Origin of the sequence: Psychrobacter sp. 1Y10 (genome assembly GCF_052259005.1) — a bacterium.
GTDB lineage: Bacteria > Pseudomonadota > Gammaproteobacteria > Pseudomonadales > Moraxellaceae > Psychrobacter > Psychrobacter saeujeotis.
This window is the reverse complement of the sequence record NZ_JBQQES010000010.1, coordinates 57,672-98,568: the sequence shown is the minus strand read 5'-3', so window position 1 is coordinate 98,568 and position 40,897 is coordinate 57,672. Positions and strand designations below refer to the sequence as shown.

The 40,897-nt window shown below is 42.3% G+C and carries 36 protein-coding genes and 1 pseudogene (1 of these 37 running past the window's edge); 21 read left to right on the top strand and 16 right to left on the bottom strand.

Annotation, left to right across the window (positions count from 1 at the left end; genetic code table 11):
- The first annotated feature begins 178 nt into the window (after positions 1-178).
- Together ACTXGH_RS12555 and ACTXGH_RS12550 are read left to right on the top strand one after the other, a co-directional pair.
- A complete protein-coding gene (locus tag ACTXGH_RS12555; protein ID WP_439296919.1) occupies positions 179-1,855 on the top strand; it encodes an arylsulfatase in 1,677 nt (558 codons plus the stop codon).
- Between the two features lie 173 nt (positions 1,856-2,028).
- Positions 2,029-3,333 carry an anaerobic sulfatase maturase gene (locus tag ACTXGH_RS12550; RefSeq protein WP_439296920.1) on the top strand — a complete coding sequence of 435 codons (1,305 nt, stop codon included), beginning with the start codon at positions 2,029-2,031 and terminating at the stop codon, positions 3,331-3,333.
- Positions 3,334-3,352: 19 nt separating this feature from the next.
- Here ACTXGH_RS12550 and ACTXGH_RS12545 read toward each other — a convergent pair whose 3' ends face one another.
- Complete coding sequence (locus ACTXGH_RS12545) at positions 3,353-4,204, bottom strand: IclR family transcriptional regulator (RefSeq protein ID WP_439296921.1); 852 nt, start codon at positions 4,202-4,204, stop codon at positions 3,353-3,355.
- Positions 4,205-4,549: 345 nt separating this feature from the next.
- Between ACTXGH_RS12545 and maiA the strand changes: the two genes are divergently transcribed.
- The 10 genes from maiA (at position 4,550) to ACTXGH_RS12495 (ending at position 17,347) form a co-directional block, all read left to right on the top strand.
- Positions 4,550-5,191 (top strand): maleylacetoacetate isomerase, encoded by a 642-nt coding sequence (gene maiA / locus ACTXGH_RS12540; RefSeq protein WP_439261292.1) that lies wholly within the window; start codon positions 4,550-4,552, stop codon positions 5,189-5,191.
- A gap of 402 nt (positions 5,192-5,593) precedes the next feature.
- A complete protein-coding gene (locus tag ACTXGH_RS12535) occupies positions 5,594-6,556 on the top strand; it encodes a LysR substrate-binding domain-containing protein (protein WP_439260917.1) in 963 nt (320 codons plus the stop codon).
- Between the two features lie 328 nt (positions 6,557-6,884).
- Positions 6,885-8,312 carry a 2-oxoadipate dioxygenase/decarboxylase HglS gene (gene hglS, locus ACTXGH_RS12530; RefSeq protein ID WP_439296922.1) on the top strand — a complete coding sequence of 476 codons (1,428 nt, stop codon included), beginning with the start codon at positions 6,885-6,887 and terminating at the stop codon, positions 8,310-8,312.
- Between the two features lie 192 nt (positions 8,313-8,504).
- Entirely contained in the window at positions 8,505-9,995 is a 1,491-nt protein-coding gene (gene amaB, locus ACTXGH_RS12525) for an L-piperidine-6-carboxylate dehydrogenase (RefSeq protein WP_439260915.1), read from the top strand.
- Between the two features lie 217 nt (positions 9,996-10,212).
- On the top strand, positions 10,213-11,682 hold the full coding sequence (gene nhaC, locus ACTXGH_RS12520; protein ID WP_439296923.1) for a Na+/H+ antiporter NhaC: 1,470 nt from the start codon (positions 10,213-10,215) through the stop codon (positions 11,680-11,682).
- 15 nt (positions 11,683-11,697) lie between these two features.
- Complete coding sequence (gene amaA, locus ACTXGH_RS12515) at positions 11,698-12,984, top strand: L-pipecolate oxidase (protein ID WP_439260913.1); 1,287 nt, start codon at positions 11,698-11,700, stop codon at positions 12,982-12,984.
- A 159-nt stretch (positions 12,985-13,143) separates the two neighbouring features.
- A complete protein-coding gene (locus tag ACTXGH_RS12510) occupies positions 13,144-13,995 on the top strand; it encodes an HpcH/HpaI aldolase/citrate lyase family protein (RefSeq protein WP_439296924.1) in 852 nt (283 codons plus the stop codon).
- Between the two features lie 121 nt (positions 13,996-14,116).
- Positions 14,117-15,379 carry an efflux RND transporter periplasmic adaptor subunit gene (locus tag ACTXGH_RS12505; protein WP_439296925.1) on the top strand — a complete coding sequence of 421 codons (1,263 nt, stop codon included), beginning with the start codon at positions 14,117-14,119 and terminating at the stop codon, positions 15,377-15,379.
- Entirely contained in the window at positions 15,376-16,599 is a 1,224-nt protein-coding gene (locus ACTXGH_RS12500) for an ABC transporter permease (RefSeq protein ID WP_439296926.1), read from the top strand. Before ACTXGH_RS12505 ends, ACTXGH_RS12500 begins: the two co-directional genes overlap by 4 nt.
- A 16-nt stretch (positions 16,600-16,615) precedes the next feature.
- Positions 16,616-17,347, top strand: coding sequence for an ABC transporter ATP-binding protein (locus tag ACTXGH_RS12495; protein ID WP_439296927.1), 732 nt, complete (start codon positions 16,616-16,618; stop codon positions 17,345-17,347).
- Between the two features lie 32 nt (positions 17,348-17,379).
- On the opposite strand, the gene ACTXGH_RS12490 is transcribed toward ACTXGH_RS12495, so the two are convergent.
- The 5 genes from ACTXGH_RS12490 to ACTXGH_RS12470 form a co-directional block, all read right to left on the bottom strand.
- On the bottom strand, positions 17,380-17,964 hold the full coding sequence (locus ACTXGH_RS12490) for a TetR/AcrR family transcriptional regulator (RefSeq protein WP_439296928.1): 585 nt from the start codon (positions 17,962-17,964) through the stop codon (positions 17,380-17,382).
- Between the two features lie 17 nt (positions 17,965-17,981).
- Positions 17,982-18,839 carry a glutathione-dependent disulfide-bond oxidoreductase gene (yghU, locus tag ACTXGH_RS12485; RefSeq protein ID WP_439296929.1) on the bottom strand — a complete coding sequence of 286 codons (858 nt, stop codon included), beginning with the start codon at positions 18,837-18,839 and terminating at the stop codon, positions 17,982-17,984.
- Between the two features lie 38 nt (positions 18,840-18,877).
- Positions 18,878-19,561 (bottom strand): glutathione S-transferase family protein, encoded by a 684-nt coding sequence (locus tag ACTXGH_RS12480; protein WP_439296930.1) that lies wholly within the window; start codon positions 19,559-19,561, stop codon positions 18,878-18,880.
- A 132-nt stretch (positions 19,562-19,693) separates the two neighbouring features.
- Positions 19,694-20,953 carry an MFS transporter gene (locus tag ACTXGH_RS12475; RefSeq protein ID WP_439296931.1) on the bottom strand — a complete coding sequence of 420 codons (1,260 nt, stop codon included), beginning with the start codon at positions 20,951-20,953 and terminating at the stop codon, positions 19,694-19,696.
- Between the two features lie 504 nt (positions 20,954-21,457).
- A complete protein-coding gene (locus tag ACTXGH_RS12470; RefSeq protein ID WP_439296932.1) occupies positions 21,458-22,657 on the bottom strand; it encodes a sugar transporter in 1,200 nt (399 codons plus the stop codon).
- A 501-nt stretch (positions 22,658-23,158) separates the two neighbouring features.
- Between ACTXGH_RS12470 and ACTXGH_RS12465 the strand changes: the two genes are divergently transcribed.
- Positions 23,159-23,674 carry a hypothetical protein gene (locus ACTXGH_RS12465; RefSeq protein WP_439296933.1) on the top strand — a complete coding sequence of 172 codons (516 nt, stop codon included), beginning with the start codon at positions 23,159-23,161 and terminating at the stop codon, positions 23,672-23,674.
- A 108-nt stretch (positions 23,675-23,782) separates the two neighbouring features.
- Here ACTXGH_RS12465 and ACTXGH_RS12460 read toward each other — a convergent pair whose 3' ends face one another.
- The 6 genes from ACTXGH_RS12460 to otsB form a co-directional block, all read right to left on the bottom strand.
- The gene (locus tag ACTXGH_RS12460) at positions 23,783-24,454 is read right to left on the bottom strand and encodes a glycosyltransferase family 2 protein (RefSeq protein ID WP_439296990.1); all 672 of its coding nucleotides are present in this window, start codon (positions 24,452-24,454) and stop codon (positions 23,783-23,785) included.
- 63 nt (positions 24,455-24,517) lie between these two features.
- Positions 24,518-25,309 (bottom strand): class I SAM-dependent DNA methyltransferase, encoded by a 792-nt coding sequence (locus tag ACTXGH_RS12455; protein ID WP_439296934.1) that lies wholly within the window; start codon positions 25,307-25,309, stop codon positions 24,518-24,520.
- On the bottom strand, positions 25,293-26,111 hold the full coding sequence (locus ACTXGH_RS12450) for a PIG-L deacetylase family protein (protein WP_439296935.1): 819 nt from the start codon (positions 26,109-26,111) through the stop codon (positions 25,293-25,295). Before ACTXGH_RS12450 ends, ACTXGH_RS12455 begins: the two co-directional genes overlap by 17 nt.
- Positions 26,099-27,178, bottom strand: coding sequence for an acyl-CoA dehydrogenase (locus ACTXGH_RS12445; protein ID WP_439296936.1), 1,080 nt, complete (start codon positions 27,176-27,178; stop codon positions 26,099-26,101). The genes ACTXGH_RS12450 and ACTXGH_RS12445 overlap by 13 nt, the downstream gene beginning before the upstream one ends.
- A 98-nt stretch (positions 27,179-27,276) precedes the next feature.
- Positions 27,277-28,920 (bottom strand): alpha,alpha-trehalose-phosphate synthase (UDP-forming), encoded by a 1,644-nt coding sequence (locus ACTXGH_RS12440; protein WP_439296937.1) that lies wholly within the window; start codon positions 28,918-28,920, stop codon positions 27,277-27,279.
- The gene (otsB, locus tag ACTXGH_RS12435; RefSeq protein ID WP_439296938.1) at positions 28,917-29,858 is read right to left on the bottom strand and encodes a trehalose-phosphatase; all 942 of its coding nucleotides are present in this window, start codon (positions 29,856-29,858) and stop codon (positions 28,917-28,919) included. The genes ACTXGH_RS12440 and otsB overlap by 4 nt, the downstream gene beginning before the upstream one ends.
- 312 nt (positions 29,859-30,170) lie before the next feature.
- Between otsB and ACTXGH_RS12430 the strand changes: the two genes are divergently transcribed.
- From ACTXGH_RS12430 to rluF, 3 genes are all read left to right on the top strand, one after another.
- Positions 30,171-30,815: a glutathione S-transferase gene (locus ACTXGH_RS12430; protein ID WP_439296939.1), complete on the top strand. Its 645-nt coding sequence runs from the start codon at positions 30,171-30,173 to the stop codon at positions 30,813-30,815.
- Between the two features lie 103 nt (positions 30,816-30,918).
- Positions 30,919-31,632: a DarT1-associated NADAR antitoxin family protein gene (locus tag ACTXGH_RS12425; RefSeq protein WP_439296940.1), complete on the top strand. Its 714-nt coding sequence runs from the start codon at positions 30,919-30,921 to the stop codon at positions 31,630-31,632.
- Positions 31,633-31,894: 262 nt separating this feature from the next.
- On the top strand, positions 31,895-32,887 hold the full coding sequence (gene rluF, locus ACTXGH_RS12420; RefSeq protein WP_439296941.1) for a 23S rRNA pseudouridine(2604) synthase RluF: 993 nt from the start codon (positions 31,895-31,897) through the stop codon (positions 32,885-32,887).
- A 151-nt stretch (positions 32,888-33,038) separates the two neighbouring features.
- Here rluF and ACTXGH_RS12415 read toward each other — a convergent pair whose 3' ends face one another.
- From ACTXGH_RS12415 to ACTXGH_RS12405, 3 genes are read right to left on the bottom strand one after another with little or no spacing between them, the layout of a single operon-like run.
- A complete protein-coding gene (locus ACTXGH_RS12415) occupies positions 33,039-33,566 on the bottom strand; it encodes a peroxiredoxin (RefSeq protein WP_439296942.1) in 528 nt (175 codons plus the stop codon).
- Between the two features lie 57 nt (positions 33,567-33,623).
- Positions 33,624-34,148, bottom strand: coding sequence for an IS630 family transposase (locus ACTXGH_RS12410; protein WP_439260820.1), 525 nt, complete (start codon positions 34,146-34,148; stop codon positions 33,624-33,626).
- Positions 34,117-34,473: an IS630 transposase-related protein gene (locus ACTXGH_RS12405; protein ID WP_350657583.1), complete on the bottom strand. Its 357-nt coding sequence runs from the start codon at positions 34,471-34,473 to the stop codon at positions 34,117-34,119. The genes ACTXGH_RS12410 and ACTXGH_RS12405 overlap by 32 nt, the downstream gene beginning before the upstream one ends.
- Positions 34,474-34,523: 50 nt before the next feature.
- On the opposite strand from ACTXGH_RS12405, the gene ACTXGH_RS12400 reads away from it, so the two are divergent.
- Both ACTXGH_RS12400 and ACTXGH_RS12395 read left to right on the top strand, forming a co-directional pair.
- Positions 34,524-34,832, top strand: a complete 309-nt coding sequence (locus ACTXGH_RS12400) for an AAA family ATPase (RefSeq protein ID WP_439296943.1) — start codon at positions 34,524-34,526, stop codon at positions 34,830-34,832.
- A 7-nt stretch (positions 34,833-34,839) separates the two neighbouring features.
- Positions 34,840-35,826, top strand: coding sequence for a hypothetical protein (locus ACTXGH_RS12395; RefSeq protein ID WP_439296944.1), 987 nt, complete (start codon positions 34,840-34,842; stop codon positions 35,824-35,826).
- Positions 35,827-36,039: 213 nt separating this feature from the next.
- Here ACTXGH_RS12395 and ACTXGH_RS12390 read toward each other — a convergent pair.
- Positions 36,040-37,030: pseudogene (locus ACTXGH_RS12390) on the bottom strand (IS3 family transposase); the annotation flags it as partial.
- A 247-nt stretch (positions 37,031-37,277) separates the two neighbouring features.
- Between ACTXGH_RS12390 and ACTXGH_RS12385 the strand changes: the two are divergent.
- The 3 genes from ACTXGH_RS12385 to ACTXGH_RS12375 form a co-directional block, all read left to right on the top strand.
- Positions 37,278-38,633 (top strand): aminotransferase-like domain-containing protein, encoded by a 1,356-nt coding sequence (locus ACTXGH_RS12385; protein WP_439296945.1) that lies wholly within the window; start codon positions 37,278-37,280, stop codon positions 38,631-38,633.
- A 367-nt stretch (positions 38,634-39,000) separates the two neighbouring features.
- A complete protein-coding gene (locus tag ACTXGH_RS12380; protein WP_439296946.1) occupies positions 39,001-40,290 on the top strand; it encodes a CitMHS family transporter in 1,290 nt (429 codons plus the stop codon).
- 24 nt (positions 40,291-40,314) lie between these two features.
- Positions 40,315-40,897 carry the start of an acyclic terpene utilization AtuA family protein gene (locus ACTXGH_RS12375; protein WP_439296947.1) on the top strand. The gene runs 761 nt beyond the window's last position, so only the first 583 of its 1,344 coding nucleotides appear in the window; its start codon is at positions 40,315-40,317; its stop codon lies beyond the right edge, outside the window.

Sequence of the window (40,897 nt, the reverse complement as noted above, 5' to 3'; positions counted from 1 at the left end):
GTTTATTGTCTCTGATGTCATTCGCTTGGTTATTCTGGTTGCGTTCCCAGCGATCTCTTTGGTGCTGCTTGGTTAAAAAGCAGGCTTATCAGATGAACGATTTGATAAGCCTGCGCTTATTTAAAAATGTATTAATTGACACGATGGAATGTACTTACAACTATACAAGGATATAGCAATGAACACTTTTAACAATAAGCTGGCTATAGGCTCAGGGGTGATGCTGACTGGCATGTCATTGGGACATGCAGCAACTGTTCCTACTAACGATACTGATAAGCAAAAACCACCCAATGTATTAGTCATCATGGCGGATGACTTAGGGTTTTCAGATATCTCTCCTTATGGTGGCGAAATACAAACGCCCAATCTTCAAATGCTAGCAGAGAATGGTATAAGCTTCACCGACTTTTCGGTGACGCCATATTCTGCTCCGTCTAGAGCAGCCTTTTTGACTGGTTCTGATCCGCATGAAGTCGGCTTGGGTAATTTATTTGTATTTAATACACCTGAGCAAAACAAGGACCCTGATTATGTCGGTCATCTCAATGACAAAGCTCTAACGATTGCGCAGCGCTTGAAGCAAGCAGGGTATTTTACAGTGATGTCTGGTAAATGGCATTTAGGTACCGAAGCCAAAGACGCACCTACTAACTGGGGCTTTGATAAATCTTTTGTGTATTTAAAAGGTGATGGTAATCATTATAAACGTGATAATTATCCAGACGGTCCTGATGGCGATCAGCCCTATCGTCTAAATGGCGAGCTTACTGAACTACCTGATGATTTTTACTCATCGACCTCTTATGTTAATTTTCTGATGGACTCTTTAAATACTCGTCCAGACGATAAGCCTTTCTTTGCTTATCTACAATTCACAGCCCCGCATTCTCCTTTGCAAGCGCCGCGCGAAGATATAGAAAAGTACAGTGACTATTATCTAGACGGTCCACGTGCGCTTGCCGAGCAACGCTTTAAAAATGCGAAAAAGCTAAACTTTATCCCTGAAACTGCCAAACAACCTGCGATGGTAAGTGTACCTGAATGGGATAGCTATAGTGTCGATGAGAGACAAAAAGAAATCAAGCGCATGCAAATCTATGCCGCCATGATCGATAATATGGATACTAATATTGGTAGAGTAATAGATAGCCTCAAAGCAAAGGGTGAGTTAGACAACACCTACATATTCTTCTTCTCAGACAATGGTGCTGCCGGTAAATATCGTGAGACCGCAGGACGCTGGAAAGATTGGGTCAATAATGATCATGACAACTCGCTTGAAAATATGGGTAACTTTGATAGTTATGTGTCACAAGGGTTAGGCTGGGCACAAGCGTCTAACATGCCTTTTGGTCTTTTCAAAGGCTATACCTCTGAGGGCGGCATTCGCTCGCCTTTAATAGCCAGCGGTCCTAGCATCCCTAAGTCCAAAGTATCTGGTAAATACAGTAATCTGATGGATTTAGCGCCTACTATTTTGGATATCACTGGCGTACAAAAAACGACACCTAAAGGTAAAGCGCCATTAGATGGTGAAACGTTGATACAGGAGTTGACGCAGCCCAACGTTCAATCACGAGGTCCTTATGAAGCTGAAGTGCTAGAAATGAACGGCGCTAAAACGGTGCGTTTTGGAGACTTTAAAGCACTGGCGAACACCCATAGGTTTTCAGGATTGGAGGACGGTGACATACCAACGCAGCAATGGCAGCTTTATAACCTAGCGCAGGATCCTGGCGAAACCACTAATATCGCTGACAAATACCCCAAAATACTAGACAGCATGATTGAAAGTTATAATAAATATGCTAAAGACGTCGGTGTGGTCGAAGTGTCGCCTACTCGTAGATAAGAATAGTGTATAGCACAATCACGCTGCTACGCTTATCGAGTCTTAAAATCATATCTGCCATAATACGTTATGAAATAACATGTTATGGCAGATTATGACCCGTTATGATTATAAAAATTTGCAAAAAGCATTTTTTTATAAAAAGCACCTTTGAATTTTATAGAGTCTGACTTATGAAACGTATCCCAACAGTACCTGTAAATCAAAGCAGCGCAACAAATCCAAGCATATATCCCAAGCTTAAAATATCCGACACTCAGCAAACTGCTTATCGCTTTCATACGATGCTAAAGCCTAGTGGCTCTGCGTGTAATATCAACTGTGATTATTGTTTTTATCTGCACAAACAAGACTTGCTCAATCAGTCTAAGCATCCGCGCATGCCAGACAAGACCTTAGACCAGCATATTAGACAATATATTGAAGCGCAATTTGGTGCCAAAGAAGTCGTATTTACTTGGCAAGGCGGTGAGCCGACCTTGATGGGGCTGGACTTTTTTACTAGAGTTATTGAATTGCAAAAGCAATACTGTCCTGACGATATGGTGATTCACAATGATATCCAAACCAATGGCTTACTCCTAGACGAGAAGTGGTGCGCATTTTTAGCAGCCAATAACTTTTTAGTCGGTATCTCTATTGATGGACCCAAGCATCTACATGATCGCTACCGCCGTACCAATAATGATAAACCAACTCATGATTTGGTCATGGCTGCCATCAAACGCTTAAAAGCCTATCACATTCCTTTTAATGCGCTATGCGTCGTCAATGATGCAAATGCCAAGGAGCCTTTAGCTGTTTATCGATTTTTACGTGATGAAGTTGAGCCGCGCATGATTCAGCTTTTGGCTGGGGTTGAACCGCTAGATTTTAAGCAAGTTGCGCCCTTGCATTGGCAGCCTGATTCATTAAAAAAGATAGATGAGCTACAAGATATATCTGAATCGACGGCGATGAATAAAGTAGTCACTGATTGGTCAGTCACTCCTGAAGAGTGGGGGGATTTTTTGACCATAGTTTGGCAAGAGTGGATATATTTGGATTTTGGTCGTGTCTTTGTGGATCATTTTGAAAACACCATTTCACAGATGCTTAATAAAGGCGCGCAAAAATGTACGACGGCAGCTGTCTGCGGCAAGGCATTAGCGTTGGAGCACAATGGGGATTTGTATTGCTGTGACCATTTTGTTTATCCAGAATATAAGTTAGGCAATATTCACCATACTCATCAAGGCGACTTAGCCTTTAGCAAAAAACAAACTCAGTTTGGGTATTTAAAGCAGAGCACACTACCTAATTACTGCAAGACTTGTGATTTTTTAACACTGTGCTGGGGAGATTGCCCCAAACACCGTTTTATAAAGACCCCAGATGGGGAGGTGGGTCTGAGCTATCTATGTGCGGGTTTAAAAATGTATTATGCACACGTGAGCGCAGACTTACCTTTGCTTAAAAAGAAGTTGGGCTGGCATTAGTTTATCTATTAGCAATAGCCTAACGCTTAGTAATCTGATGACGCTGAGCTATTGATAGAATTTTATCGATTACTTGTTGATCATCTAGGGGCAGTTGTTCAGGCGTGCCGATAACGGTAATGGCGTACTCTAATAGCACATCGTTAGCAGATGCGCTGCTATCGTTGACGGCTTTAGACTGCGGTCTGATGACAGGTATGCTAATAGCATTTATACCCATCAACATGACACCTGTTACGATGGCATAACCTTGCGTACGGATATCGGTTTGCAGATTAGTAAACGCTTGCCATTTAGCAGACAGTTCAGCGTTATCAGGCTTGGTAGTAGAAACGACGGCCAAGATATCAATATCTCCTTGCCACTCTGCAAGCACCAAAGGTTTGATAATAGTCTCAGGCTGATAGCTGGCAAACAGTCTACCTGTCGCAGAAGACGCCAGTGGCATACGTGAGCCTATACGAGTAATGATACTGATCGGACTGTCCGGCTCAAAAGAATGGATGACAATAGGGCCTTCACTAAACCACTTAGCGATTTGTACCCCGCAGTTAATGGTATCTTTGATTTCAGTCGCCGCATGAGTTAGGCGCTGCAAAATATTGTTTTGATCGAAGCTATTGTGTCCCAGTGCATTGACTCGGTTACCGAGCCCGTAGCGTCCATCGCTCAGCTTGCGTGCATAGTCTTTACGAATGAGACTAACCAAATAACGATGTACTTTTGCAGGGTGCATTTGCATCGCTTCAGCAATGTCTTTTAACATCATAGGTTCGTGGTAATCTATGAGTACATCTAGGACAGAGAGACCAATCTCAAGTGACTGTATGCCACCTTGGTTTTTATTTGCTGTTGTTTCTGTTGATGACATTGATGACTCAGTTAAATAAAAAAACGATTTGATAGTTATAATCAATATAGCTGCTTCATTTTAGAAAGAATACAGTATTTAGGATGAATTTTCCGAAGCATCGGTCTGCAACGGCACAGCAAGGGAGTAAAATTTATACTAGCAGGATGCTATGAAAATCGACCTTATTCTATTTCAAAATGACTATATTTTAGGTTTGACAGGTTTATTACCATGGCTAATTATATAGGTAATAATGAGCGTTTGGTATATAGAAAAACTGTCTTTAACATCTACAAATAGGCATTGATAAATAAGCGTTTATAACTCAGCACTTACAATAACATAGGCAGGAGAATAACTATGATGACACTTTATGGCTACTTTCGTAGTGGCACTTCACACCGTACACGTATCGCGTTGAACCTAAAGGGTTTAGATTACGATGCAATCTCTATTAATTTGGCAAAGGATGAGCAGTCTGAGCCAGTATTTAAAGCTATTAATCCGCAAGGCCTAGTACCAGCCTTACAGACGGACGACTTATTGCTTTATCAAAGCCCAGCTATTTTAGAGTGGTTAGAAGAGGTTTATCCGCACAATCCATTATTGCCCAAAGACGCTGCTGGCCGTATGCAAGTACGAGCGCTAAGTGCGATGATTGGCTGTGACATTCACCCGATTAATAACCGCCGTATTTTGCAATACCTACGCAATGAGTTGTCAGTTGACGAGGATGAAGTGTTGGCATGGTGTCAGCGCTGGATAGAGGAAGGCTTTGCTGCATTAGAGACGTTACTGGCAAAAGATGAGGCGCGCGGCAAATTCTGTTACGGTAACAGTCCAACGTTTGCAGATTGCTATCTAATCCCGCAAGTCTATTCAGCTCGCCGCTTTAAGGTGGATTTAACACCTTACCCAAATATCATGGCCATTGATGAGCACTGCCGTACGCTCCAAGCATTTTTTGATGCAGATCCTATGAATCAGCCTGATGCACCGCATTAAGAATAACGCTTAAATGCGTTCACCGCTGATTTAACTATTAATTATTTTATTGTCATTCATTTCATTAAGCCGATAGCTATTTTGTTATCGGCTTTTTGCTGTCGTTTTATGACTGATAGAATGTTTTTTTAAGGTAATGCTTTTGATTAGACTATCAAAGAGCGTGAATCATTAGGCTTAATATCAGTACCTACTGTCCAATCCTTCAATCCAATGTCTCAATTTGAGATATAATCTTAATACTTGAACAAGAGTTTTTATTAATAAGACGATCAGCGTCGCCACAATAATGCGCAAACCGTTTGCCAGTTTAAATAGGTTTATGCAGTTTGCATAATTAAATAAAAGCGATAGTCAATCAGCTTTTGCTGCTTTTGTATTTACATGAGATAAAAATTATAAATGATGAAAACCGAAACCAGTAAGCCCCTTGCGTTTAGAAGATATCCATCGACGACTGCGCTGCAATGTTTTGAGACGGCCGCGCGGCATCTGAGCTTTACCCATGCCGCACAAGAGATGCATATGACACAAAGCGCCATCAGTAAGCAGGTTGCGCAGTTAGAGGAGATGTTAAACATTTCACTCTTTTATCGTACGCCGCACCGGATTTCATTGACGCCAGCTGGCAAGACTTATTACCTTGAAGTGCTAGAGATTCTCAAGCATATTGAGGTGGCGACCACCAGTTTGATGTCACATAGTGATAATACAGAAGTGCTCAAAATTGTCTCACATCCCACGTTTTGTTCACGCTGGCTGATACCTGCGCTAAAAGGGTTTAGCCAAGAGCATCCGTTGATTAATATAGATATTAAAGAGCTGGCTGAACCCTTTTTTTCTGAGGATCAAAACGTCGATATTGCCTTTTTATATGGTGATGGCATTTGGGGCGGTATGGAGGCGATTAAGCTGTTTGATGAATATTGTGTGGCGGTCTGCCAACCAGAATATTTGTATGATAAAAATCAAGATAAAAAATTTTGTACGAGCAATGCAGACGATTGCACCTTGCTACAGTTGAGCTCACGTCCAAGTGCTTGGTATGAGTATTTTAAACAACAAGACATTAGTATCGATGGGACGTTTGTCGGTCCGCGTTTTGATACTTTTCACGCGTGCATTGCTGCTGCCCTGCTTGGTTATGGTATCGCACTCGTACCCCTGCGGTTGGTTGCTCCTGAGTTGCAATCAGGGGCGCTAGTGACAGCATGGAATTATGCATCAAAAGGACGGGGCTCTTACTATATAACTTATCCTTTATCTTTGGGACGTTCCCACAAGGTAAAAGTCATTTTAGAATGGATCTCAGCGTATCTTGAAACCTCTAACCAGCATGAGAATGCGATAGATTTTGTGTTTTAATCGTTGAAATGGTTTTATATTTACCCTTATCGATAAGTTTATATAGGACTTCTTCCAAAGACCCTTCTTTATTCAAAACTTGCTTTTTATCTCAAGAGCCTCCTAAAGCTTATCGCTGAACTGAAAATCAATATGTAAACATATATGTCTTAGCAAAGAGGAGTGATTTTTCTTTGCTAACTCATGTATTAAATCTAACATTCTATCGGCAATGACAAAAAGGAATGAGCGCATGACTATTATTCGTTTGCTGAGCAGGCAGGGTTTTGCTCAAATCAGTGACAAGCGTCAAATAAAATTTCTGAGATTTTAACAAGGATGTCTATCTGTGAATCATACGTTTATAAGTCGCGATGATATTCGCCACGAGTTTTCTATGGCGATGTCGACCATGTACCAAACCGAAGTCCCACTATATGGTGATTTGCTTGATTTGGTTGCTGAAGTGAATACTGAGGTGCTAAACCAAAACCCTGAGATTAAAGAGCAATTGGCGCACACCGGAGAGCTTGATAGACTCAGTATGGAGCGCCACGGTGCGATTAGATTGGGCACAGCAGACGAGCTTAGCATGATGCGTCGTCTCTTTGCTGTCATGGGTATGCACCCTGTGGGCTATTATGATTTGGCACCTGCTGGCGTGCCCGTTCATTCTACGGCTTTTCGAGCCATTGATGCGCAAGCATTAAATCAAAGCCCGTTTCGTGTATTTACCTCTTTACTGCGCCTTGACTTGATTAATGATGAAGCATTAAAACAAGACGCCATAACCGCGTTAGCCAACCGTCAAATTTTTACCGATAATGTCGTTAGCCTGATTGAGCGCTTTGAAGCGCAGAGCGGTTTGACGGCTGAGGAAGGCGAGCAATTTATAAAAGAGGCTTTAGAAACCTTTCGCTGGCATGATAAAACGCCGGTTTCAAAAGAGCTATATCAGCGCTTATTAGCGCAGCATGGCCTTATTGCCGATGTCGTCGGTTTTAAAGGCCCGCATATCAATCATTTGACTCCTAGAACGCTGGATATAGATACCGTACAGCAAGGCATGCAGGCAAAGGGCATCCCGCCAAAAGCGATTATAGAGGGGCCGCCAAAACGGGAATGTCCGATTTTATTAAGACAGACGAGCTTTAAGGCATTAGAGGAAGCTGTTCTTTTTAAAAACCCAAACGGCGAGTACGAACAGGGTCATCATACCGCACGCTTTGGTGAGATTGAGCAGCGCGGTGTGGCATTAACACCAAAGGGTAGAGCGCTATATGACGAGCTGCTTAGCCAAGCACGCAGTCAATTAGGCGCGACTCCGAACGCAGACAATGCCTCGGAGTATTATCAAATTTTAGAGAGGGCGTTCGACGCGTTCCCTGATGATTATCAAGCCATGCATAATGAGGCGCTCGCTTACTTTTATTATCAAGCAGTCGATAATGCTGCAGATGTAGACAGTGCTATGCTTCATTTAGAAACCGTTGATGCACAAACGGTCGATTCAAAACAAGTAGTAAACGCTTTGATTGAGAAAGGCACTATCCGGATTGAACCTATCGTTTACGAAGATTTTCTGCCTGTTAGTGCCGCTGGTATTTTTCAATCTAATCTTCAGCAAGGCAAGCAAAGCAACTATGATGGCAATTCAAATCAGCATGAGTTTGAGCAAGCGCTTGGCGCTAGTATCTATGATGAGCTGGCGTTATATGAAGAGATACAAGCTCAAAGCTTAAAAGACTGCATAAATGCTTTAAACAGTTTTGTATAGGAGTACGGGTGTATATAAAACAGCTATGGCCGAAGGGCTGTTATGTATAACAAATACATATAGCGGTTTTATTTATTCGCTATTCCAAAATGGAATGACTGTAAGAAATTTATTATTTTGCAAGTTATCGCGTTGCAAGGTAGCTTAAATATCTATTAAGGATATTACAAATAACTATACAAGGGATTGAGTATGATTGAGCAATACATGTCTGCCATGGGTGTCAAAGAAGAGCAATATCAACATGGCGATTTTGAAGTCAATACGCCTATAGACGGTACGGTTATTGGCAAAATAACCTTAGATAGCGTCGATGAGGTTAATAATAAAATCCAAAATGCCAAAAAAGCGTTTAAGGAGTGGCGGGTCGTTCCTGCGCCCAAGCGTGGCGAATTGATTCGTCTGCTCGGTGAAGTGCTGCGCGAGCATAAAGAAGATTTGGGCATGCTGGTGTCGTTTGAAGCTGGCAAGATCAAAGAAGAAGGCCTAGGTGAAGTACAAGAGATGATCGATATCTGCGACTTCGCTGTCGGCGTTTCACGTCAGCTCTATGGCTTGACGATTGCCTCTGAGCGTCCAGGTCACCATATGCGTGAGACGTGGCATCCGCTTGGTGTTATCGGTGTCATCTCTGCGTTTAACTTCCCTGTGGCAGTATGGTCTTGGAATACTGCGCTGGCCATCGTCTGCGGTAACCCTGTAATTTGGAAACCGTCAGAGAAGGCACCTTTGGTCGCTTTGGCCTGTCAAGCCATGTTTGAAAAAGCCTTGGCAAAGTTTGGTGAGGCACCAGAGCATCTATCTCAAGTGATATTGGGTAAGGTAGATGTTGGTAATGCTTTAGTTGAAAACAAAGACGTGGCTTTGGTGAGCGCTACTGGAAGCACGCGCATGGGTAGAGCTGTCGGGCCAAAAGTTGCCGATCGTTTCGGTAAATGTTTACTAGAGCTTGGTGGTAATAACGCTATGATCTTGGCGCCGACAGCCGACTTAGATCTTGCGCTACGGGGCATTATATTCTCAGCAGTTGGTACAGCGGGTCAGCGTTGTACCACATTACGCCGTCTCTTTGTCCATGAATCTATTAAAGACGATATTTTACCACGTGTAAAATCTGCTTATGAGACCGTCAGTATTGGTCATCCCTTAGAAGGCAATTTGGTCGGTCCACTGATTGATGAAGACAGTTTTAACAACATGCAAGCCGCGCTAGAAAAGGCTCGAGAAGCAGGCGGCACAGTCACAGGCGGTGAGCGTGTCTTAGCAGACAAATATCCTGATGCTTATTATGTCACGCCTGCCATTGTAGAGTTTGATGAGCAAAACGACGTTGCTAGAAGCGAAACCTTTGCGCCGATTTTATATGTCATGACCTATAAAGACTTTGATGATGCTATTGAGATGCAAAACGATGTTCCACAAGGGCTCTCGTCATGTATCTTTACCAATGACTTACGCGAAGCTGAAACTTTCCTCAGCGATCGTGGTAGTGATTGCGGCATCGCTAACGTCAATATCGGCACTAGTGGCGCTGAAATTGGCGGTGCGTTTGGCGGTGAAAAAGAAACAGGCGGTGGACGTGAGTCAGGCTCTGATGCATGGAAAGCTTATATGCGTCGTCAAACCAACACCATCAACTATTCGACAGAGTTACCACTTGCTCAAGGTATTAGCTTTGGTTAATACAAGTGTGTGCAGTCAGTAATTAAGGTTTCGATTTAATTTGTAGCTTCTATATAGATTGATTGAATATATATTGCTCAGCACAAAACATTACGTACAAATCGCCGGACACCAACTGCCAAGTATACTCCACGTAGGCTTGGCAGACTAAAAATAATAAGCAACTAAGGATTGGTTGCAAGACTTATTGACGACTACTAAGGAAGGTAGATCTATTATGATAGATGACAAACCGCATGACCCCGCGAACGACGGCTATGGTCCGTCTTCTAGTTTCTTGCTTGATATTGCCCCTCTAGTATTGACTGCCATGATTCTTATGGTGCAGTTTTTCGTATTTAAAGACTTTACCCCGCACATACCGCTGGCTTGCGGCATCTTGATCACTGGCTTGTTTATGAAGATGCGTGGTCGTGACTGGCAGGGTATGGAAGAGCGGTTTTTAAAGGTTATTAAGATAGGCTTACCGGCGATGATTATTCTAATGGGTGTCGGTATGCTCATTGGCTCATGGATTATTGCAGGGACCGTACCGACCATCCTTTATTACGGTTTTAGTATTTTTTCTCCTTCCTCTTTTTTATTCTCAGTTTGTATTATTTGCGCCATTATTTCTGTTGCCACAGGTACCTCGTGGGGCACAGTCGGTACAGTTGGTCTCGCGATGATGGGTATCGGTATGGGTCTTGGTATTCCAGCCCACTTTACAGGCGGCGCTATCGTCTCTGGTGCCTTTTTTGGCGACAAAATGTCACCATTGTCAGATACTACCAACCTAACTCCAGCCGCTGCAGGCGTTGAGCTTTGGGATCATATTAGAGGTATGCTGCCGACGACCGTGCCAGCGATGGTTACTGCTTTAGCGATTTATGCATGGATTGGTATGGGCTATGGTGATGACAGTATCGATTTATCTTCTATCCGAGCCTTACAAACAAGCCTAGCTGACAATTACAACTTAAGCATTATTACCTTATTGCCTGCGCTTGTAGTTGTTATCGCGGCTGTCATGAAAATGCCAGCGATACCCACTGTCTTAGGTGGCGTCGTAGTGGCATCGCTTATTGCGTTTTTTCTGCAAGGTGTTGGTGTTAGTGAGATTTTCAACGTCTTACAAAATGGCTTTGTCAGCGAAACAGGTTTTGACGTTGTTGATCAGTTGCTATCAAAGGGCGGCGTCATGTCGATGACATGGGTCATTACCTTGACCATTTTCGCCCTCGCTTTTGTTGGTTCGCTTGAGCATTACGGTACACTAAAAGCCATCATGGCAAAAATCAACCATTTCGTGAAGTCACGCTTAGGTCTGATTTTTACGACTTACGGTAGTGTCCTTAGTGTAGGGACCCTTATCGGAGACGTTTATACGACTTTGGTATTACCAGGACGTTTATTAAAAGAGAAATATAAAGAGATGGGCTATAAGCGCACAACGCTAACACGCTCTATCGAAGACAGTGGTACGCTATTGTCACCGCTTATCCCGTGGAATATGGGTGGTAGCTTTGTCGCGGCTACGCTTGGAATTGCGACATTAACCTATGCACCTTTTGCATTTGCCTGTTGGTTGTCGCCTTTATTTGGCTTGTTATGGGCGTTCCTTGATAAGTTTATACCGCGTGAAGAGCCAACCGTAGAAAAGCTCGACACTGACACTTCTTCTGCTAATTCAATTAGTGAAGTGTGATAAAGGGAGTATGAGATGTTGCAAGAGCAATGTTTATGGAACATGACTGCGCCCAATATTGACACCTACAGCCAGATGAGTAGCGATACCCAAGCGACTATCTGTATCATTGGAGGCGGTTATACAGGGTTATCGGCTGCGATTCATTTGGCCGAAAAAGGTGTTAAAGTTATTTTGCTTGAGAGCCAAACGATCGGTAGTGGCGGCTCAGGAAAAAGCGTAGGACTGGTCAATGCAGGTACTTGGGCACGTCCCGATGATTTGAACATTGCACTAGGCGAAGCGGCAGGCGAGCGTCTGACAGAAGCTCTTGGACAAGCGCCAAGCTTAGTATTTGACTTAATCAAGCGTTATGATATCGATGCGCAAGCCACGCAAGCTGGTAATATTCACATGGCACACAACGCTAAAGGTGAAATCGATGTCGATATCAGATACGAGCAGCTCAGCCGTCGCGGTGCAAATGTTGAGGTGTTAACTGGCAACAAATGTCATGAGTATTGTGGTACCAAAAGTATCAATAAAGCACTGTTAGATCACCGCGCCGGTACCATAAATCCGCTGGCCTATGTCAGAGGACTGGCAAAAGTAGCGACAGATCTTGGCGTGACTATCTACGAGCATTCAGCCGTTGAAGCATTAGAGAAAGTAGATGACCATTGGTACACAAGGACTTCTAAAGCCCGCGTAAAGTCTGAGCGCGTCATTATTGCGACGAATGCCTATACCGAAGGCGAATGGACAGAAATTACCAAGACGTTTTATCTGGTTTATTACTATCAGATTGCGTCCGAACCGCTGAGTGGAGAGGCTGCAGATCGTATTTTACCTTATAAGACAGGCGCATGGGACACGCGACTAGCGTTATCTAGCTTTCGCCGTGATGACGATGATCGCTTATTATTGGGAACGGTAGGCGGTACCCAGCTTAAACCAAAATCTTTTTACCAATCATGGGCCAACGCTGTGCAAAAAAGCTATTATCCAGATTTGCCAGCATTTAAATGGCAATATGAGTGGACGGGCAGCTTTGGCTTTACGCAAGATCATATCTTCCGAGTCATGGAGCCCGATGAAGGCTTACTGACAGCCACGGCTTATAACGGACGCGGCATTACCACAGGCACGCTAATGGGTAAGTGCTTTGCAGACTATATACTGACGGGTAATAGAGAAAGTATCCCTTTACCATTTAAGACCTTAGAAGAAGCGAAAGTCTCTTTTGGAGGAATTAAATCTGGATTTACTGAAGTAGGATTAACGCTGTATCATGCAGGGCAATGTTTAAAAATCATCAGATAAATTGATGAGCATTCTTGTAAGCTATATAAATCAGTAAAGTATTGATTAATAACCGTATTAGCATTATGGTTAAAGCCAGACAGCATTTATGTTGTCTGGCTTTTTTCTTCTATTTTCATCATTCATAAAACAGTTATATTTAAAAAAATGGACACTCACATGCAGGCACCTAGCAATAAAAATCTCACTCATATGGCTAATGTAGTGAATAATAAAACGTGGTTATTCGTCCCAGCGACTCGAATAGATAGGGTAAGCAAAGCCTTTGCTAGCGGTGCAGATGCAGTGATTGTTGATTTAGAGGATGCGGTTGCTCAAGAGGATAAGGGGCAAGCGCGCAAAGCATTGCAAGGATATTATGATAGTGCAGACGATCAACCAGTTTGGGTACGCATTAATCAAGCAGGTAGTACTGATTTTGCTGAAGATATAAAAGCATGCGAGCAGATGCCCAATCTTGCTGGCGTCATATTACCTAAAGCTGAACAGGCCACAGATATCGAATACATTCATCATTTAACCGGATTATTTGTCATTGCACTAATAGAAAATGCCATCGGTTTGCATCAAGTCGATGCTATGGCAAAAGCGACAGGACTGGTCGCATTCAGTTATGGCTTTCTAGACTTATGCAATGATCTGGGAGTCCAAGTAGGGACGCCTGCGGCAGATATCGTCGCCAATCAGATTCGCTATCAATTAATCCTTACTTCAAAAATCAATCAGCTGTCGCCGCCCATTGATACGGTGTATCCCGATTTTAATGATGCCAAAGGGTTGAGCGCGCGCGTACAGCTATGGTCACAAATGGGCATGTCCGGCATGCTCTGTATTCATCCTAAGCAAGTGGTTGTTGTGCAAAACGCGCTGCAACCAACAGATGCTGAAATTGAGTTTGCTAGGCGTGTGATAGAAGAATATGAGCGCAGTGGACAAGCTGTGTTTAAAGTAGATGGTGAAATGGTCGATGCGCCAGTGATTCAGCGCTGTGTACAGCTGTTAGCTAAGTAGGTTGAGAAGAAAATCTACGTTTTATCACACTTATTATGTACACAGTTAAATTTACAATTTTTACATATAAGCCACTTTGTCCGTCGATATACCTGCTTTTAATTTGAACTGGAGAAACCTATTGCGCGCTGTCAACTATAAGTATGTGATTGTTATCGTACTGCTGCTGCTTGCCGTTGGTTTTGTGATATTCCGTTGGTGGCGAGGGCCGTTGTTGCCTAGTTACAGCGTCTCATCCATGCCACTGGTACAGACGGTGGTAGCGACCGGACGTGTAGTAACGACGTCACGTACTCAAGTTGGCAGTGAAGTAACTGGTGTGGTACTTGAGCGCTTGGTACAAGAAGGTGACCAAGTTGCTAAAGGAGATCTATTACTGGTACTAAGTTCAGATGGCGTTGCTGCTCAAGTGCGTCAAGCTGAGGCTGAGTTGGCTGAACTTATAACTAGTACACGACCACAAGCCGTAGTGGATTTGTCCAAAGCGAAAGTTCAGCTAGCGCAAGCTCTTCGTAACGTAGCACGTCGGCGCGAGTTGGCAGCGATTTCGGCAATCTCAGATGAAGAGATGGAGCAAGCAGAGCAGATGGAAGATCAGGCTCGTAATGATCTTAAAGCAGCACGCTTGCGAGCAGAAGCATTAGCATCTGGCGGCGTTGAGGAGGTTTTACTACGTGAGCGTATCGCTGCCTTGCAAGCGCAACTTGATAAAACTGAAGTACGTAGCGAGGTATCAGGGACGGTATTGACCCGTGATGTAGAGCCTGGTGATTTGGTGCAGCCTGGTCGAACTTTATTTACCATTGCGCTCGATGGAAGTACGGAGATTGAGGTGCCACTTGATGAGCGCAACTTGTCACGGCTAGCATTGCAGCAAAGTGCGATAGGCGTCACTGATGCCTATCCAGACAAACCTTTTCCTGCTCGTATCAACTTCATTGCACCAAGCATTGACTCACAGCGCGGTACAGTCGAGGTTAGATTAAGCGTTGATCCAGTGCCTCAATTTTTGCGTCAAGACATGACGGTATCGGTAAATATCGAAACAGGTCGCCGCGAGCAGGCGCTAGTGATTCCGAATGATGCTTTAGCGAATGTTCAAGAGGATAATGCCCAAGTACTGTTATTGCATAATGGTAAAGTACAACGGCAGAAGGTAACTTTAGGCCTGCGTGGCTTGGCAATGTCCGAAGTTAACAAAGGTTTAAACGTTGGCGACCAAGTATTAGTTGATGCAACTTCATCATTAGCTGATGGCGCGCGAGTACGTACTGAAGTACAAGAAATGCCATTCTCTGAAAGTAGCAATTATTCAAATAGCAACGTTTCAACTAACGATAATAATTCAGTTACCCGTAATGAACCAGCGGTGAAATTAAATTGAAAAATTTCTTCGGGCGACTATGGATTGAAGCAACCATTGCGATGAGTTTTTTGCGCGAGGGGCGTGCGCAGTCGCTAATGATTACCGTAGGCGTAGCAGTGGGTGTGGCTGTTATCATCTTTATTACGGCTCTGGTTCAGGGGTTGCAGTCTAATCTTATCGAAAACACCCTTGGCACTCAGGCGCATATTCGTTTATTGTCACCGGATGAAGTCAATCGGGTGATTCCGCCCAAAGTCGGTACTGTACAGTTAATACAAGAAGATAAACGCCCACAGCGACTACGATCAATCAATAACTGGCAACAGGTAACGACGACTTTGGATCAGTTGCCATTGTTGACGGCAGTATCACCGACGGTATCAGGGCCAGCATTTGTCCGTCGCGGCGATGCATTAGAGTCGGTAGCACTTGTTGGTACCGACCTTGAACGTTACCAGAAGATCATTCCGCTGGAAGATTATCTCATCAGTGGCGAGCTGCGAGTAGGCGCTGATGATGTGCTGATTGGCAGCGAATTAGCAAAAAACTTAGGGGTACAAGTAGGTAGTAAGCTGCGCATAGAAACTGGGCAACAGAATAGTGCAGTAGTAAATATCGTCGGTATATTTGACTTAGGTGTACGTGAGTTAGATGCTCGCTATGTCTACTTAGATTTGAAGCAGGCACAGTCGCTACTCAGTCTCCCAGGCGGGGTCACCGTAATTGATTTAACCGTCGCAGACATCTTTGCGGCAGAAGATATCGCCGCACAGGTAGGTCGCTTGACTTCATTGCAAGCAGAGAGCTGGATTGAGACCAACTCGCAACTGATGAATGCGCTTTCCGCGCAAAGCCTATCTACCAATATGATTATTGTCTTTGTAGCTATCTCAGTGGCCTTTGGCATTGCGAGTGTGCTGTCCGTCAGCGTTGTGCAGCGCACTCGAGAGATTGGTATTTTACGTGCAACTGGCGCTACCCGTCAGCAAATCTTACGAATTTTTCTGATTCAGGGTGCAGTCTTTGGTTTACTTGGATCAATGCTAGGTAGCGTGGCCAGTTACGCTCTAGTATGGGTGTTTAATACTTTTGGACCAGGTTTATTTTATATTCCAGTGTCTGCAAATTTGATCATGCTGGCAATGCTACTAGCGACGCTCACTGGTATTCTGGCTGCCGCGATACCATCACGTCGAGCCGCTGCTCTGGATCCAGTAGTGGCTATTCGCTATGTTTAATCATGAGCCTAATACTATGTCTGACAATACATCTAATAACTTTCATAACCCTCATGAAGTCCTGCGTTTAGAGGCGTTGAAAAAATCTTATAATATTGGTCAGCCTAACGAGATTGAGGTATTGCATGGTATTGACTTGCGCATTGATAAACACGACTTTGCTGCACTGATTGGCCCCTCTGGCTCTGGGAAAAGCACGTTGCTAAACGTGCTTGGCTTGCTCGATAAGCCGACCAGTGGTGAGCTCTATCTGTTAGGTCAGGCCACTAGTAATATGGATGATGCTAGACGTACTGCCTTGCGAGGCCATAGTATTGGTTTTGTCTTTCAGTTTCATCACCTCATTCAGGCGTTTACAGCGTTAGACAATGTGTTGATGCCACTGATGCTGACTCAAGGTCGCCCAGATAAGTTGGCGATACAAAAAGCACGTGACTTGCTGACTGCAGTTGGGCTGGAGAAGTTTGCTGATACTAAGCCGAACGAGCTTTCGGGTGGTCAACAGCAGCGAGTAGCCATTGCAAGAGCGCTTATAACGGAACCTCCGCTATTATTGGCTGATGAACCAACAGGTAATCTAGATACAGTCACAGCTGCTGAGGTGTTTGAGCTGTTTCGCAAGGTCAACCGCGAACGTGATTGCGGCGTGCTTTTAGTCACGCATGATCCTCGTCTATCAGCGACTTGTGATCGCACGATCAATTTGGTAGATGGGCTGATCGAAAGTGACACGTTAAATATAAAATAAGACTGGTGCTTATCTTATTAGAAAATACCTTATTAAAGAATACCTTCGAATATACCATCAATGTACTTTTCTACCGCATCCGTATCATTACTGACTTGCGCATAAGTTCTTAAACCCATTACTTGAATTTGAAAGTAGCGGGCCAGTTCAGCTGGATCTTTATTATCGCTAATTTCACCATTATCGATGGCTTGCTGAAATGTATTAATAAAAGAGGCTTCAACACGTTCTAAAATGCTGGTTGCATGAGCAAGCAAATCTGGACTGTCGTTTTGCGTGAGCTCACCGACGGTTTTAACAACCATACACATGCCGCTGGGTGCAGTGCCTTTACTACAAACAGTGACGCTATGAATAAATCGCTTTAGGCCAGCAAGTACTGTCTTTTCTTGCGCAATACTATTGGCAAGATTGGCAGCACCTTCTCTAGCATAGCGATTTAATGCCTCTTTAAACAAATTGTCTTTATTACCAAAAGCGGCATAGATACTACCAGGGCGCATATCGACGACATCTTGCAGATTTCTCATAGAGGTGGCGTGATAGCCCTTTTCCCAATAGAGGTTTTTGGCTTTTTCGATGACGTCATCACGATTAAACTTCGCTTGTGCACTCATAATTTTCACCTTACCGCTCATTTAGGTTTTAATAGTAACACTTTATCGATATCTGTTGCATTATGACGGTTTTTTAATTGTTCCCAGACTTCACCCGATGTACGGTTAACGATACGACCACGTTGTACGGCTGGACGTGCTAATACGGCTTTTGCCCAGCGCTGTACATGGGTGTAATCATCGACTTGCAAAAAGTCCTTGGCCTCATACTGATTACCCAACACCAAATTGCCATACCAAGGCCACGTGGCAATATCAGCGATACTATACTCATTACCGGCGATAAATTCATTTTTTGCTAATTGCTTATCGAGTACATCTAACTGGCGTTTGGTTTCCATCGTAAAGCGATTGATGGCATATTCAAACTTTTCGGGCGCATAAGCATAAAAATGCCCGAAACCGCCGCCCAAGTATGGGGCAGAACCATGCAGCCAAAATAACCAGTTAAAGACTTGGGTACGTTTGCTGCCTTTTTTAGGTAGTAGTGCGTCAAACTTTTCAGCAAGATAAAGCAAAATAGAAGCCGATTCAAATACCGTTTCAGGCTCAGTGCCAGAGTAATCAACGAAAGCTGGAATTTTAGAGTTAGGATTAATATCGACAAAGCCTGATGAAAACTGATCGCCGTCACCAATATTAATCATATGAGCGTCATATTCTGCGTCTTTGCCCAGTGCTAGCAGCTCTTCTAGCATGATAGTGACTTTTTGACCGTTAGGTGTGCCCATTGAGTAGAGCTGCAAAGCATGTTCACCTACTGGTAATGCTTTTTCATGGGTAGCACCTGAAACGGGGCGATTCACACTTGCCCATTTACCGCCACTCTCTGCATCATGTGTCCAGACTTTTGGGGGTATATATTGGTTTTCCATTTTTATTCCTACTTTTATGTGTATTCTTATGTTTGGGGTTATCCGATGTTTTTCGCAAAGTTTTGTGGATAGAGGGCACGTGCAGCTACATCATCAAAGTCAGATTTGAACTGAATGTCTTTAGCAATATTGCGAGCCTTATCTACCGCAGGACGAGCGTTTATACTAGCAAACCAACGTTTAAGATTAGGGTAGTTGTCTAACCCTTCTTCGCCCAATACAAACGTTGCCTTATCGACCCAGCCCCAAGCGGAGATATCCGCAATAGAGTAGTCATCACCAACTAAATATTCACGGCCTTCCATATGCTTATCTAGCACTTCGTAATGACGCTCAGCCTCACGAAGATATCGATTGATCGCATAAGGAACTTTTTCGGGTGCTTTATGTCTAAAATGCACGGATTGACCAGAAAATGGGCCTAAGCCGGTCGCGACAAACATTAGCCATGAGAGCATTTCACCTCGATCTTCAGCCTTTCCAGCAAGCTTGCCTGTTTTTTCAGCCAAGTACATCAAAATAGCCGTCGAATCAAAGACACGGTTGCCATCATCTTCGATAGCGGGCGTTTTACCATTCGGGTTAATCGCATGGTATTCAGACGTGTGCTGTTCACCTTTCATGGTATCTATTGGCATTAATTCGTACGCTAAACCCGTCTCCATTAAATAAAGAGCCACTTTCATAGGGTTTGGGGTTTGATGAAAATAAAATTTAAGCATGTTGATATCCTTAGACGGCTCGAAAGGTTTAGGTGTTAGTCTTACAGCCACTATAAAGAAAAATGAACGACCGTTCAAGTTATTTTGAGCAATCGTTCATTTTATTGGCGCTAACTATAACAAAGCCTTTTGCTAAGCAGATTTTTGCGGACGTAACAACAAAGCAAGTCCAATCGCTATAAAGGCTGCGATGCCAGAGACCATATAACTGATGCTAAAGTCGCCAGTAAGCTCTGCAAGATAACCTGCTGCCACTGGCCCAAGCGCCTGTCCGCCCGAAAAGGCAAAAGTCAGCGCCGCCAGCGCACTTGCCGCCGCTGCAGGCCCAAAATAATCGCCAGCACAGGCCGCCATAATGACAGGAACGCTCCAAACTACTAAGCCAAACAAGATAATTGACAAGTAAAGCCCTAAAGTCCAATCAGTCAAGCCAACCAGAAGATAAGCGATGGCAAGGAAGAAAAAAGCCAGCGCGAGCCCAAGGCGTCTGCCAATATGGTCAGAAATCCAGCCAAACAACATGCCTGAAAAGACACTAAGCAGACCAATCCATGCCCAAATACCGCCTGCAGTCGCTTCACTTAGTTGATACGATCCCACCATGCTAGTGACGATAAAGGTCACGTAAACCATATAAGTAGCGCCGTAAATGGCAAAGATGATACCCAAATGTACCAGCAGCTTGATATTAGCGCGTTCTAGCTTTTTCTTATTTTTTACAGGTGAGGTGGGTACACGTCCAAAAGGATTTTGATTGACATCGTCTGGATGATTGCGAATCAAAGTGAAAGTAAGCCAAGCTACCACGATATTGATAACGGCAAAAATTAGCCAGCCCGTCTGCCAAGACAGTAGACCAGAGATAGGTAAGAGTTTTGGTACGACGAAGCCCGATAGAATAATGCCAAAGCCAGGGCCAGCCATAACGAGTCCTAAGGCGAGCCCACGATGCGAAGGAAAAAACCAATGTGACATGACGCTCATCATTGGTAAGACCACGCCGCCGCTACCAATACCAGTCAATACGTAAAGTGCGCAGAGTAGGGGAAAGCTTGTGGTAAAAGCCATACCAAGCATAGAGACTGCGATTAAGAGAAGGCTGGCAGTACCAATGATTCGAGTACCAAATCGAGGTATAATGAGCGGGCTTAAAAGAACGGCAACGAGGTATCCTATCAGGTTGGTGAATCCCAATATTCCGCTTTGAGTATAATTTAATCCCAAAGAAGACGACATCGATGGTAGCAACATACCAAATGCAAATCGCCCTAATCCAAGTCCACAGAACATCGCTATAGAGCCTGTAGCGGCTACAATCCAAGCATAATTTAACCCGCCTAGTCTGAGAGGAGGAGTGCTATGTTTATCTTGTTGAATGATGTCCTCAGGCATTGTGATTCTCCGAGTGGCCGAAGAAGGTGAATGTCACGCTCACAATACGAAGGGTAGATAGAGATAAACCGAATGACGTAGCTATTTTTCTTGAAAGATTGCCCATTTTACACTTATCCTTGTGTGTTTGATGCAGTACAAACGAGTCCGATAGCAATGAGTATAGCTTTGCCTGAACACTCGTTCAATAGAAGTTATAGAAGTTTATGTAAATTGCTAAGATATAGTGGTGGGTAGCATAAAAAAATGCCAACCCATTTAAGTGGCTGGCATGTGGCTGGTTCTTATCTGATTGCGTTAATTTTGATTATAGCCAGTTCATTATAAAAAGGTTACAGTGAGACTGGGATAAATTTTTTGCCGCATCTGTCGGCGCAGGCACAGCACGCAAGAAAAATTTGTACCAGTCTAGCGAATTTATGCAGTGTATCTCTTTTATTTAGTAACGTAACGACTATACTTGCGGTTACTTACGGTTAACAGCAGTAACGATTTGGGTGTTTGTTAGCCAAGTCTTCTACTCAATTCAGAAAAGCGCTTTATCATATAGAGCATGAGTAGCAGAGCCACACTAGCAATAGCGGCCCCAACATAGCCCACGCTTGAGAGAGATAAATGCGTCACCGCGTATCCACCAAAGAGCGCACCCGTACCAATCCCTAAGTTGATAATACCTGAAAACATCGACATCAGCATGTCTTGCGCATTGACGTCGACCATAATGACTTTGGCTTGCATGGAAATAATCAGCAGCATTAGTGCCGCGCCCCATAACAAGGCAATTAGGCTGAGTGCCCAAATGGAGGTCACGACGAATAACAGGAAAAGCATAGAAAAAAGCATTAATATCGTCGATATCAGCATCAGCCGTGTGTTAAATCGATCACCCCAGCGACTGAATATGACACTGCCTACAATTCCTGCAACGCCGAATAGCAGGAGGACGACCGTCGCTGAATTTTCACTGATGGCGCCGACTTGTCGCATAAAGGGCTCAATATAAGAGTAGGCGGTATAGTGCGCAGTAAAAACCAGTAGAATAAGCAGGTAAAGACAGACCAATAAGGGATTTTTTAATAGCTCGGGAATTTTTCTAAAAGAGCCTTCAAACATACTGGGCAAGGTCGGTAACAGCTTCGCTTGTAGAATGAACACAATGAAAGCAATTCCGCCAATGCCACCAAACGTCGCACGCCAGCCAAACCACTGCCCGACCAAGCGCCCCAAAGGCACGCCCAGCACCATCGCTAATGAAGTGCCCGTCGCAAGCACACTTAGCGCCAGTGCTTTTTTGCCTTCAGGTGCCACGCGTATGGCGATCGCGGCGGTGATGGACCAAAATATTGCATGCGATAGCGCGATCCCCACTCGGCTGATCAGCAGCACATCAAAGCTCCATGCAAAGACTGAGAGCACGTGGCTGGCAATAAATACCGCAAACAAACCTAAGAGTAAGCTTTTACGCTCAAAGCGACTGGTCAGTAGCATCAGCGGCAATGACATAGCCGCGACAATCCACGCATAAAGCGTCAACATCCAGCCAGTCTCAGCTGTAGTGATAGAAAAATCTTGGGCAATGTCACTGAGTAGAGCGACGGGGACAAATTCTGTGGTATTCATGATAAAGGCACTGACGCCCATCAAAAATACTTGAAAATACTGAGTCCGGCGAGCATCTGGGCTCGCCTCAATGTTGTGTTTCATAAGATCCAATACAAGAAAATGCTAGAGCGTGTCCTCACTCGATAAATAATAAAAATGAGGACAAGCCCTAATACGATAAGAAGATTAGCCAATAAAGGGGTAAAAAATGCTGTGTGGTAAACACCTTTGGCAATATAGGAATGGCGAGGCAAGATACCAAGACCGTGACATTAGTTAAAGGGCTTTTTTGCTAATGATTGTTAATAAGTAGTTTAGCGTTATATGTTACGGACTAACAATAATTCTAAAAAAGAAGCACACATATCAGTATTTATTTCTTAGCAGTTGATGTGCTATTATCATTCAACAAACTATCGTGGGTTTAACAGTTTTGACATCGCTAACCATACTTATAATAAATGGTGGCGTACAAACCTTGCAACTTCCAGCGCGATATAAAACAATCCTGGTAAAGCGCATGAGCCTGTACTCCGACGTCCTCATTTGTGCCTGATATCATAATTTTTGTCGGAGTTATAGGAATCTAAGGTGTTCAATATCATGAGCCAATCAACCAATCCATCCAAATATACCCGCCGCTATCATCCGCGTCATTCTTTAGCACAATATGCTATCACTCAAATAGACACGCTTGAGCTGCGTGCGCAGGACATTATCAAAGCTATGGGTTATCCTTTAAAGCATACTATACCTGCTTGCGAGCGCTTACGTCATGTATTGTGTCATCGCTATCTTGGGCTTGATGGTAGCTATATGGACAAATATTTTACAGCTGATGAGTTTTTAGCAAAGCTATTCACGGTACTTGAGTTGCCTTATGAGCCATTCGCAGAATATATCGCACAGATTAAATATGAGTTGGCACATGACCCTAATTCTCTACCAAAGCATCACTTACAAGCAGAGGTAGGTTTTGACTGTGTCGATACAAATTGGGTATCTTGTGACGCAGCCTCACGTTTGGCTCAGCTACGGCTGTCATCAGCGTTTGCCACATTGGATGAAACTGAGCGACAGACAATTGTTCAAGAACGTATTTGCGAGTATTATCAGTAGTAGGTGGTGATCTGTCTTAAAGCGATATCATCAAGTGGTATTAATTATCAGTCAAGAGAATCAAGAGATCGATAATGTAGAGCATAAGTTGCCATGCCCTAATGACAACTATAAATTGCTTTGTTCCAAATTTGATAAAAACGCGGCAAAACCGTCATTTACCCGGCCGTTTACCCGGCTACTGGTGATGACTCGCACGCGATTGCTCCAAGTGATAGCATAACCTTGGGTCTCAAATTTTTTGACCAAATCCACATCTTCATGACATGGTAGGAGACTAAAGCCACCAACGGCAAGGTAAGCTCGACTACTAAAACTCAAATTTGCTCCATGAATATGCCGATGTCCCATCTTGTCTTGATAGTGAGCAACATAATCGTGTCGCGTTTGCGGTGACAAGTTTGTCCAGTCATCGATACTTACCACACCGCAAATCATATCAGTCGACTGCTGAGTTATATGAGCAATTTGATGCACCAGCCAATCTGTAGTCACAACCGTGTCAGCGTCTGTACAAGCAATCCACGTCGCGCCCTTTGCGATCGCATGTCGAATACCCAAATCTCGCGCCCGTCCCACACAGTGATACTCACAACTTATATGATTGACTGCTAGGTGTTTGACAATAGAGAGGGTGCCATCGGTGCAGCTATCAAGCACGACAAGTGGATATGCGGTAATGATCGAGGGGAGTCGTTCAATGGCAGTTTGCACCGACTCTAAGCAGGCGCTAATAGTCGATGCCTCGTTGTGAGCGGGAATCACTATACCGATTTTTATATCGTTCATAAGTTTCTCATTGTTTAGCGACTGGTCTTACTCCGTCATACTTCATTATATTCGTCATATCAGATTTTCTTGCATGGCGACCGAGCGCGGAGAGCGCTGCCAAACGTCTAATAAAAAATCACAATCTACAATCTGGCTTTGATGATTAAACATTGCTTGCGGCGTTTCTTTGTCATTTATAGTATGAAAGGTTTGGTGCAGACGTTGATGTACTGTCTCGCCCGTCATCACAAAGCCATCAATACTATATCGCCAATGGCAGAACAGTATAGTGCCACCTATTGCAAGGTTTTGCTGAGACCAAGCAATAACCTTATCGATATCAGTGGGCGATAAATAATACAAAATCTCACTAATAACAATTAAATCAAAAGGAGGGTTATGTGCGCCTGAAACCTCTGTTCCTGATAAAGGATAGGCTTCTAACAGTGTATCTTGTAAATTCAATAACGTATTAGGAATAATCCCTTGAATTACCTTAGTATGAGCGTGATTCGTCAAGCGTTGTTTGGCAAGTGCTACCGCCTGATGATTGCCATCTACGCATGTCAAAGTCTGACAACGTTGGGCCAATAACTCGCTAAATACGCCATTGCCAGAGCCCAGCTCAATGGCATTGTTATACTTTGCCTGTGGTAGTATTGCTAGACAGATATTACGTTTTCTTTTTTCATACCAGCGGGTTTGATACTCCCATGGATCAGTGTTGTCGTTATATAAGGCATCAAAATACGTTTCTGAGTAGGCATCAGTATGATTATCAATATGAGTAAAACTGTCCAAAGTTGTTTTGGCGTAACTATCAGCAAGATCAGCTGATGACGTCGATTTAGGTGAGTGGCTCATATAGATAAACTTCCCAAGGTTGGCTAATTCTAGCAATGGTTTGAGCAGATAAAATAGGGGGGTTGCCCGTACTTTCATCAACGGTAATTTGACTGTCAAAACAAGTAATGGCTTGGCTTTTACGCTGTAATTGCTCAGCGTTCAAATCGACTCTAACGGCATGATGCCAAGGAATGCGAGTGTCGGCAGGCTTAGCCCAGTGCCATGCCCAAATCAGTACCTGATAACACGCTAGATGCCGCTGCTTAGCAAATGCAGTGACCACACGCCCTGTCGCCTCATGATCTGGGTGGCCGTCGTGCATAAAAGGCGTCACTAAAATATCATCAGGCTGGATAATAGCGGCCAGTTTTTGCTCAAACTGCTCTTGTTCGGCAAACACATCGCCATCTGTCAAATTTAGCGCAACGATGGTCACTTGGTGGGCAATGCCCAATACTTCTAACGCTGCTAGGCTTTCTTTTGGACGGATAATATCAAGCTGCTGCGGAGGATAAATCTGTGAGTCTGGATGGCTTTGCGTGCCATTGGTCACGTGAATCAGAATAATAGGATTGCCATTAACCGCTACTTGCTGTAGCAAACCACTAGAGCCCAATATTTCATCATCAGGATGCGGGGCAAAAACGCACACCCGCTGCTTTGGTGAAAAACGCTTGGCAATATCTAACCGAGGTAGGTTTTGTAGCCCTTGCCAGTTTTTCCAACTCTCTATACTGGTGCCATCGCCTGCTATCATACGATCGCCAACGATTGGATGATGACTCTCAGACGTAGCCATATTAGAAATTACAGTTGCCATATATTTACCTGCCCGTCTGTTAAATCACTGGTTGCGCTAGATAGCTCGCCAATTTTTTGTAAATCAAACGCGCCATGACTTTGACGGATAAACACGCTTAGATCTGCTGATAATCTTGCAAAATGCGCGTTACCACAAAATGGTGCTGCGCCCAATGCTTGTCCAGCACTCTCTATTACTTGCCGAGCGACTTGCTCGACATGCGCCCTTAATTCGCGAATAGCCAACTCATGGGACAGCGTGGGCTGGGTATCTATAAGTTGAGCGACATGATGAAAATACTGTTGAGTCACACTCAATGCTGTACTGACTTGCCCTAAATACATGGCTTTATAGTCGTTTGGTTTTTTTTGATAAGACTGCATTAAATAAGTGGCTATACATGAGGCTGCGCCATACCAGCAAGCAGCAACTCCTGCCGCTCCATGCCAAAATCCTACGCGCTCTAGGTACGCATCGGCTTCCCCAGCAGTATTAGCCGTTACTTGTTCGAACGTTATAGCGGCAGTATCAGTGGCTTGCATACCTACTGCTTGCCATCCACTATTATCAATCGCAATGCCATCTTGCTGCATATCTACGACAAGCAGTTGTGAGCGCCCATGCTCATCTCGATAAGTCATTACGCCATAGTTGACAATATTCGCGCCTGAACACCACGCTTTTGTGCCACTTATTTTGCCTTGCTGATAGCGTATGGGGTGAGGGTGACCCTCTGACGCCCAAACTGCACATAGCCCTTTTACTGCTTTGCCATAACCCAATTCGTGCAAGATGCTTAGGGCATCTAGGTGCGACTCAAACCACTTTACAATCGTTAAGTCGATACTGGCAACATAGGCCAGCACTTGCCAACGAACCAAAGTGCGTGAGTTTGATTCATTAACACTATCAGTACCGTTGGCAGGATGTGGGATTTCGTCACTATAAGTGATTAAGACATTCAATATGTTACGGCGCAATTCGTCCGTTATAATAGGCAAGTCAGTATCTGTTGAAACGGTACTTATCACGCCTTTTATAGCGGATTTAATGTCCTGCAATAAAGTATCTTTTGCATCCAGCATAAGGGTTCCCTAATTATTTTTATAAATCACTTATTGGTACTACGCTCAAGGACTAGCTATGGGTTAAACGTCGTTAATCATAAACCAACGACAAAATATCATCGGTATAAATCCTCTAAGAAGTCTTGCTGCCAAGCTTGTAAGTCATACTCCCAAAGACCTTGCAATAACGTCTGATAGCGAGACTTACGTTCTTTTAAGGGCATTGTTAGAGCGGTTTTTAGACCTTCTATAATGCTCTTTGGATTGTGCGGGTCGATGATAACAGCTGCCTGCATTTGCTCAGCCGCTCCTGCATAGTCAGAGAGTAGCAGTACCCCAGGATTGTCTGGATTTTGTGCGGCAATATACTCTTTGGCGACTAGGTTCATACCGTCTTTGAGCGAATTTACCCAGCCAATATCGCTGTACCAAAACGCTGCCATCAATTCTCCATGATTTAACACGCTTTCACTATAGGTAATCGCCTGCCAATTATTCGTAGAGTCAAAAGTATCGAGATTACATGCCTTTACATCATCAATTTTAAAAGCATCTGATTGTACCCCAATCAGTGAAAATTGCTGATTTACCTCATTGACAGTCTGTCTAACATCGTCATAAAGCCGCTGATAAACAGGTAGATCTAAGCGACTAGGACAAGCAATTTGTATCAATTTTAGCTGATTTTGATAGACGGGATACTGCTGCAAAAACTGGCGATAGGCCGAAAAACGCTCTAACAACCCTTTGGAGTAATCAATTCTATCTACCGCGATTATCTGCTGGACGGCTGTTTTTATATCAGTCTTTTCTGGCATTTGTCTTTTATATTGCGAAGATAAATATGAAGATGAGTTGATGACCTGTTGTTGTATTTTGTCGACATCTATACCGATTGGATAAGCATCAATCATTATATGGTGCGGAGCATCTGAGTCTAGGTTAAGCTCCAACTGCGCACCAGTCGTTCGATTGGACTTAGCAAAATTTTGTGCTGTATGTGCAGGGTTATTTGTAGACTCTTTGAGCATATTATTAGTTTTTAACATGCTATCGGTTTTTGACATACTATCGGTTAAGTGGCGGGTATTTAAATAGCTGTCCTTTAAATAATGGTTAAAGACCGCCAGACAATTTTCTTTATCTTGCTCAGTTTGTGTACCGAATACATCGTAATGAGCAAGGTGCTTAATCAATTCAGGACTTTGATCAAGCTTTTGCCAAAATGTGAGGGGAGCAAACGGGATGTGCAAAAACAAGCCGATACGGTTATTTAAGCCCAGCTGCCTACAATAATATGCCACACTTAAAAAGTGATAATCATGTACCCAAATGACATCATCAGGTTGAATAATCTTTTTTAATTGTTTGGCAAAAAGTTGGTTGACCGCTTGATAGCCTGCGTAATCTTCTGGCGCTTGGCTAATCAGATGGGCTTGCTCGTGCAACAGCAACCACAATACATTGTTAGCAAATCCGCAATAAAAATGCTGATATTGTTTAGAGGTGAGGGCAGTGGTCATATAAGTGATGTTCTTATTCGCCACTTGAACATCGGCATCGGTTGCAGTCGCTTGTCCATTACAGTTAAACTCATTGTCAGCACTGTCATCGCAAGTGTCCACAATATCACTATTCCAGCCCATCCAAATGCCTGAGTTTCCTATTAGCATGTCATGCAGGGCGACGGCAAGTCCGCCTGCCATTGGGTTGTTATCGGGCATTTTTACCCGATTGGATAAAACGATTAAGCGGCTCATATAAGACATCTCGTTGTTTTTTTAGTAACAAAGGCATTTGGAGCGGTTGATTCAGATAAAAGAGTGGCCCTGCTTTGACAAAAGTCTAAAAAGCTACGCAGTAAAACCGTTACCTCAGCAATGTCATGTATGTAGTAATAAGCACAAGTGGCTTCACTACCTACTTTAATGCCCATGCCTTTTATAGGCTGATCAAGATGAGTCAAAGATGTATTTTCGCTTAGGGCATCTTCTTGTTGTATGGCTCTAAATCCCGCCTCATCAGTGATATCATCACCGATAAAGATAGGACAAAGCTTATGATCAGTTTGCATCTTTTTTAATAAGGTCAAAATAGCTGCGCCTTTATCAGCCCCTTTTGGTACCGCTTCCCAGACATATTTGCCTTGTTTCAATGTCCAATTAACACGATTTTTTACCGTTTTTGCCATAATGGCATACGCGGTGTCAGTTAAGTTGGGGTTTTGGCGATAGTGCAGAGCGACGGAGTAAGGCTTATCTTCTATAGTAAAGTCATCATAAGGTTTGCAAGATTGGATAATGGCCAGTTTGATGGCACTAAGTTCAGTGTTATCACATTGCAAAGTATCTGTATTGTCGTAGCTTGTACCTTGAGCTTCATTACGATCAAATTCTATTTCGAGACCATGAGTGGCTGCAATCGGTACTTGTATAGGAGATAGCATTTGCTTTGCTTCAGCCAAGCTACGTCCCGTCACAACACCTATGTCAACGCCGCAACTTTGTATGTCTTTTATGAGGGACAAGGTTGTATCAGGAATGCTGCTGTCTTTTGGATCAAGCGTAAAATCAGCAAGCGTGCCATCGATATCTAAAAACAAGCAATAATCCTGCTGAATAGTCAGATAATCAGCAAAATCTCTTGGTTCGATATACACCGGTGGTATATTTAAACGAGGGTTTTTTGCTAAAGTCACACTTTTCCCCTTTTAGTTAATAAGTCATCATATTATATCGTTGTAATTTGACTTTACTTAATTTTGATACAAAATAGGCTTTTATCTCTAAAAGTGAATATATCTTTAAGTATCTGTTTATAAAATAATAATCGATGAAGTCTGGTGATAAGTCTGCCACAAACCGACTCACACTGCGACACAGCGAATGTGTCATTTAGTATGAATTTTTTTAGTGTAAAACTTTTAATGTATCAAACAATGTGGTTGATGATAAGATAATAGACTTCATCTTTAAGCTCATTCATCCAGATCCAATTGCGAAAAATATTTATGACTTCCTCACTTCATCGCCTGTACTCTTTTCGTCGCTGTCCTTATGCCATGCGTGCTAGGCTTGGTATCTTATTTGCTGAGTTGCAAGTGGAGCTGCGAGAGATAATATTAAAAAATAAACCGCCACAGATGCTAGCGATTAGCCCAAAGGGAACTGTGCCTGTTTTACAGCTTATAGATGGTGAAGTTATTGAAGAGAGTCGAGAGATCATGATATGGGCGCTTAAGCAAGACGATCAGCAAGGGCTACTTGATACAGAAGTTATTCACCAAGCAAATGCGTTGATTGACAAAAATGATAATGAATTTAAACATTGGCTGGATCGTTATAAGTATGCTGATCGTCACCCTGAGATGACCCAAGAAGCGTATCGACAACGGGGTGAGGCGTTTTTGCATGTTTTAGAAGAACTGCTAACCAAGCATACTTATCTTTTAGGGGAGAGCATAACCATTGCTGATATTGGGATTATGCCTTTTGTTCGTCAATTCGCTCATGTGGATCGCGAGGTTTTTTATAGTCTGCCTTATCCAAACCTGCAGCGCTGGCTACAGCATTGGTTGGCGCACCCAGTATTCATACAAGCGATGACGAAGTATCAGCTTTGGCAGGAAGGAGATGAAATGGTGGTTTTTCCATGACCAGTAATGTTCCTTCTTAAAGGCAAGCACTAGCGTTATGAAAGAACATTTATACAAAACTATTGATATAATGCACATTGTTACGAAATAAAGAAATCAAATTATGGAACAAAGACAAGACGCTGTAGAACACAAACCCGTATTTATGCCTAGAGTCAACAGTGACAATCTGGTAAAAACAGATATGGTTAGGTTTGAGCGGCATGTGGGATTTGCCAGTCGGCAAAAGAAAAAATCCATCAACGATATGCATCAAGTCATTCGTAAAAAATATGGATTCAACCACGTCTTAGAGCTATCTAGTAAGTCTGGCAATAAGCTAAGTTTTTTGCTCAGTCCACTTAGCTTAAAGCTCACTGACGAGCACAATGGCGCGCAGCATAATGTCGAAAACATCTTTCAGGCGAGCAAGGTGTTTGAACATGGTGGTCCCTATAGTGACTTGCTGACAGTGCCACCAAGACAGGCCAAAAAAGACGAGCGCTTGCAATCGTCTGGTGAGCTCATTGGTTACAATGATTTTGGTATGGAGTGGAATCTAGAGCCGCTGACTGCGTTTTATGATTGGCTGTATGTTAACGCACTAAAGCAGAACACTCAGCTCCACGAAGAGGTCATGCAATATCAAGCCTTTACAGATATTGAATTTAATCCCAAAAAGTCTATTCATTGTCCGGCTTATTCGCTGGCGATGTTTGTAGCACTCAATAAACGCGATTTACTTGATAACGTTGAAGACCCAGGAACGTTTTATGACTTACATACTGAGTTTAAATTGAGTAATACAGCCCATCTGTTAGAAGAAGGGTGGTTTTGAATAGTTCGACTAGAGATTGGCTTCGTTTGTCCGTCACACGTCTTTCAATTTGTATAGGTTTTTTGCACTTTTGGCATCATTAGAAGCTGTTTGACAAAACTTCGATTTGTACGATTATGCACATGTTTCTAGATTTTGTTCTCTCCTTTAAAATGGGTACTGAATTTCCTATATAATGTGAGCCACCTCGCTGATGATAATCCACTCAATTTAGTCTTTTTCTTAGCAAAAAAGGCTTTTTATTAGGTAAAAATGGCACTTTATGTTTAACACTTCCTCGACTCGTTTAAATAAATACATCAGCGAAAGCGGTATTTGCTCCAGGCGAGACGCTGACCGCTTTATTGAACAAGGTAATGTCTACCTCAATGGTAAGCGTGCTCAAGTAGGCGATCAGGTGGTTGCTGGAGATACGGTAAAAGTCAACGGACAGCTCATTGAGCCGCGAGAGGCCGATGATTTTGTTTTTATTGTATTGAATAAGCCCGTGGGTATTGTAAGCACCACTGAAAGTTCTGAGAAAAATAACATTGTCGATTTTGTTAGACATGGGGTACGTATTTTTCCAATTGGTCGTTTGGACAAAGATTCCCAAGGTTTAATATTTTTGACCAACAATGGCGATCTAGTGAACAAGGTTTTACGTGCGGGTAATAATCATGAAAAAGAGTATTTGGTGACGGTTAATAAACCGATAACCGATAGTTTTATCGAGGGTTTGGCAGGCGGTGTGCCTATTTTAGGAACGATGACCAAAAAATGCCCAGTGACTAAGGTGGCACCCACCGTATTTAACATCACGCTAGTACAGGGGTTAAACCGTCAAATTCGCCGGATGTGTGAGCATTTTGGTTATGAAGTCGTGAAGCTTGAACGTACGCGGATTATGAATGTGACTCTTAAGGGTCTTCCAGTTGGAGATTGGCGAGATTTAACTCCAAAAGAGTTGTCTGTTTTACTTAACTCTATAGAAGATTCTTCTTCGCAAGACAAGAATGCGGCTAAGAAATCTCGCAATAAACCAAGAAAAAATGCTCGTACTAATAGCTCGTCAAAATCAAAAGCGTCTTCTAAATCAACAGGCGCGGCAAAGGGGAATAGTAAACATCCTAGAGACGGTGCCAGAAAACCATCGGGTTCTAAAGGTGGGCGTCCTTCTGGCCATGGTAAGAAGTCTGGGGGCAATGGCAAACCTGCAGCAAATGGCAAGCGCCCTGCAAAAGGTCGAAGTTCTAAGCGCTCTTCACGGTCGTAGTTTTTTAAAGTATGAAAGCGAATTACCGCATAGCCCTTATATTTAAGGGCTATGTGGTTCGGCAGTTCAGTAGTTCGATAGTATTAGAGCATCTATCGACGCCTGTTAACACTTGATAACACTTGATAAAAACAGTCAAGCGTCAATGTGGTTAAGCGTTACTTTTCAAATACTCTAACATGGTGTCCGCATCTGATACTTCAAAAGGATCTATTGGACAGTTGTCGCCAAAATCAGGTTCCTTAAACACTTTTTTGATGGCTTTATTGTCGACATACATCGAATAACGCCATGAGCGCATACCAAAGCCAAGATTACTCTTATCAACAAGCATACCCATTTTACGAGTGAACTCACCATTGCCATCAGGAAGTAAGAAAACGTTTTCACGGTTTTGTTTTAGGCCCCATTGGTACATGACGAACGCATCATTGACAGAAATGCAAACTATTTCATCTACGCCTAACGCCTTAAACTCATCATAAAGCTCTTCATAACGAGGTAAATGGCTGGTCGAACAAGTTGGCGTAAAGGCACCTGGTAGTGAGAACACGACCACTTTTTTATTAGCAAATAACTCATCAGTGGTTAGGTTATACCATGTGAAGGGGTTGTCTCCTCCGATAGATTCATCACGAACACGAGTTTTAAAAGTCACATCAGGTACATGGGTAATCATTATTTACTCCGATTTAGATTATTGTTTTTTAGTTTTCAAAATACTGCGCATATATAGTCAGTTCAAAATAAAAATGTTATGCCTTGGACAAATATCATAAAACAATTTGGATAAGTCATTTTGCATCCAACCTTGGCGTAGAAACTTCACTTGAGCCCATTTCTTTTCGATAGGGTTTAGGTATGGGCTGTACGGCGGCAACCAAAGAATACGATGCCCGTGCCTGTTTAGTAGCTTTTGAATGCGTTTGCTCTTATGAAATCTGGCGTTATCCATCACAATCACGCATTTAGTTTTAAGACTTGGGATTAGCTTGTGTTTGCACCAGTGATAGAAGACGATGCTGTTGATGTTTGTCTCAAAGTAATCAAGCGCAAACAGCATCTTTTCATACAGAGCACCAATAACGTTGGTTCGCTTTTTACCTTGCCAGTTGTAGCTATCGATACAAGGCTTACCGATCGGCGCATAGCCATGAGAGCGGATGGTCTCGTGCTCAAAGCCGCTTTCATCCATATAGACAATGGGATAGCCTTGCTGCGTAAAGCTATCAAGCTTTCCCTGATACGCCGCTCTTTTTATTGGGCAAGCTTTTGGATGCTCTAAGGTCTTTTTTTTGACTGATGCCTAGGCGCTTTAGGGCATGATAAATGCCTGTTTTACTACAATTTAAACGATGTGCTCGCTCATACTGGTAATCATCAGGATGTTCTTTGACATCATTAAGTAGCACGTCATCTGGTATTTTATAGGGTTTGGTTTGCCTGATTGTTTTGCTATGAACACGTCTCTTCCAGTTTTGTATGGTGGTTGGGCTGAGATTATAGAACTCAGCCGCCCCGGCAATGGTCATACCCTCGTCTAAGCTTTTTAGTACTTGTTTGCGAAAATCTAGTGAGTAAGTCATGGTCTTTATGATAACAATTGGGTTTAATAATTAGTTTATAACACTTTTAAATGGGTTTGGCTATAGAAATAAGACTAAGTAGTGGGAAAGCAATAAGCTATAGGAGTCTCTCATCTGGAGAGAGACAAGTAGTGTTTATCTTTCTAAAAATTATAAATGGAAGTGTCGATAACTCTCTAATACTAATGGATGAACCAGAAATATCATTACATCTTTCGTGGCAAGAAAAATTATTAACAGAAATCACAAAATTAAATGATACAAGTCAAATTATAATAGTAACCCATAGTCCTGCTATGGTTATGAATGGTTGGTTAGATAGTTTTGTAGATATAAAAAATATAACAACAGAAGCGTAGTGATAACATGTCAGAATTTAGTGATTTCCTTACTGATAGAGACTATATTGGCTCTTACAATGTATTTCTGTCTGGGAATATTGCAGATAAAGATAATGGCATCATCTATGTAGAAGATGCTTCTGATTGGAAATTTTGGGAAGAGTTCATTGATTATTATTACCCTAAGGAATACATGTGTCGTCCATCTTCTAAAGATGGGAAAACAGTAACTGGAAAGAGGTTTTTAGAGACTATATACGATACGGCTAACGAGAAAGTAATAATAGCTGTTGATAGTGATTATGATTATATAGCTTCCAAAGCGCAAGCGAGCCATGTTTTCAACCATAATAAATATATTGTTCATACATATGGCTTCAGTAGAGAAAGCGTACAGCTTGAAAAATATCACTTACAGAATTTTTTTGAAAGATGTAAATTAACACTACCCAATACAGTGAACTTACTAGAATTTCTAGAAAAATTTTCTGAAATATCGTTCAGTGCCTTAGCTAGATATACAGTCCTATTAAAGCGAGTTAATTATATTAATATACATGAAAATGGATTTAACTCCTGTTTCAATATTCTTGATAACAAATTAATTGATAATGATTTGAATGTAGATTTATCTACTATAAATAAAATAGAGAATAGCTTTGATTTGTTTTTTTCTGAAAAAAATATATCAGAAAATGATATAGATGAAGCAGAGTATTTCTTAAAGAGAATAGGAATAAATAAAGGTAATGCATACAGGTTTATATCAGGACATGTGTTCTTCGTTATAGTCAAAAAAATTCATAAAGACTCATTATTACAACTGATGAAGGATGAAATTGTAAAGGTTAAAGAAGATGTGGATAAAAAATCGATTAAAGGTATGGTTAGCCATGTAACGCACCTATTCAAGAATTCATTTAGTTTCGATACCTATTGTAATATGCGTTATGTAGATCCTGATGACGAGGTTCACAAACTTATACTGTCAGCTATTGATAATATAAAGTGATAAGTGTTCTTTAAAGCTAGCTTCTTTTAGACCTTAGGAGTTAGAATCTAGAATCTAGGAAAAGGCAGCTTAGGTTTGAGTATGTTTGAAAATCTATACAATCACTAATTTCTAAACAAAAAAAAGCCCCACCGCTCATATAAAGAGTAGTGAGGCTTTTTAAGTATTTGGAGCGGGAAAAGAGATTCGAACTCTCGACCCCAGAAGCTCTCTATTGTCGAAGCAATTACCTTTGCTGCTCATCGAACCTTTAAACTCATGTTGCTCAATGATCTTGTGGTAGGCATGGCTGTAATACTGACTGCCTCTGTCAGAATGCAAAATCAGCCCTTGGCTGGGTCTTTTATTTTTAGTTGCCATATTGAGTGCACGGCATACTAAATCTGTTGTCATGCGCTTATTAATAGGGTAGCCGACCAGCTCTTTGCTATATAAGTCTTTAACTCCAGATAAGTACAGCCAGCCCTCCGTTGTCCAGATATAAGTAATATCGCTGACCCAAGACTCATTAGGTCGACTGGAGTCAAATATCTGATCCAACACATTTGGATAGATTAGCTTGTTATGGTTTGAGTTGGTGGTAACTTTAGAGCGCTTGTGGCGACGGCATTTGATGTCGTACTCTTCTTTGATGCGTCTGACCATGTATTTACTGATGGCATATCCTTGCTCTGTAAGATGAGCATGCAGTCGCTCATAGCTATAGCACTTTTTGGTCTCAGTATGCGCCACTCTAACCAACAGCTTACACTGATTGCGATGGATAATCTGGTCACTGATGCCACGATTTATCCAGTCGTAATAGCTTGATGGTTTAACGTCTAATATGTGACACATGTGGGTAATGGTAAAGATCTGCCGATCTGCCGATTTGCTTTGATAAAGGCGTACTTCACTAATTGTTTTTCGTAAAGTACGCCGTGGCCTTTTCTAGTATCTCGCGCTCCTCTTCGGCAATCTCAAGCTGACGTTTAAGACGCTTATTTTCTTCTATAATGGCCATGAGTTCATGGTCATATTGCTTAGTGCCGACAAGCTTGCCTTCATTAGCTTTATTCTGCCAGTTAGATAAGGTTTGCATGGCAATGGCAAGCTGCTTTGCGGTAACTGAAACATTGCCGTTGTTGTCGGCTATCTTTTTGACCGCTTCGGCTTTGAATTCTGTGCTATAAGTGCTGATTTCTTGGTCATGGTAAACTCCTATTAATATGCTTAGTTTACCAAGTTTGGTTCTACAGTTTTTTCAGCATAGCTCAAGTATATATGTGGTCATAATCAGCCTTGATAAATATGAGGAGCTTAGTAGTCTAATATTAGTAGTTTAATTATAGCAGTCTATTTTGAGTGGCCTATTAACTGATTAATTGGTCTTATTAGAAAGTTTAAGCGATATGCTTATAAAGGTTTACTATGATATTTAATGAGTCTTCTACTAAAAACGGAGTTTAAAATTGAAGAAGTTCGAAAAAATATGTCTATTAGTCATTGATGATATTAAGTCTGGTAGAAAGAAGGTTGGAGATAAAATACCTTCGATTCGAGCAATGGCAGAAAAACACAAGGTGTCTAAGAATACAATAGTAAATGCCTACAATATCTTACTCGAACAACATTGGATCAAGGCGCTCCCTAAGTCTGGGTTTTATGTCGGTGAAGATTTATCCAGTACACCAATGCTGAATTCGACCCCTTTTTATACGGGCATTGACCTATTGGAACAGCAAATGATCGACCAGTCCCATCATAAACCTGGTGCGGGACGCTATCCCAAAGAATATATGGATAAGCTGAACCTCGAGCTCTACTTAGGGCAGGCGAGTGACAACGCTGAGTTGGCAGACTTCGACCGTGGCAATGGTGATCCAGCAGGCAACGTGTTACTTCGAGGATTGATTGTCGATATCTTGAGCAAGCGCGCGCTAACTGTCGATTCTCAAAACGTATTACTGACCTACGGTACCAATCACAGCTTAGATTTGATTATCAGACAGTTTTTAACCAAAGGCGATCAGGTCATCGTAGAGTCCCCTGGTTATTATCCATTATTTAGTAAGCTTGACTTACATCAAGTTCATATAAATCCCATTAAGCGAACCAAGTTTGGTTTAGATGTAAACAATTTAGAGTCAATCATTCAAAAACAACATCCAAAAATTTTATTTTTACAGCCTTTTGCCCATAACCCAACAGGGACAGACTTGAATGTCCCAAACATGGCGGCGATTCAGAAATTATGTATCAAGTATAACGTGCTCATTGTTGAAAATGATCCGTTTTTATTAGCAAGAGACGGCACTGCTAGTTATTTTTTTAATAAAGATTGTCCCGTTATTTATGTCAGCAGCTTTTCAAAAACAATATCTGCTTCAATCAGATGCGGCTTTATCGTCGCCTCTAAATCGATGATTAAATCACTTACGCGGCTAAAGATGATCACTGTCATCAATACCTCTTCCATCATGGAAAATATTCTTAATCATCTCATCACCAGCGGTGCTTTGGCCAATCATCTACACGCTCTTAAAATGATATCTGATGAGAAGTCAGTCGCCGCCATCACTGCGCTGAGCAAAATCGACGGACTCACACTTTATCCTCACAATCCCAGCGGTAATTTTTTATGGTTTCGTATTCCCATGGATGACAAAAAAGTGGTAAACGATGCAAAAAGTAATAATATCTTTATTGCTCCAGGTAATCTGTTTTTCCCATCCGACCCCGCTTATTTTGCCTTAAGGGTTAATAAATTCTATATAGATAAAACTACTGTTAATTTTATTAAGACAACCGTATTTAATAATCACTAAAACCTTCTCGTTCTCAGCATTTACCAGCACCAATTCTATTTATAACGCCTTTAAAAACCATTTGGCCTGTACTTTTAAAAGGTCAAGGCAGTAAATAGCCTCTAAGAAGACAGCGATATTTGATGATATTGCTGCAGAAATTTTTTACCTCTCCATATCTCCCTTTTTTTCCATTAACTGCCTGTCTTGAAGCATAAATTTTTACTAAAAATGGGTACAGTTTTATGTGAAAAATCATCTCTGTACCCTTGGAAGCGTATTCCTTCCGTGGTATTTCTATTAGAGCTTGACGTAAGTTATCAGCTTATGCCAAGGCGGACTGGTAGGTATTAGAAGGAAGAAGTTAACTTTTAAAAGGAGAGTAAATTTGTTGGCTTTATTGGGGTTTTTGACAATCTTTGTGTTTTTGGGCCTGATACTTACTAAGAAAGTATCTGTCATTGTTTCGCTAATTCTAGTTCCTGTAGTTTTCGCTTTAATAGGTGGATTCGGTAGTGAGTTAGGAACCTTCATGTTAGATGGTATCGTTGGTGTCGCGCCTACAGGAATCATGTTAGGGTTTGCCATTTTATTTTTCGGAGTGATGAACAATGCGGGTTTATTTGATCCGCTAATTTCGAAGGTTTTGAAACTGGTTAAAGGCGATCCAGTAAAAATCACAATAGGAACTGCCATTATTGCAATGGTCGCTCACTTAGATGGTTCTGGGGCGTCCACTTTTTTGATCACCATTCCTGCACTGCTACCGCTATACGATAAATTGGGAATGAACAGGATTGTTTTAGCCGGTATGGTCGCTCTCGGTGCTGGCACAATGAATTTAACTCCTTGGGGAGGTCCAACAGCACGAGCAGCCGCCGCGCTAGACGTTAGTACTGCTCAATTATTTAATCCTCTGATTCCTGCTTTTGTGGCTGGAGTAGTTTGGATTATTTTCGTGGCATATCTAGTCGGGAAAAAAGAGCGTAAACGCTTGGGTGTTCAGGATATGGAGCATAGTTTGCATGACGAGTTGACTGAAGAAGAACGCAGTATGCGCCGTCCGAAAATTTTCTGGTTCAATTTTGTTTTAACCATCTTGACTATAGTAGCACTGGTTCAAGTCTGGCTCCCTCTACCAGTAGTCTTTATGGTAGCTTTTGCAGTCGCTGTTCTAATAAATTACCCTAAACCAAATGATCAAATGGATCAAATAAGAGCACAATCCGTTGGCATGATTACAGTAGTTTCAATTATTTTTGCTGCTGGTATTTTCACCGGTATTCTTTCAGGTACAGGTATGATCACTGCTATGGCTACTTCGTTAGTCAATATCATTCCAGATACTGTAGGCGGTTCTATGGGAATTATTGTAGCCACAATAAGTATGCCATTAAGTTTGATTTTCACTCCAGATGCTTATTATTTTGGGGTCATGCCAATTCTTGCAGAGACTGCTAGTGCATACGGACTTGATCCAATACAAATCGGTCAAGCTTCTATGCTGGGGCAGATGACTACTGGATTTCCATTGAGCCCTCTGACAGCATCAACATTCTTATTAATTGGTTTGGCAGGGGTAGAGCTTGCTGATCATCAAAAATTCGTATTCAAATGGGCATTTGGTACCACAATTGTTATGACTATCGTGGCAGTTATCACAGGTGTCATTATATAAATAGCACTACATGGAGGTTATATTATGAAATCGATCAAAATTGGGTCTGGAGCTGGTTATTCAGATGACAGGTTAGAGCCAGCACTTGATATCATTCAATATGGGGAAGTCGATTATATTGTTTTTGAATGCCTTGCAGAACGAACGATTGCCATTGCACAGCAGCGAAAAATGAAAAATATAAAAGAGGGTTATGATAGTCTTCTTGAGTATCGAATGGAGCAAGTTTTACCTCTTTGTGCAGAAAAAAATGTGAAGATAGTAACGAATATGGGTGCTGCAAATCCAGAAGCAGCTGCTGAACGGGTAAAACAAATTGCCCAAAAGCAAGGTCTGCATAACCTAAAAATCGCGGCGGTAACTGGAGATGATGTTTTATCAAGAATCGATCAATATCAAGACCAAAAACTGTTAGAAAATAATAAGCATATTAAAGAGCTAGGATCGGCAATCGTTTCTGCTAACGCTTATATTGGAGCAAGAGGTATCGTGGAAGCACTTGAAGCAGGTGCGGACATAATTATTACTGGTCGAGCAGCTGATCCTTCCTTATTCCTTGCACCCATGATTTATGAATTTGGCTGGTCTTTTGCAGATACTGAACTTC

Excerpts from the sequence above, each read along its gene's own strand:
- ACTXGH_RS12555 (WP_439296919.1), top strand. The coding sequence starts at position 179 with ATGAACACTTTTAACAATAAGCTGGCTATAGGCTCAGGGGTGATGCTG.
- ACTXGH_RS12550 (WP_439296920.1), top strand. The coding sequence starts at position 2,029 with ATGAAACGTATCCCAACAGTACCTGTAAATCAAAGCAGCGCAACAAAT.
- ACTXGH_RS12545 (WP_439296921.1), bottom strand. The coding sequence starts at position 4,204 with ATGTCATCAACAGAAACAACAGCAAATAAAAACCAAGGTGGCATACAG.
- maiA (WP_439261292.1), top strand. The coding sequence starts at position 4,550 with ATGACACTTTATGGCTACTTTCGTAGTGGCACTTCACACCGTACACGT.
- ACTXGH_RS12535 (WP_439260917.1), top strand. The coding sequence starts at position 5,594 with ATGATGAAAACCGAAACCAGTAAGCCCCTTGCGTTTAGAAGATATCCA.
- amaB (WP_439260915.1), top strand. The coding sequence starts at position 8,505 with ATGATTGAGCAATACATGTCTGCCATGGGTGTCAAAGAAGAGCAATAT.
- nhaC (WP_439296923.1), top strand. The coding sequence starts at position 10,213 with ATGATAGATGACAAACCGCATGACCCCGCGAACGACGGCTATGGTCCG.
- amaA (WP_439260913.1), top strand. The coding sequence starts at position 11,698 with ATGTTGCAAGAGCAATGTTTATGGAACATGACTGCGCCCAATATTGAC.
- ACTXGH_RS12510 (WP_439296924.1), top strand. The coding sequence starts at position 13,144 with ATGCAGGCACCTAGCAATAAAAATCTCACTCATATGGCTAATGTAGTG.
- ACTXGH_RS12495 (WP_439296927.1), top strand. The coding sequence starts at position 16,616 with ATGTCTGACAATACATCTAATAACTTTCATAACCCTCATGAAGTCCTG.
- ACTXGH_RS12490 (WP_439296928.1), bottom strand. The coding sequence starts at position 17,964 with ATGAGTGCACAAGCGAAGTTTAATCGTGATGACGTCATCGAAAAAGCC.
- yghU (WP_439296929.1), bottom strand. The coding sequence starts at position 18,839 with ATGGAAAACCAATATATACCCCCAAAAGTCTGGACACATGATGCAGAG.
- ACTXGH_RS12480 (WP_439296930.1), bottom strand. The coding sequence starts at position 19,561 with ATGCTTAAATTTTATTTTCATCAAACCCCAAACCCTATGAAAGTGGCT.
- ACTXGH_RS12475 (WP_439296931.1), bottom strand. The coding sequence starts at position 20,953 with ATGCCTGAGGACATCATTCAACAAGATAAACATAGCACTCCTCCTCTC.
- ACTXGH_RS12470 (WP_439296932.1), bottom strand. The coding sequence starts at position 22,657 with ATGAAACACAACATTGAGGCGAGCCCAGATGCTCGCCGGACTCAGTAT.
- ACTXGH_RS12465 (WP_439296933.1), top strand. The coding sequence starts at position 23,159 with ATGAGCCAATCAACCAATCCATCCAAATATACCCGCCGCTATCATCCG.
- ACTXGH_RS12455 (WP_439296934.1), bottom strand. The coding sequence starts at position 25,309 with ATGAGCCACTCACCTAAATCGACGTCATCAGCTGATCTTGCTGATAGT.
- ACTXGH_RS12450 (WP_439296935.1), bottom strand. The coding sequence starts at position 26,111 with ATGGCAACTGTAATTTCTAATATGGCTACGTCTGAGAGTCATCATCCA.
- ACTXGH_RS12445 (WP_439296936.1), bottom strand. The coding sequence starts at position 27,178 with ATGCTGGATGCAAAAGATACTTTATTGCAGGACATTAAATCCGCTATA.
- ACTXGH_RS12440 (WP_439296937.1), bottom strand. The coding sequence starts at position 28,920 with ATGAGCCGCTTAATCGTTTTATCCAATCGGGTAAAAATGCCCGATAAC.
- ACTXGH_RS12430 (WP_439296939.1), top strand. The coding sequence starts at position 30,171 with ATGACTTCCTCACTTCATCGCCTGTACTCTTTTCGTCGCTGTCCTTAT.
- ACTXGH_RS12425 (WP_439296940.1), top strand. The coding sequence starts at position 30,919 with ATGGAACAAAGACAAGACGCTGTAGAACACAAACCCGTATTTATGCCT.
- rluF (WP_439296941.1), top strand. The coding sequence starts at position 31,895 with ATGTTTAACACTTCCTCGACTCGTTTAAATAAATACATCAGCGAAAGC.
- ACTXGH_RS12415 (WP_439296942.1), bottom strand. The coding sequence starts at position 33,566 with ATGATTACCCATGTACCTGATGTGACTTTTAAAACTCGTGTTCGTGAT.
- ACTXGH_RS12405 (WP_350657583.1), bottom strand. The coding sequence starts at position 34,473 with ATGACTTACTCACTAGATTTTCGCAAACAAGTACTAAAAAGCTTAGAC.
- ACTXGH_RS12400 (WP_439296943.1), top strand. The coding sequence starts at position 34,524 with ATGGGTTTGGCTATAGAAATAAGACTAAGTAGTGGGAAAGCAATAAGC.
- ACTXGH_RS12395 (WP_439296944.1), top strand. The coding sequence starts at position 34,840 with ATGTCAGAATTTAGTGATTTCCTTACTGATAGAGACTATATTGGCTCT.